Origin of the sequence: Desulfococcus sp., from assembly GCF_050178255.1 — a bacterium.
GTDB lineage: Bacteria > Desulfobacterota > Desulfobacteria > Desulfobacterales > Desulfococcaceae > Desulfococcus > Desulfococcus multivorans.
Map to the genome: position 1 here is coordinate 1 of NZ_JBFXGG010000003.1, position 57671 is coordinate 57671.

Consider the following 57671-nt stretch of genomic DNA (forward strand, 5'->3'; position numbering starts at 1 on the left):
CACGGCGGCCCTACTGCTTCTCTTCCGGTGGATGGAGACCGGCTTCGGGTTCGGGAGCCTGACGGGTTCGGCCGTATGTTGCGGCCTGGCCATGGGCACCAAATACAACGGCCTGGTGGTCTGCTGTCTGCTGACGTTGATTGTGCCCTGGATTTACGCGGTCCACGGACAGGATCGACGGAATCGGCGGCATCGCCTTTGGAAATCCGTCGGCTTCGGGGTGCTCTTTCTCGCCGTGGCGGCGTCGGTCTTCTCCCCATGGATGATCCGGAACTGGATCTGGAAGGGCAACCCTGTCTATCCCCTTTACAACAGCGTCTTCAACCCGCCGGAAACGGTTGCCGCCGATCCCGGGCCGAAACGGAAGCCCGGAGCGTTCAGGCGAATCTTTACCCATCGCAGCGCCATGTACCAGGAGAGTGAAGGGCAGGTCCTGCTGTTGCCCGTGAGGATCTTTTTCCAGGGGAAGGACGGCAGCGGCCAATATTTTGACGGCCGGCTCAATCCGTTTCTGCTGATGTTCACGGTGTTGGCCTTTGTCGGCATGAGCGGGAAAGGGCGTCCTTCCGGACGGTCGGATTCTTCGGAGGCCATGGGTTCGTCGGATTCGAGGGGAGGGGAGAAGGAAACGTGGATATCCGGACAGAAAAAAATCCTCCTGGCCTTTTCAGTGCTCTATTTCCTGGCGGCGGTCTTCAGCACGGTGCTGCGGATCCGGTATCTCGTTCCCATGGTTCCGCCCCTGGTGATTCTGTCGGTCTTCGGGATGAAAAACAGCATGGATTTTCTGGAGAGGACTTTTGTCGAAAGCCGTCGGTTGGTCCCCGTCATCGCCGGCGCGGCCCTGACGGTCTGTTTCGGATTGAACGCCCAGTACGTCCTGACCCAGTTCCGGGTGGTGGATCCCCTCTCCTACCTGAGCGGGGAGGTCGATCGGGACGCCTATATCACCCGATACCGGCCGGAGTACCCCGTGATGCAATACGCCAACCATCACTTGCCGGCCGATGCCCGGATCCTTTTCGTCTTCATGGGCAAACGGGGCTACTATCTCGACCGGCCTTACCAGCTGGACGGCGAAGGCGCCGCGAGCCTCCTCATGAAAGTCGCGGGCGAATCGGAGACCCCCGGGGCGATGCTCGAGCGGCTCCGGGCCATGGGCATCACCCATATCATGCTTCAGTCCGACATCTTCAACCGCTGGGTGATCGAGGATTGGCCAAAGGAGAAAAGGCTTCTTCTGGAGGGGTTTTTAAGATCCCGCACCACACTGGTCCATTCCCACCACCGCTACGGCCTGTTGGCCCTGGCCGCACCCTAGCGGCTGACGCTGACGGGAAAACAGGCCCCGGGGGTCAACCGCCGAAAGGCGGCGGCGGGAACAGCGGAAATTTCCTGGGACGTGCGTCCGCTGTCAGGCGGCGTCGATTTTCGCTCGGAAGTCGTCGATGGTCTTTTTGTAGTCGGGGCTGCCGAAAACAGCCGAGCCGGCCACGAAGACATCCACGCCCGCGGCCGCGATCCGGGCGATGGTGGCGCGGTTGACCCCGCCGTCGATCTGGATGAGGGGGCGGGTCTGGGTCTCGGGCACGGCCGCATCGATCATGCCGCGGATGCGGCGGATCCGCTCCAGGCTGTTCTCGATGAATTTCTGACCCCCGAAGCCGGGGTTGACGCTCATGACCAGGATGTAGTCCACATCCGCCAACACCCACTCCACCGCGGAGAGGGGGGTCGCGGGATTGAGCACCACGCCCGCCTTTGCGCCGGTCTCCCTGATGAGCTGAATCGTACGGTTGAGATGGACGCAGGTCTCCACCTGGACGGAGATCCAGTCCGCGCCGGCCCTGGCGAAATCCTGAATATAGGCGTCCGGATTTTCGATCATCAGGTGGACGTCCAAGGGCAGCCGGGTCGACTTCCGGGCCGCCTCCACGACGATGGGCCCCATGGTGATGTTGGGAACGAAGTGGCCGTCCATGACATCGATATGAATCCAGTCTGCGCCGGCCGTCTCGACAGCCTTTATCTCCTCGCCCAGCCGGGTAAAGTCCGCCGACAGAATCGATGGTGCAATCAACTTCATAAAGGTATCTCCTTTTCCTTTGCGTCTTTGCGCCTTTGCGTGAGCAACTGCTGCATCGAGGTCCCACGCCAAGCCGCAAAGCCGCCAGGACATAAGCCGCAGATTTTTATTTTTCTACGTCTTTCTTTGCGCCTTTGCGTGATCAATCTTTGCGGCGTTTCCGCTATCACATTTTCCGAACGAAGCAAACCGAAAAAAAACCGTCCATGCCGTCCCGATGGGGAAAGGTCCTGAGACAGCCCTCCGGCGTGATCAGGGCGCGCATGCCGGCGGTCAGATGCTCGGCATCCATACGGACCCTGAAGTGGGGATGCTTTTCGAGGAAGGCCTCCGCCACGGCGTCGGTCTCCTCGGGTTCCATGGAGCAGACCGTATAGCCCAGAATCCCCAGGGGCTTCACCAGGGGCGCGAGACGGCTCAGAAACCGGAGCTGCCGCTTGCGATAGCCGTCGAGGTTTTCCTTGGCGGCGGACCATCGTGCATCCGGGTTTCGGCCGAGCACCCCCAGCCCGGAGCAGGGCGCGTCGACGAGAATCCGGTCGAAGCGGTCCCTCCAGTCCGGCGGCAGGTCCGCATCGAGATCGCTGTGGACAGGGGTCGTAATGGCAATGCCCAGGCGGACACACTCCGCGGCAAGGCCCTCCAGCTTCCGGGCGTCGACATCCAAGGCAAGGATTTGACCCCGGTTCTCCATCAGTCCGGCCAGGTGGCCGGTTTTGCCGCCGAGGCCGGCACAGGCGTCCAGCACCGTCTCTCCGGGCCGGGGGCCCAGGAACCGGGAGACCAGCTGGGCCGCCTCGTCCTGCACCTGAAACAGGCCCGAGCGAAATGCCGACAGGTCGGAAACTGTGGTGCCAAGGCCCTGGATGACCACCCCGTCAGGAGATACGGCCGTCGGTCGGGCGGTGTCGACCTCCGGGGCCAGGGCCGAGAGAAGCCCTTCCCGGGTCGTCCGGAGGGTGTTGACCCGGAGGGTGAGGGGCGGGATCCGGTTGAAGGCGTCGCAGAGACTGGCGGCATCCGCCGTGCCCCAACGCTTCAGCCATCGCCGGATGAGCCAAGGGGGAAAAGACTTTCCCTTTGCCAGAGCCCGGACCGGGTCGGTCTCCATGTCCGGAAAGGGGATCTTTCCGCGGGACCGGATCGCCGAGCGGAGCAGGCCGTTCACGAAACCGGCGATCCACGGCGGAGCGAAGGCCTTGGCGATGTCGACGGCGGTGTTTACGGCGGCGGAATCCGGGATGCGGTCCATGTGGAGAATCTGGAACAGACCGATTCTGAGGAGATTGAGTACGTCCGGATCCAGTTTCGCCAAGGGCGTCCTGGAGAGATGATCGATGACGTGATCCAGGGCGGCCCGATGCCGCTGCACCCCGAAGACAAGGGCGTGGATCAGGTTGCGGTCGCGCCGGTCCATGGGGGGAGCCGTTTCGAAAAAGGCGTCCAGCACCGCATCCAGAGGTCGCCGCTCCGCATCGAGACGCTTAAGAATCGTCCATGCCGCACCCCTGGGCGTGCCCAGGGCATTGACGGCGGCGGTTGCGCGTTTTCGAGGGGGAACCGGTGCGGGATGCCGGGGTTTCGGGCGGCGGTTCGGAATTTTCCGGCCGGTTTCATGGGACATGTCGGATCCTTGGAAAGCGATTGGGAGAAAGTGATCGGGATATGGGGCCGGACCTGGAATTCAATCAGGTCAGCAATTTTCCCGGCGGGATCGGGCACCCCCTCAGGAAATCCTGGACGGTCAGACGTTTTCCGGAAGCACCCTGCAATTCCAGAACGGAAATGACGCCGCTGCCGGCGGCCACGCGCAGCTCTCCGGGAAAGCTTCTGATGACGGTGCCGGGGGCCGCTCCCGAATCGGAGGGATCGTTCGGGACCGTCCGGACCTTGAAGATCTTGAGGCGCTTATCCTCCAGAAAGGTAAATGTACCGGGCCAGGGATCCATGCCCCGGACAAGGTGGTCGATGGCCTCGGCGTCCCGGGACCAGTCGATATGACCGTCCGTCTTCCGGAGGAGGGGGGCATAGGTGGCAAGATCCGGATCCTGGGGTACGGGGCGAATCCGGCCCGTCTCGATCCTGTCTATGGTTTCCAGCAGCAGCGTCGCCCCCATTTCAGCCAGCCGGTCGTGGAGGGTGCCGGCGGTGTCGTCGGGCAGGATCGGGGTTTTGGCCGTCAGCAGGATATCGCCCGTGTCCAACCCCTCATTCATCTGCATGGCGGTCACGCCGGTTTCCGTTTCGCCGTTGATGACGGCCCATTGGATCGGCGCGGGTCCCCGGTACCTGGGCAGGAGGGAGCCATGGATATTGATGCAGCCGAACCGCGGCAGGTCCAGGAGGGACTTGGGAAGAATCCGGCCGTAGGCGATGACCACGATGATGTCCGGCCGGATCCCGGCCAGGCGATCGAGAAAGGCCGGTTCCCGCATCGATCCGGGTTGACTCACGTCATAGCCCAGCGTCAACGCCGCCTTTTTCACCGGCGGCGGCTGGACCTTTCGGCCCCGCCCTTTCGGGCGGTCCGGCTGGGTCACCACCAGGCTGACACTCCGGCCGCTGCCGCCCAGTTTTTTCAAAGCGGGCACGGCGAAATCAGGGGTGCCCATAAAGACGATGTCGATGGGTTTATTCATTGTGCCTGATCTGTTTCAGGATTCTTTTCCGGTAAAGCTGCCGCTTCAGGGCGCTGATCCGGTCGATGAACAGGACGCCGTTGAGATGGTCGATCTCGTGCTGAAGAACGACCGCCAGAAAGTCGTCCCGTTCGATCCGGACGGGCTTGCCGTCCCGGTCCACCCCTTCCACCACGACGGCGGCGTTGCGTTTCACGTCGGCCCTGAAGTCGGGGACGCTCAGGCATCCCTCGTTTTCCGAGATGATCGTGCCCTGTGCCTCGACAATCCTCGGGTTGATCAGCACCTGAAGCGACGGCCGGTCCTCCCCGGGGTTGCCGTCATAAACGATCAGGCTCTTGTCGTGTCCGACCTGAATGGCGGCGAGGCCGACCCCCGGCGCCGCGAACATGGTATGCGCCATTCGATCGATCAGGTTCTGCAACTCGCCGTCGATGTTCTCCACCGGTTTGGTCGGCTGCTTGAGGAATTTGTCGGGGTAGGTGACAATTTCCAGAGGTTCCATGACGTCCGTCTTCCTTGTGGGTATATATAGTGTCGCTTTTTGTGTCATTGCAGGATACTCGCGGTGAAGGGTTCATATTGGGGATGACCGTCGTGGGCGGGTCGATCAACCCGCATCCGGCGGCCGTCCGTAACGGCAGATCTGTTGCGCGTGTCTCCAAATTTTTATTGTAATCATTAAATTCGGATGTGAAAGGTTTCATGGCCGGAAAAGCTGAATCGCCATGAAATCAACGACAAGCGGATCGATCACCACCGGCGCGGAACATGACGGGGGATGCAGTGGTTACAACGAGATCATGTTGCGGGCGGTTTCGACATCGCGACGGATCTGTCGGGAGAGCGCCTCTATCCCGGAAAACTTGATTTCATCCCGAATGCGCTCGATGAAGTTCACGCGTATTTTCTCGCCGTAGATGTCGCGGTCGAAATCGAGGATATGGACTTCCACCGTGAAGACGTGGTCGTCGAAGGTGGGGCTGTATCCGATGTTGGCGACCCCTTTGTACCGGCCGTCCCGACACGCCACGGTGACGGCATAGACGCCCGTCCTGGGGGCGAGTTCATCGTAGAGCTTGATGTTGGCCGTTGGAAAACCCAGCAGCTTTCCTCCCCGATTGCGGCCGCGCTCGACCGTTCCACGGATCTGATAGTGACGTCCCAGAAGCTTCTCCGCCCCCGTCACGTCGCCCGCCGTCACCAGCTCCCGGATACGGGTGCTGCTGATTCTCGACTTGCCGTTGGATTGCGTCTGTATCCAGTCGGCAACGATCAGTTCGAAGCGATGGGTGGCGGCCCGGGCTTTCAAAAATTCGAGATTGCCTTCGCGGTTCCGGCCAAAGGCGTAGTCGCCGCCCACAATAAAGGCCTTCATGCCGATGCGGCGGATCAGGATGTCCTCGAGGAACGCTTCGGCGGGAATGGATGCGAACTCCCGGGTGAAGGGGACACAAACGAGCACGTCGATGCCCGTCCGTTCGATGAGCTCGACCTTCTGCTCATACAGGGTGATGAGCGGCGGATGGCTGTTCTGGTGCAGCACCCGGATCGGATGCGGTTCGAAGGTCATGGCAACAGAGGTGCCGTCGATTTCCACGGCTTTTTCGATGACCTCGTGGAAAAGGGCCTGATGTCCAAGGTGAACCCCGTCAAAATTTCCGATTGTGATCACTGCATTTGGAAAAGGATTCGCTATGTTGTCTATGCCTTCAATAAGCTTCATCGTAATTTCGATTTCCTTTAAAAATTGGCTTGACATCAAATTCGAAACCGTATATATACCGCACAACACGAACGAAATCAATCTTTCTTTTCAAGGTTGGTTAACGTCGAGCCGAAGTGGCGGAACTGGTAGACGCGCTAGGTTCAGGGTCTAGTTGCCGTACGGCAGTGGGAGTTCGAGTCTCCCCTTCGGCACCAGCAAGATAAAAAAGGCGCACTTTAAGAGTGGCGCCTCTTTTATTTTGTTGTGTTGTCTCTGGTTCGTAAACGAATGGACAGCAGTGTTTCCCATGCATCGTATTGACATTGCCGCAACTGGAAATTAAGTTGTTTACGCTCGCGAAGACGCCTCTTTGTTGACCCAGCGCTCCCCCCGCGACAGAGGAATTTCACAAACCACAGTTTCTACCCGGCAGCATCCAGAGAGCGGCGATACCGACCCGGCGACCCCTCACGGTTATTTCGGGGGGATCGGCCGGATGATTTTCGGCGTTTTGCCGTTATATTCAATATAAGATACATTCAAAATAAGACACATTAAAACCTCAGTAAAGGGACCATCACCATGCATAGCGATATACAAAAAGTCCGGAATATCGGTATCAGTGCCCACATCGATTCGGGAAAGACCACGCTGACCGAACGGATACTCTTTTATACTCAGCGCATTCACGCCATTCACGACGTCAAGGGCAAGGACGGCGTCGGCGCCACCATGGACTCCATGGAGCTCGAAAAGGAGCGCGGCATCACCATCGCCTCCGCCGCCACGTTCTGCGAATGGAAAGGCCATGAGATCAATATCATCGATACCCCCGGGCACGTCGACTTCACCATCGAGGTCGAGCGGTCTCTCAGGGTGCTGGACGGGGCCGTCCTGGTGCTCTGCGCCGTCGGCGGAGTTCAGTCCCAGTCCATCACCGTGGATCAGCAGATGAAGCGATACAAGGTCCCCTGCATCGCCTTCGTGAACAAGTGCGATCGCAGCGGCGGAAATCCGTTCCGCGTTATTCAACAGCTTCGGGAAAAGCTGGGACACAACGCGGTGGCGATGCAGATCCCCATCGGGATGGAGGCCAAATTCAACGGTGTGGTGGACCTGGTCTCCATGAAGGCCGTCTATTTTGACGGCGACAACGGCGAAACGGTTCGGGTCGAGGCGGTGCCGACGGCATTGCGGGAAGAGGCCGAGGAGAAACGCGAGATTCTTGTCGACGCCGCGTCCATGTTCTCCGATGAATTGACCGAGGCCATTCTCGAGGAGCGGGACATCCCTGAAGATCTGCTTCTGGACGCCGTCAGACAGGGCGTACTCAAGCGGGAACTGACGCCCGTTTTTATGGGCTCGGCCTACAAGAACAAAGGCGTCCAGCCTCTGTTGAACGGCGTCACGCGGCTGTTGCCGTGCCCTGCCGACGTCGTCAACGAGGCCCTGGACATGGAAAAGGACGAGGCGATCGTTGCCCTGAGCAACAATCCCAACGATCCCATCGTGGCGCTCGCCTTCAAGCTGGAGGACGGGCAGTACGGCCAGCTGACCTATATCCGCGTTTACCAGGGTGTCCTCGGCAAGGGGAACACCATCGTCAACGTCCGGACCGGCAAAAAGGTCAAGGTCGGCAGGGTCGTGAGGATGCACGCCAATCAGATGGAGGATATCGAGTCCATCCCGGCCGGATACATCGGTGCCCTTTTCGGGATCGACTGCGCCTCGGGCGACACGTTTACATCCCCGGGACTCAGCCTGACGATGACCTCCATGTTTGTCCCGGCGCCGGTGATCTCGCTGGCTATCGTGCCCAGGGACAACAAATCCCAGATCAACATGTCCAAGGCCCTCAACCGGTTTACCAAAGAAGATCCCACCTTCAAGACCTACGTGGACGATGAGACGGGGGACACCATCATCTCCGGCATGGGTGAGCTGCATCTCGATGTCTACATCGAGCGGATGCGTCGGGAATACAAGGCCGAGGTGGAGACCGGGCAGCCGAGGGTCGCCTACCGGGAGACCATCACGCGGACGGCCGAGTTCAACTACATCCACAAAAAGCAGACCGGCGGGTCCGGCCAGTACGGCCGGGTGGCGGGCTATATGGAGCCCGTGGACGAGGAATTCGTGTTCGACAACCAGGTGACCGGCGGATCGATTCCGACCCAGTTCATCCCTGCCTGTGAAAAGGGTTTTCGGGCCTGTCTCGAGAAAGGGCCCAAGATGGAGTTTCCGGTGACCGGTGTCAAGATCGTCATCAACGACGGGGCATCCCATTCGGTGGACTCCTCCGATATGGCCTTCCAGGCTGCCGCACGCGGCGCCTTTCTGGAGGCCTATGCCAAGGCGGCCCCCGTCATTCACGAGCCCGTCATGAAAGTGGTCGTCGAAACCCCCACCGAGTTCCAGGGGGCGGTGATGGGGCTGTTGAACCAGCGGCGGGGCATTATCGTCGGATCCCAGGATGAAGGTCCCATGTGCGTTATCGAGGCCCAGGTGCCGCTGTCGGAAATGTTCGGTTTTTCGACCGTCCTTCGATCGTCGACCCAGGGAAAGGCCCAGTTCACAATGGAGTTCTCCGCCTACAAACAAATTCCCAAGGGCGTTGCGGACGAGTTGGTCAAGAAGCTTGCCAAAGATAAAAAGAATGCTGCCTGAGATCCGCCGAACGGTATCGTCGGCCAGGGTCATTTATTTGAGGGAAAGGAACTTCAACATGGAAAAAAAAGAAATCATCCGGCGTAATCCACTTAAAATGATGGGTTATTCGTCCGAAGATGTTCTTTCCGATGGGGGATTCGGCGCATTGACGGCCCACGCCGGGGTCGGCAAAACCGCGTTTCTGGTCCAGATCGCCATTGACAAGCTGCTGCGGGACAAGAACGTTCTTCACATCAGCATCGATGAACCTGTGGAAAAGGTCTGCCTGTGGTATGAACAGGTTTTCCGGAATATCGCCCAACGCAATCATATCAAACAGGCGGACCCCTTTTGGGAGGTCATCCTGCCCAGGCGCTTCATCATGACCTTCAAGGTGGACGGTTTCAGCGTCCCGAAACTGGAGGAGCGCATCAACGACCTCTCGGAGCAGGGAATCTTTCTGCCGCAGATGATCCTGATCGACGGGCTTCCCTTCGAGGAGATGGGCCGGAAGACCTTTCTGGATCTCAAGGCCGCTGCCCGGAATCTGGGGGTCGGCGTCTGGTTTACGGTGAAGACCCATCGCCATGAGCCGTCCGGACCCGGCGCGATTCCTATCCCGATGACCGGCATCGAGGACCTTTTCGATGTGATTATCGAGCTTCAGCCGGACGGAAAGGAGATCTATGTGAAAGCCCTCAAGGGCGGACCGCCGGCATCCGAGATCGTGGAACTCGCATTGGACCCCTCGACCATGATGATCCGGAACCCCGACGGGGAACTCGTCTCCGAATCCGACCGCAAAGCGCAATAAGACGCCTCTTCGAAGCCCTGAATCCCGCGGCGTGCCCTGAAAGGTGCGCGCCGCGGTGACCGGAAGCGGCAAAGAAGATTTTATTCTTTTTCTTCCACCAAACGCCGGATATCTCTTCTCAACATCGCAAATTCACGCTGAAGGGTCTGCTGGATCTCGCGCGCGGCAAGGATAATCTCCTGGGCCATGTGGCTCATATCCCTGAAATCCATTGTCGTTTGAGATGCCTCGAAAGATGCGTCATCCGTCGGTCGGGGCGGCGGGGGCGCCGCTGCATCGGCAACGGCGGGCACATGGTGAGTGCGCTTTCCGGCGGCTTGAATCTCCCGCTTCAGTTTTTTGTACCCGGTGACGTGGGTGATCAGGAGTTTCTTCCTGGCGCCGTCACTCATGTTTTCCGAGAGTATCGTCCGTTCAAGGCTTTCATAAGCCGAATGCAGCAAGGTAATGGCATCGACATGGGCCCGGGCGAGCTTTTTCCGGATGTATTTCCCCAACGACCCCAGAAGTTGCAGGAACGCCAGGACGATCTTGTCGCCCTGATACAGGGATTCCAGCTTGAGGATCTCCGCTTCGAGTTTTTCCATCACCGAATCCGTGATCTCCCATTCGAGGGACATGATGATGGACTTGAGGTCTCTGATCGGGGATCGCTCGATCCGGTCGGCGTCGAATTTTTCGACAACCGTCGCGACCTCGTCCGCGGACGGCGTCGTTTTGTCGAACGATTCCTTTCCGGGACGTCGTTTCACGGCTTCGGCGTCATTCTCCTTCCGATCCGAGTCCATCCAATCCGGCGAAACTCCGGCAGTGACGTCCTTCTCTTCTTCTCCGAACAGATCGTCCAGACGGCTGTCGACCTCGGCTGTGATGCTGTTTTCGTCGACTTTTCTCGTATCACCGATTGCCAATGGTAATCCTCCTGTTCAAGCGGCGTTGGATACTGCGTGATCCATCGCGGTCAGACCGTTAATCCCAGATGGCGGAGATTTTGTCGATCGCTTCGGCAACCTTCAATCGCAGCAACCCCAGAGAGACCCTTGTCCCAAAAATGGAGATGAGCAGGAAATCCTTCTTGACCTTGCTGAAGTGGATACTTTCCTTTTCCCCTTTATGAAACAGAAGGGAAAACTCACTTTCTCCAATCAGCCTGGCCATGGTGTCGACAGCGGCGAAATTGGCCGAGGCCAATGCCGCGAGGGAATATAAATCATGATCGCATTCGCCGTTGTCCGCCTTGGCGATGATATTGCCCGCCAGGTCGATCAGCAATATACTGTGGGCGCCGCTCTCGACGAGGTCTTTGAGAATGATGCTCTCTATGGTTTCGAGCTGTTCCTGACTGAAGGCATACGAACTGAAAGCCAGATCCTCATTGAAATCGGGTGTCAATGACCTGCCCTCCTATTTTAGGGTCCTTTGCAGGGACGTCATGGTTAGTGAGATGATCTTTTTGAGGGTCGGGATCACATTTTCTCCGGAAAGGGCGCTGGCAGCGAGCGACGAGACTTTCAGTTGACCGTTCAGGTCTTTTTCCATCTGTTCGAAGGACATGACGGCGATCCCTTCTTTTTCCAAATCCCTTTTATTGTATTGCAGCACCAGGGGAATCTTGAATATGCTTTTTTTGTAAACAGCCAGGTTTTCCTGCAGGTTTTTGAGCGAGATCATGTTGTCCCGCCGCTGCTCCACCCGGGAGTCCGCCACGAAAACCACGCCGTCGACGCCCTTGAGGACGAGACGCCTCGTGGCGTTGTATTTGATCTGGCCGGGAACGGTATACAGCTGAATTCTTACATCATATCCCATTATTTTTCCGATGTCGAAGGGCAGGAAATCGAAAAAAAGCGTTCGATCGCCGTGGGTTTTGATGCTGACCATCTCCGATTGGATGCGTTGGCGGAATTTGGAAAAGACATATTCGAGATTGGTCGTTTTTCCCCCGCGACCCGGACCATAGTAGATGATTTTTGCCTGCACTTCCCTGTTTTTCAGATTGACGAATGCCAAGCCAGGTCCCTCCCGGGTTCGATGCGTCGATGATCAGGCATCGCGATCAAAAGACGCAACCGTAATCCAATAATTTTATTTATAGCATTAAGGAAAGAGACGGTCAACAACCGCCGACGGGTTTTCTGAAAAATTTGATCCGGATTTCGGCATCCGGTCAGAAAACAGACTGCTATATAGGCAGAACTACCTATCGGAAAATAGGTATTTTTGCCGATTGAAACGGATGCCGGATAGGTGTATCAAAATTTCATATAACTTTTCTCATTTTTTGTCGTGGCGGCGGTCTTCTCGATCCTGCGGTCGGCCGTGAAAGGCGACTTTCCGAACGAGGACACCGCCGGATGAGAAATCAACCCGGACGAATAAGGAGGAAGTATGAAACGGTTCAAGGTCTTGACGGCGGCAGTCATGGTGATGGGATGTATTCTTTGTTTTTCGACCTGTCTTTGGGCGGGTGAATCCGGCAAGGTGAACATCAATACCGCTTCCGCAGAGGAACTCGCCGGCCTGAACAGGATTGGATTGAAAACGGCGGCCAGAATCATTGAATATCGGGACAGCGTCGGAAGATTCAACGCTCCGGAGGAGTTGATGAACGTCAAGGGAATCGGCGAAAAACTATTCGACCTGAATAGGGATCGAATCATTGTGGAGGGCAACGACGCACCGGAAAGGACAGGCGACGGTATCAGTCAAAGCGATGCGTCGAGCGGCAGCAAAGGATAATCGGATCCATTCCCCCTCACCGGCACCGGCCGCCCCGACGGGGCGGCCGGTGCGCCATTTTAGCGGTTGACCCCATGTCCGTTTTGTGGTCAATATCTGATCGCTGTATATTTTTTCCGCGAAAAATCCGGTCCAAACGCCATAAGATCCGATGTGCCCGACCGCATCGGTTTACGATGTAACCGATCCGGCAAAGCGATATCCGCGATCCATGCCTGCGGCGTGTTAAACCCCTCGGCATTCATTTTTGTATACTCGCGGCGGTTTATCTGTTGATCGGAGCGCTTTTCATCGGAAGGAAATGCGCATATGGCATGATATTGAAGAGTCTTTGGGACGGCGGCAACAACCCGGTTCCAAACGCTTGTGTCGGGGTCGATTTCCCGTTTTGTCAAGCGCGTTGAAGGACCCTGAAAGTAGGCGGCAATGATCGACGTCATTATTGTAAACTATAACAGCACCGACCATCTGCTCAACTGTATAGCATCATTCTACACGGACATCCAAAGGTTTGGCGTGACCGTATACGTCCAGGACAATGGGTCGACGGACGGTGTGGACCGGGTGTCGGACCGCTATCCTCTGGTCAGGCTTCACAAAAATATCGTCAATCTCGGTTTTGCCGGAGCGGTGAATCAGGCGCTTTGCCGATGTAAGGGCGATTATGTGATTTTATTGAATCCGGATGCCGTTCTCGAGGAAGGATTCCTGGATGCTGCCGTCGAATTCATGGACAGGCGCAGGGATGTCGGCATAATGGGGCCGAAAATCCTGGACCGTGACGGGAAGCTTCAGAATTCGGCAAGGGCGTTCCCCAGCCCCCTCACCGCTCTTTTTGGGCGTTCATCCTATCTGTCCAGACGATTTCCGCAAAATCCCGTCACCTCGCGAAATCTTCTCAGCATGAGCTGCGACGGCGAAACCCCGATGTCTGTCGACTGGGTGTCCGGGGCATGCATGGTGGTTCGAAAAAAAGCCGTGGAGCAGACGGGGATGCTGGATGAGCGCTTTTTCATGTATTGGGAGGATGCGGACTGGTGCAGACGAATGTGGGCCGCCCGATGGAAGGTCGTCTATTGTCCGAAAGCCGTTGCCTATCACTATATTGGCGGCAGCAGCGAAAAATGTGCCGTCCGGTCCGTTTGGGAGTTTCACAAGAGCGTCTGCCGTTTTTTCGATAAGTATCTGCCTCCCCGTCTTTTTTTTGCAGGACCGCCGGTCTTTGGACTCCTCTTTTTGCGCTTTCTTGCCGTGATGCTCACAGCCGCGGTGAAACACCCGATCCGGCGCGTTGAGGCCGGAACCCTCCTTGCCGAACCGCCGCCGGGGGCAGCACCGTGTCGGCAATACCAGCGTGTTGATATCGGAAGCACCAACTCCGGGCCCTGCTGATGAGAGAAATGCGGGCTGAACGGTGGATAGAAAGGTAGACGACGATGGCTCTTCAGGAAAAGCGCGTACAGCGCGTACAGGTCGATCTGTTGATGAAAAAGGGTGTGAAGATCCCCAATCCGGACAGCGTGATCATCGGGCCGGAGGTCGATATCGACAGGATATCGGGGGAAGGGGTCACCTTCTGGGGCGGCACCAAAATATTCGGAGAGTCGACCTTGATTCTACGGGGTGCGGAGATCGGCTACGAGGCGCCGACAACCCTGGAAAACTGCCGCGTTGGTCCGGAGGTCAGCCTCAAGGGCGGTTATCACAGCGGGGCGGTATTTCTGAAAGGGGCTTCCGCCGGGTCCGGCGCCCATGTCCGCGGCGGAACCATTCTCGAGGAATCGGCAAGCATCGCACACACCGTCGGTCTGAAGCAGACGATCCTGTTCCCGTTCGTCACCCTGGGCAGCCTCATCAATTTTTGTGACTGCCTGATGGCCGGCGGGACGGGGAAAAAGGACCACAGCGAGGTGGGCAGCGCCTACATCCACTTCAATTACACTCCCAACCAGGACAAGGCGACGGCATCGCTTCTGGGGGATGTTCCCCGCGGCGTGATGTTGCGGGAGCGCCCCATATTTCTGGGCGGGCAGGGTGGGCTGGTGGGGCCCTGCCGACTGGCCTTCGGGACGGTGATCGCCGCCGGCTGCGTCTACCGCAAGGATGAATTGCGTCCGGACAGGCTCCTCGTGGGCGGGGCGCCCCGGGGGATGAGCGTTCCGTTTGCACCGGGAACCTATCCCGGCATCCGGCGGGTGTTCGTCAACAATATGAATTACATCGCCAATCTAACGGCCCTGATGCAGTGGTATCGATTCGCCCGCAGTCGCTTCCTCTCGGAAGACTTTCCCCAGGCCCTGCTGGACGGGCTGATCGCCGTTCTCAATGCAGGCATTGACGAGCGCCTGGCCCGGATGCGGGCGCTGGCGGAAAAAATGCCCGCCGCCATCGATGCTTACCTGACCAGTGCCGGAGATAAGGCCTCCCCGCAGCTCGTGGCGAACAAGCGCGCGTTTTTCGAACGATGGTCCGAGGTGGCGGATACCGTCGAAAGAGCACGGGAGTGGGGCGGAGACGACCGGATTCGCAACGTGTTCCTGGAGGGTCTGGATGAAGCGGCGGCGCGTTGGGGGAAGGACTATGTGGCCACGATTCGGGCGCTGAGCCCATCCGCCGCAGGGGCGGGAACGCATTGGCTGGACGGGATTACATCGGCCGTGATGGATCGCGTCCTGGCCGTGATTCCCGAGATGGGGCCCTCGGATTAGCGGACCCCGGGATGGATGACATGGCGTTTGTATCTCAAGACAAACCGAGAATCAGAAAGAGGTCGGTTGATATGGGTCAACTTTTTGGCACCGACGGCATCCGCGGGGTTGCCAACCGGTATCCGATGACGTGCGAAACGGCGCTGAACGTCGGTCGCGCGGTGACATCCTATTTTTCCAACGGCGGACGTCGTCCCAGAATCATCGTCGGGAAGGACACGCGCCTTTCCGGCGCCATGCTGGAGTATGCCCTGGTGTCGGGCATTTGTTCCGCGGGGGGAGAGGCCGTACGGGTCGGCGTGCTGCCGACGCCGGGTGTGGCGTGCCTGACGGTCCTGGACAAGGCCGACGCCGGGGTCATGATTTCAGCCTCCCACAACCCCTTTCAGGACAACGGGATCAAGATTTTTGGAAACGACGCGTTCAAGCTTTCGGACGAGGCCGAGGCCGACATCGAGGCGCTTCTGGGACGGGAAGATCATCTCAGGGATTTGTGCGCGTCCATTCAGGACGTGGGGGGCGACGCCGTCATGGTCGATCCGGAGGAACGGTACGCCCGGTTCCTCCTGTCAGCCCTCCCGGCCGGGTTCGGACTGGCGGGCATGAAGCTGGTGCTGGACTGTTCGAACGGCGCGACGTTTCGCGTGGCGCCGTCGGTCTTCAGGAGGCTGGGTGCGGACGTGACGCCGCTTTTCATCGCTCCCGACGGCCGGAACATCAACGAGGGCTGCGGCTCACAGCATCCGGAGCGATTGGCCGAGCACGTTGTCGCGACGGGCGCGGACGTCGGCCTGGCCTTCGACGGCGACGGCGACCGGCTGATCGCCGTCGACGACAGGGGAGGGGTGGTCACGGGCGACCAGATGCTTGCCGTGTGCGGCGCTTATCTGAAACAGAAGGGAAGACTGGCCAACGGGCTCGTTGTCAGCACGGTGATGAGCAATATCGGGTTGGCCATGGCCTTCAGGGAAATGGGGATCGTCCACCGGAAAACCGATGTGGGGGACCGTCACGTCGTCCGGGAGATGCGTCGATCGGGGGCCGTGTTGGGCGGGGAGGATTCGGGTCACATGATTTTTCTCGACCGCCATACCACGGGCGACGGCATCCTGACCGCCCTTCGGCTGCTGGAGGTGATCCGGGACTCGGGAAAACCCTTGTCGCGGCTGACCCAGGTGATAACGGTATATCCCCAGATCCTGATGAACGTGGCGGTATCCGCCAAACCGCCCATCGAAACGATCCCCGCCATTGCCGAGGCCGTTGCCGAGGTGGAAAATCTGCTGGGGGATCAGGGACGGGTGCTGGTTCGGTATTCGGGTACCCAGCCGCTTTGCCGGGTGATGATCGAAGGGCCGACGGCGGAGGAGATCCGCCGCTATTGCAGCCGGATCACGGAAGCGGTGAAGTCGGCCATCGGGGAATGAAAACAGCGGATCCTCCGCGGCAGGGCCACGGAGGATCGCGATATTTCCCGTCATCGGGTCAAGGTGAATGCCCCGACCCGGAAAGCGACGCTTTAATCCCGGCTGCCGCCGAAAATCCTGAGCAGCATCAGAAAGAGGTTGATGAAGTCGAGATAGAGGGAGAGGGCGCCCAGGATGGCGCCTTTCCGCAGCACGGCGCCGTCAAGGCCGTCGGGCTGGGTCATGGCCATGTGTTTCAGCTTCTGGGTGTCGTACGCCGTGAGACCGACAAACACCAGGACGCCGATGTAACTGATGACCATGGCCATCCCTGAGCTCTGCACGAACATGTTCACGACCGAGGCGATGATGATGCCGATAAGCCCCATCATCAGGAAGCCGCCCATGGACGTGAGATCCCGCTTGGTCATCATGCCGTAAATGCTGCACGCCAGAAACGTTCCGGCACAGATAAAAAAGGTCGATGTAATGGACGATGCCGTGTAGGCGAGAAAAATCACCGACAGCGTCAGGCCGTTCAGAACCGCGTACAGGATGAACAGCGCCGTCGCCGTGGATGCCTGCATCTTGCCGACCCTCGCGCTGATGGAAAAGACCAGTACGAGCTCCGCGATGATCAGGCCGAAAAAGAGCAGCCGGTTTCCGAAAATAAGTTGCATCATTGCCGGGCTGTTCGCCACCATGAAGGCGGTGATACCGGTAAGCCCCAGTCCGACCGCCATCCAGTTGTAAACGCTCTGGATGAACGAATTGACCCTGACTTGCGGTAAGGCTCTTTCATGAGTATACTGCATTGATTCCTCCTGTTGAAGTTAATCGTGATCACTCACTTTTTTGAACCGGAATATAACATGGAATCGCTTTTTTTCAAGACAAATCCGACCGATTTCCGGCAAGATGACCAAGATGTAATGCGGTCTCAGGTTATGGGCGCCGGGTGTCGCCGGGAGTGAGCGTTGGCATGGAGATGACGTCGGAGCAGTTGTTTGAAGCCATGAAGACGGCGGCGGAACGGCTGGGGGTTCTGGTGGCCGAGAAAAGCTTCCGGAACGTCGGGATTCCCGTGGAGAGCGGTCTGTGTACGGTCAGGGGGAAAAAGATGTTCATCCTCGACAAGAACCGGACGCTGCGGGAAAAGATCCGGCTGCTGGGTGAGTGCCTGGCCGAGTTGCCCAACGAGGAAGTCTACCTGATGCCGTTCATGCGGGAGTACATCGCGGAACTGAAAAGGGGCGGATGAATCTCCTTCTGATAAAAGTTTACATAATATCCATTATCAGACGTTATGGATGCCGCCAAAGTTATTGAATCGCGCCGCCAAGTATGCTAAGGATGGCGCTCCGCGATGAAACCGGGTGTTAGAGTTATTCATTGAAATCGAAACCGAGGGATTGACATCGAAGGGAGGATGCGGCACGGACGTATCCGAGATTGACGATGCAGGCTGAGTTGCAACGAAAAATCTACACGGTCTCGGAGCTGACCGCCGACATTAAACATCTTCTCGAAGAGCGGTATCCGTTCGTCTGGATCTCCGGCGAGGTGTCCAATTTCCACGTACCGGCATCCAAGCATTTTTACTTCACGCTGAAGGATCAAAAATCCCAGATCAGCGGGATCATGTTCCGGGGTCAGAACCGAAACCTGAAGTTCATGCCCGAGGACGGTATGAGCATCGTCGGTTTAGGGCGGATCAGCGTCTATGAACCCCGCGGGAGCTACCAGATCATCTTCGAATATCTGGAACCCCGCGGCATCGGCGAGCTGCAGATCGCCTTTGAGCAGCTCAAATCCGGGCTTGCCGCGGAGGGGCTTTTCGACGAGGCCCACAAAAAACCGATTCCCTTCCTGCCGCGGAACATCGGGGTTGTGACATCCGGCACCGGCGCCGTGCTTCACGACATCATCAAGGTCGCCCATCGTCGTTTTCCGGGGGTCGGCATCCGTGTCGTTCCCGTCAAGGTCCAGGGTGCCGGCGCCGAGGATGAAATCGTTCGGGCCATCGCCCTGCTGAACCGAAAAGAGAGCGATGTCGATACGATCATCCTGGCCCGGGGCGGCGGATCCCTCGAGGATTTTCAGGCCTTCAATTCCGAAGCCGCGGCAAGGGCCGTATACGCATCCGACATCCCCGTTATTTCCGGCGTCGGTCATGAAACCGATTTTACCATCGTCGACTTTGTCGCTGATCTCAGGGCCCCCACCCCCTCGGCCGCGGCGGAGATGGCCGTGCCCCTGAAATCGGAGCTCGTCGGCAAACACATGGATCTTGCCGCTAAACTGTTCCGGTGGACCCAGCGATACATCACCCAAAAACGGCAGCGCGTGGCGGAGGTCTCCCGAAGGCTTGTCCACCCGAAGCGGCGGGTCGAGGACTTCCGGATGCGCCTGGAAGACCTGACGGATCGGCTTGCCGCGCGTTTCCGTGAGAAGCTGGAGCGGCAGAAAGAGCGCCTGAACTGGGAACGCCATCGCCTGCGGGTAAAGGCACCGACGGATTTGGCCGGACAGCTGGCTGCAAAACTCGAACGATGCCGAGTCGCCCTTTTCGATGTCGCCCGACGTCGGACCGGGGTGGAACGGATGCGAACAGAGGCGCTTCAGGGCCGCCTTGAGACCTTGAGTCCCATGGTGGTTCTGAAGCGGGGGTATAGTATCACACAGACCGTTCCGGAGGCCGAGATCGTTCGGAATGCGGGTCAGGTCGCGGTCGGCCAGGCGCTGGATGTGCGGGTTGCCGTCGGCGTCATTCGATGCCGCGTGGAAGAGAGGTTTGACATTGACGACGAAACAGACGTTTGAAAAGGCCATGGCCCAGCTGGAGGACATCGTTCGGGAGCTGGAGTCCGGAGACCTGACGCTTGAAAACGCCATGAAAAAGTTCGAGGAAGGGATGAAGCTCTCCAGATACTGCTCCCGGGTGCTGGATGAGACGGAAAAAAAGATCACCCTGCTGATGACCGATGAGGATGGCAACATCCAGGAGAAACCCCTTGACGAAGGATCGGATTGAGCGTGCTTGAAACCATCAACTCTCCGGCGGACCTAAAACAGCTGAAGATATCCGAGCTCTCCACTCTGGCCGAGGAGATCCGTAAGGTGATCGTGGACGTCGTCTCGCGAAACGGGGGGCATCTGGCTTCGAGTCTCGGCGCCGTCGAGCTGACCATCGCTCTCCATTACGTTTTCGAAACCCCTCGAGACAAGATCGTCTGGGACGTGGGTCACCAGTCATACGCTCACAAGCTTTTGACCGGCCGTCGGGAAAATTTCCAAACCCTCCGTCAATACCAGGGCATCAGCGGTTTCTCCAAACGAAGCGAAAGTCCTCATGACGCCTTCACCACGGGGCACAGCAGCACCTCCATATCCGCGGGTCTGGGCATGGCATGCGCCAAGCGCTTGAAAAAGGATCCCGCCAAGGTCATCAGCGTTATCGGAGACGGATCCATGACCGCGGGTCTCGCCTATGAAGGGCTCAACCAGGCGGGCGGCCTCCACAAGGACGAAAATATGATCGTTGTCCTCAATGACAACGACATGTCCATCTCCCGCAACGTGGGCGCCCTCTCCTCTTTCCTCAGCCGGACATTCTCCGCCAGATACCTGCAGGGATTTCGAAAGGAGTTCGGGGAATTCTTGAGATCAGTCCCTAAAATTGGCGATGACATCTATCAGCTGGCCAAACGATCCGAGGAATCCTTCAAAACATTCGTGACACCGGGAATGCTGTTCGAGGCCTTCAATTTCGATTATTTCGGTCCCATAAACGGCCACCGCTTGAGCCACTTGATCGATATCCTGAACAATATCAAGTTGCTCAATGAACCGGTCCTGTTGCACGTCACCACTCGGAAAGGCAAGGGGTACGGTCCGGCGGAAAAAAACCCGGTCTACTTTCACGGTGTCGGCTGTTTCGAGATCAAAACCGGCAACTGCATTTCCAAGGGCCATACGATCCCCACCTACACGCAGGTTTTCGGCGATACGATGGTGACGCTCGGCGAAAAGGACGACAAGATCGTGGCGGTAACAGCCGCCATGCCCGAGGGTACCGGGCTTGCCGCGTTCGCAAAGGCGTTCCCCGATCGCTTTTTCGATGTGGGCATCGCCGAACAGCACGGCGTCACCTTTGCCGCCGGCATGGCCGTTGAAGGATATCGACCGGTGGTGGCCATCTATTCCACTTTTCTGCAGCGGGCCTACGACCAGATCCTCCACGATGTCTGCCTCGAGAGCCTTCCCGTGGTGTTCGCCGTCGATCGCGGGGGTATCGTGGGAGAGGACGGCGCCACCCACCACGGTCTGTTCGATCTGTCTTTCCTGAGGAGTCTGCCCAACATGGTGCTGATGGCGCCCAGGGACGAAAACGAGCTCCGGCGTATGCTGGTCACGGCCCTGTCCCACAACGGCCCCATCGCGCTCCGGTATCCCCGGGGAAGCGGTGCAGGGGCGGTCCTGGAGGATCCGATCCGACCGTTGCCCATCGGCGCGGCCGAGCTGATCGAGGAAGGCGGCGACGTTGTGCTCCTGGCCATCGGGAGACCTGTCCTGGATGCCCTGGCGGCTCGCCGGCGGCTCGCCGCCGAAGGCATCGACGCCGCCGTCGTCAACGCCCGTTTTGTGAAGCCCGTGGACATGGCCCTCATCGGCGCTTTGGTTCAAAACGTTCAGCGGATCGTGACGGTGGAGGAAAATATCCGTCAGGGTGGTTTCGGCAGCGCGGTGCTCGAGGGCCTGAACGATGCCGGCATATCGGGATTCCGTATGGTGCGCGTGGGTATTGGGGATCAATTCGTGGAGCACGGCTCCCAGAAGATTCTCCGGAAAAAGCACGGTGTCGATGCCGACGGGATTGTAGAAGCGGCCCGACGGGTCTGCGGCCGCCATCCGTCGGGTCCGTCCTGATGGCGGCCGACAAAAAGCGGCTGGATCTTCGCGTCGTCGAGCTGGGGATGGCCCAGACCCGTCAGCGGGCCCGGGCCCTTGTCATGGCGGGAAAGATCCTGGTCAACGGCGTGCCGGTGGACAAACCAGGAGCGCTTGTCTCCACGTCCGATCCGATCCGCATGAAAGGGGAGGACATCCCTTATGTCAGCCGGGGAGGACTGAAACTGGCGGCCGGTCTGGCGGCCTTCCAGGTTTCGGTCCGGGGCAAGGCGTGCCTGGATGTCGGGGCTTCCACCGGCGGTTTTACCGACTGTCTTCTCCAGCACGGCGCGGCCCATGTTTATGCCGTGGATGTCGGGTATGGCCAACTGGCCTGGAAGTTGCGGGAAGATCCACGGGTGACGGTCATCGAGCGCACCAACATCCGCCTCATGGATCCGACGGCCCTCCCCTCCCCCGTCGATCTGGCGACCATCGACACTTCCTTCATTTCCCTCAAAATCGTCGTGCCGGCGGTCCTCGCGTTCATGAAACCGGGGGGGGGGATTCTGGCGTTGATCAAGCCGCAATTCGAAGTGGGAAAAGGAAACGTCGGAAAAGGCGGCGTCGTTCGGGATGCCGGGCTCCATGACCAGGTCATCGAGGCCCTTTCCGTCTTCTTCGAGGAGATCGGACTGCACCCCGGGGGGGTGGTCCCCTCCCCTGTACTTGGACCCAAAGGCAACCGGGAGTTCATCATTTTACTCAAGCTCCCTGAGTCCTGATGGAATTCGTCTTGATTTTTCGATATAAAACATATAAGAATTAACAATTTAGGGGGTAAATTTGAATTTTTCCATAAATTCAAAAAATAATGCAGAGAGGAGTTTAAATGGCTGAAATGGTTGATAAGTTGAGAAATATCGCCCTGGTTGGGCACGGCGGTGCCGGCAAAACATCCCTGGCCGAGGTGATGTTGTTTGACGCCGGTGTGACCAATCGAATCGGACGCGTGGAAGACGGCAACACCGCTATGGATTTTGAACCCGAGGAACTGAAACGGAGCTCAAGCATCTCAACCGGGCTGCATCAATTGACATGGAAAAAGCATACGGTCACGTTGCTCGACACGCCGGGAGATCAGAATTTCTTTACCGATACGAAGCTCTGCATGGAAGCCGCGGACGGCGCCGTTTTCGTTGTCGACGCCGTGGACGGCGTAAGGGTTCAGACCGAACAGGGGTGGGCGTTTGCCGGGGACTTCAACATGCCCTCCGCGATATTCATCAACCGGCTCGATCGCGACCGCTCCGATTTTCAGCGGACGCTCCAGGACATCCAGGAAAATTTCGACACCCCCAAACCGATCCTGCTGCAACTGCCCATCGGGAATGTGGCGGATTTCAAGGGCATCGTGGACCTGATCACCATGAAGGCCGGCGTTTACGACGCCGACGGGAAAATGGCGATGGAGGATATTCCGGCGGATATGCAGGAAGCTGCCGAGGCGGCCCGCGAGGAACTGATCGAGAACGTTGCCGAGGCGGACGACGCGCTCATCGAACGATATCTCGAAGGGGAAGTCCTGTCCGACGACGACATCAAGACGGCCCTTCGCAAAGGAACCCTCTCCCGGACGTTCGTGCCCGTCCTCTGCGGATCGGCCATCGCCAATGTCGGCATCAACCTGCTCATGGATTTCATCGTGAACGTCATGCCCTCCCCCGAGGACCGCGGCTCCAGGGTCGGCAAGCACCCCCACAAGGACCAGGAGGTCGAATGCATCCCCTCCCCCGATGCGCCGTTTTCCGCGTTCGTGTTCAAGACCATTGCGGATCCTTATGCCGGGCGTCTCAATCTGTTTCGGGTGGTCTCCGGAAAACTGGGCAGCGACGGAACCTTCTACAACAGCAACAAGGACACCAAGGAACGGTTCAACCAACTGCTGACGGTTCTGGGAAAAGAGCAGAAGCCGGCCAGGGAAGCTATTCCCGGTTCAATCCTGGCGGTGGCCAAACTGAAGGAAACCTTTACCGGCGACACCCTTTGCGACGATGGGAACAAGGTCCTCTTCAAATGCGCCGAACCCCTGCCCACCCTCATCTCTTTTGCCGTTTCAGCCAAAAACAAGGGCGATGAGGACAAGGTCTTCAGTTCCCTCACCAAGATCATGGAAGAGGACCTTGGTCTCAAACTGGATCGAAACTCCCAGACCAAGGAAATCCTTCTGTCCGGCAGAGGGCAGGTCCATATCGAGGTGGTGGTCGAAAAACTCAAGCGGAAGTTCAACGTGGAGGTGGCGCTCAATCTCCCCAAGGTGCCCTACAAGGAAACCATCAAGAAGAAGGTCCGGGTTCAGGGACGGCACAAGAAACAGACCGGCGGCCACGGCCAGTTCGGCGACTGCTGGATCCAGATGGAACCGATGCCCCGGGGCGCCGGCTTTGAATTCGTTGACGCCATTGTCGGCGGCGCCATTCCAAAGACCTATATCCCCGCCGTCGAGAAGGGGGTGATCGAAGCCTCCGAAAAGGGCATACTGGCGGGCTTTCCCTGCGTCGATTTCAGGGTTACCGTGGACGACGGCTCCTATCACACCGTCGATTCTTCTGAAATGGCCTTCAAGATCGCCGGCGCCCTTGCCTTCAAGAAAGCCGTAGAGCAGGCCAAGCCGGTGCTCCTCGAACCGATCATGAACGTTACGGTGGTCACTCCCGACGAATACATGGGGGACATCATGGGCGACCTCAACGGCCGACGCGGGCGGGTCCTGGGCATGGACACCGAGGGGAAGAACCAGGTCATCAAGGCCCAGGTGCCTTTGGCGGAATTTCTGACCTATGCCCCGGATTTAAGATCCATGACCGGCGGACGAGGCATGTACACCATGGAGTTCTCGCATTACGACGAAGTTCCGGCCCAGTTGGCGGAAAAGGTAATCGAAGAAGCCAACAAAGAGAAGGAATAAGATCCCGACCGGGGCAGCCCGGTCGATGGCTTTCAGCGACGCGCCGGGGAATCCGCTTCACGAGAAGGGGGTTTTCCGGCGTTTTTATTTACGGCGGCAACGGCGCAGAGGGTCGCGGCCACGGTGCCGTAAGCCGGCGCAATGAACCATCCCAGTATCGGGATGATCAGAAGCAGCATGAACCCCATTCCGATACCCGTGACCAGGGCACGGTGCCCCCGGGTGAAACGAACGCGATCCCGTACCGCGTAATTTTTCCGTTCCAGGGTATAATCGACCAGAGCGCACCCATTGAAATAGGCCTGGATCAGGAAGATGACCGCCGCGGAGATCACCGCGCCCACAATGGGGATCAGAATCATCAACCAGGCCGAGAGAACCAGCAGGACCATTCGGATCAGGTTCCTCAAGCTCAAATGAAGTCCCCTCAGAACGTCTTTCAACACCTGCCGGATCTGAAACGGTACGTCGGGGCCGTCCAGAATCTTCTTCTCCGTGATTTCAGAAAGATACCCCAATACCGGCGAAAAGAGGATCAGCACCACGGGCTGGTAGAGGATATACCCGCTGAGAAACAGGAGGCACCACAGCAGCAGGTGGGTGATGGTCGGCAAAAAGCCCCATTTCATGAATTCGGGAAGGTAATTCTGGTGAATGTGGGCGGCGATGTCACCGAAGTACAGGGCGCCGATGCTGATGAGCGCGATAAAAAAACTGAAACTCATCAGGCCCGGCAGGATCATGTAGGGCCAGAGACGGTGGCGCAGAATGGCCCGATGTGCTTTTGGGTAGTACCCGAGCGCCGTCAGGATGGATGAAATGGCCATGGACACCTCACGTCGTGAGATTGCAGTGTTGAATGGCGCTTTCGTCGAGCATCCAGGGAAGCCCCCCCTTTTCGGCCGGGGTGAATCCGAAGGATTTTTGCCACACCTCGTCGTCCTCCATGCAGAAATAGACCGTCACCTCGGGGGCGATCCGCCTGAGTGCGTCGTAGATGCGGCGGTAAAGGCGGATTCTGAGCGGCTTGAAATAGCGCATCTTCTCATCGATGCCTGGGACGAACTCGCCGTAAACAAGGGTTGAATCCGGAAACCGCTGCTGAATGGTCGGCTTCAAAGCAGGCATGAAACGGAAGGAGCCGATGCTGATCCAGACGATGTTTTCCGGAGAGACATGCTGGAAAATCTGCTCCACGACCTTTTCATACGCATCCTCGCAACCGTCATAAACGACCATGGGGTCGAAATGGAAGGCCACGGGATATCCCCAGGACGCGCAGTCCGCCGCGGCCCGGAGCCTTGCCGTGAGCGCGGCGGTTCCGCGTTCGTTCTGCCGGATCACCGTCTCGGTGTTGACGGACCATGCCGCGATGGTTTTGCGACGATGGTCCAGGTGTTTCAGGGCGTCGACGGCGGTGGTCTTGGTTTTCAGCTCCAGCACCGAATGGGTCTGCCGGGCAAATCTGGGCACCAGGACCCGTGAGAGATCGGTCCAGTATTCCCAGATCATGCTGTCGGTGAACTCGCCCGTTCCGATGCGACGAAACGTTTTTTGTTCGAAATGCCGGTCCAACTCACGGTGCATATCGTCGTGGTTGACGAAGTATTGCAGCACCGGGGGGTGAAAATAGGACTGCAGAATGCAATAGGCGCAGTCCATGGTGCAGAAGGTTCCCACATGGAGGATCATGTAGTCGCAACAGCGGTAATGGCGTGTTCCGGGACATTTTCGGATGAAGGGTCCGCGGTTCCGGGTGAGGAACAGCACCTCCTTTCCCTTTTGAACCGGGTCGTCATCAGCGGAAACCGCCTCGAAAACCTCCCGGGCCCCCGACACGACCACGGCGGGAACAGGGCGTCTCGACCGGATGGCGGCGACCAATGGGTGATCGGCCACCTCCTGGTCGATGTAGATCTGGGTTATGGGCAAGCAGGCCTTCTCTTTCCTTATTCCGCCAGGTGGCAGACCAGGTCCGCCACCATTCGGTAGACGAAGTCCGATGCCTCCTCCATACTCAATTTGCTCATGTTGAGCACCACATGATAGAGTTCCGGTTTATCGAAGTCCTTCTTGCCGAATCGTTTATAGAGGTTGGCACGCCGTTTTCCCATGGTTTCAACCACCTGGGTGGCTTCTCCATAGGAGAGACCGTAGTGCTTTTTCATGAAGTTGATGCGGTCCACCTTTTCGGCGATCAAAAGAATGTGAAAGGCCTTTGGATGGTCCTGGAGGATGTACTGCCCTCCCCTGCCGATGAAAACGATGTTGTCTTCCTTGGCGATCTGGGTGATGATCTCATGGAGGGATTCCACATACTTATCTTCATCCAGAAACCCTTTCTCTTTTCCGAGAATCCGCTCTACGTAAGACGTGGAGATGAGTCCCGACATGAATTTCTGGAGCGCTCCTCCGGCCTCCTTTTCGAAATCCTCCACCCAGTCTCTGGAGACATTCGCTTTTTCCGCTATTTTCTCAACGATTTCCTCATTGACAAGCGTATAGTTCAGCTTTTTGGCAATCAATTGCCCCAATGTCTTTCCGCCCGCGCCATACTGCCTGGAGATGGTAATCACTGCCATGAGAGACCTCCTTGAGATTGATGAAATATGGGTTCAGGTCGTCGATGCAATGCCGAGTGACGCCGTCGCCGGAATATCCGAAACAGGTATTTTGAACATAATCAAAAGAATATTCAGGGTCAAGAAAGAAATCCGTTGCATGGGCGCCCTGAGGTCAATCACTGATGATGAATTTGAATGCGCGGACAACCCATGGGTTCAACAGGGTGCTGACGGGTTTCCAGTGCGAAAACCGTTCGAAAAGGAAGATGCCGATCAGTATGTACGGACCCATGCGGGTATAGAGTTGGTGTGCATTTTTTCGGGGGTCCAGAAAGGTGCTGATCAGACTCGCTCCGGCGAGGGGCGGGATCGGAATCAAGTGGTAGACGGCGGTGGTGACGTTGACGATGGCGACCATGGTAAAAACCCGGTCCTGAGAACCCCAGTGGCTCAGCACCCAGACGATGCTTCCCGCGATGCCGGCCATGAGGAAATTGGCGACGGGTCCGCCGAATCGGACGAGGATGGCGGCAAGAGCCGGGTTGGCGAAGGGTGTCGTGTCGATATCGACCTTTCTGGGCCATCCGAACCCGGCGAGCAGAAAGGAGAGCGTCCCTAAAATATCGAGATGGAGAAAAGCATTGAAGTGGAAGCGACGGCTGCGGTCGGGTTGAACATCCCCCAGTGCCGTCGCTACGAAGGCCTGCCCTTCGGCATGGATCATAACGGCGAGTAGTGCGGAGATGACGAATGCCGTGACATCGTCGAGGGCCAGATGGGCGGCGCCGATAACATAGGGAACAGGTAAGGGTGTATCCACGATTCAGCCGGTTTCACAGTCGTATCAGGACCGGGGCCCTGGACTCTGTTTCATGAAGAAGGCAGGGGGCAACCCCCTGCCTTGTAAATAAGACATCGAATTATAAATTATTTATCAGAAATCACGGATCAACACAACTTTTTTTTCAACAGAGGGTCGTCGCTCCGAGGTCTTCGGAGCGACAGCCGCCTGTCTGCGCCGGTCATGCCATTTTCTTGATGGCCTCCACCACCTCCGGATTTGCGAGGGTCATGGTATCCCCAACATCGGTGCCGTTGGAGATGGCCGCGAGAATGCGTCGCATGATCTTGCCGGACCGGGTCTTGGGCATGTCGGGAACGATCCAGACCTTCCTCGCCTTGGCAATGGGGCCGATCTCATTGATCAAGGCCTTCTGGACCTTCTTGGCAATCTCGTCACTGGCTTCATAACCCGGCTTCAGGGACACGTACATATCCGGTTCCACGCCCTTGATCTCGTGTTTGACCGGGACGACGGCGGCCTCGGCGATCTCTTCCACCACCAGAGCGGCGGATTCGAGTTCCTTGGTGCCCAGACGGTGGCCGGAAACGTTGATAACATCGTCGATGCGGCCCAGGATCCGGACGTATCCGTCGTCGGCCATGATGGCGGCGTCACCGGTCAGGTACGGCCAATCCCGCCAGTCTTTGCTGTTGGGATTCTTGCAGTACCGTTCAAAATACTGACGGACGAAACGATCGCGGTCGCCCCAGATGGTCTGGAACATGCCCGGCCAGGGATTCTGGATGCAGATGTTCCCGGCCTTGCCCTCGCCGCTGGGGACTTCCTTGCCCTCGTCGTCCAGGATGATGGGATGGATGCCGGGCATTCCAGGTCCGGCGCTGCCGGGTTTCATGGCTTTGATGCCGGGCAGCGTGCTGCAGAGGAAGCCGCCGGTTTCCGTCTGCCACCACGTGTCGACGATGGCGGCCTTGCCTTTGCCGACGACGTGGTAGTACCACTTCCACACCTCGGGCTCGATGGGCTCACCCACGGTGGTCATGTGCTTGAAATCGTAATTGTACTTCGCCGGTTCGTCCGGACCGATCTTCCGGAGCGCACGAATGGCCGTGGGGGCGGTGTGAAAGATATTGACCCCCAGGTCCTGGGCGATCCGCCAGCACCGTCCGGCGTCGGGGTAATTGGGAATGCCTTCGTAAATGACCGTCGAGGCTGCCAGCGCCAACGGCCCGTAGACGATGTAGGAATGACCCGTGATCCAGCCGATGTCGGCCATGCACCAGTAGACGTCTTCCGGATGGATATCCTGGACATACTTGGATGTGGCGGTGACATAGGCCAGGTAGCCGCCGGTGCCGTGCTGGCAGCCCTTGGGCTTGCCGGTGGTGCCGCTGGTGTACATCAGGAAGAGGGGCGCCTCCGCCGGCATCTTGACGGGCTCGACCCGCTTCCCGTAGTATTTCTTCAAAACGTCGTTGACAAAGAAATCACGGCCTTCGACCATGGGCGTTTCGGCGGAGTATTTGCCGTTGTAGCGTTGCCACACGAGAACCTTTTTGACCTTCTGGCCTTGCTTGGTCGCCTCCTCGACGGCTTCGTCGGCCTTGATTTTGTGGTCGAGAAGCTTGCCGCCCCGGTAGTAGGCGTCCATGGTGATCAGGACTTCGCTTCCGGAGTCGACGATTCTGTCGGCGCAGGATTTGCCTGAGAATCCGCCGAAGACCTGGGAGTGGATGACGCCCAGCCGGCAAAGGGCCAGCATCGTGATGGGGAGTTCCGCGGACATGGGCATGTGAAGCGTGACCCGATCCCCGGCCTTCAGACCGCAGAAATCCTGAAGCAGGGCGGCAAATTCGTTGACCCGAACCCAGAGCTCCTGGTAGGTCACATGATCTACCCTCTCCTCCTCGAGTTCCGGAACGAAATGGATGGCGGTCTTGTTGCGATTCTTGGCCAGGTGGCGGTCGACGCAGTTATAGCTCGCGTTGATGAGCCCGCCCTTGAACCATTTGTAGCAGGGGGCGTCGCTGGTGTCGAGGATCTCGTCCCAGTACTTGTACCAGTCGAGAAGGTCCGCGTACTCCTTGAAGCAGTCGGGCACGTTTTCCAGGGAGAACCGATCGTATATGGTCTCATCCGTCATGTTCGCCTGGGCCACGAACTTTAATGTCGGCGGGTAGTAGTCTTCCTCTTTCCAATGGGATGCGATTTGGGCTTCAGAGACTTCAGTCATTTCAGGTTTTTCGGCCATGGTGTTTTTCTCCTTCGTCGTTTTGGTTAAATGGGTTGCGAACAACCGATTCATCAGTTCCGATAAATAGGGTGATCATTTTTTTGGTTTTTGGGTCTTTTTTTGCCGTGATCATCGAGCCGACCGTCTTATGGGATGCATCACCTCCCGCGCCGCTTCCTTCGTAAGGGGGTCGGGGCCTGAAGAACGTCCTTTTCAGACGTCCCTCAAGCGTTCTTCTATGCCTCCGAGGTCGCCGTTCCGCGGAATTTCGACCATTGCGGCCGTTTGGTGACCCGAGCCAGAATCACCGCCAGGACCAGCAGCGCTCCGGAGATATAGAAGGCGTATGCCAGGCTGCCGGTGAGGTCTTCAATGGTGCCGCCGATTCGGGCCATGAAGAAGCCGAGACCCCATCCGATAAAGACCAGGCCGTAGTTGAAACCCAGGTTTTTGGGGCCGTAGAAATCGGCCGTGAAGGACGGCATCAGGGAGAGACCGCCGCCGTACTGCCAGTAACCGACGCCCACCACGAGAAAGAGGAGGAAGACGTTGTTGGATGCGATGACGAAAGGAAGCATGAACATGCAGAGGGCCGAGACGCCGCAGTTGATCGTGTAGGCGTTGACGCGGCCGATCTTGTCGGAATACCATCCCGTGCCCACACGTCCGGAGGCGTTGACCAACCCCCCGAAAGAGACCAGGATCCAGGCATTGGCCATGAAGAAGGGCATCTCCTTTGCGGCCTTCAGCATCAGGCCGTTGGCGTTGGCGATGATCAGCAGACCGGATTGGGTGGTGAGGATGAACATGATGACCAGGGCGTAAAATTGCCACGTCTTGAACATTTCGGAGGCTTCCCAATCGTGAGACGTCGATTTGGCGACTTCGCCCACCCTCAGCGCTCTGGTTTTGGGGCCGGCCGGCGGAACATATCCGGGAGGCGGGGTTTTCAGCAGCTGGCCGGCGATGATGACGACCACCGCGAAAAAGACTCCCAGCCCGACGAAGCTTCCGGTGATACCGTAATTATCGATGAGCCACTGGCCCAGGGCGCCGATGTAGAGCGCCGCACCGCCGTATCCGCCGACCACCAGGCCCGAGATCAGCCCGCGCCTGTGAGGACCGAACCATTTCAGGGCCGCCGGTGTCGGAGCGGCGTAGCCGATGCCCATGCCGATGCCGCCCAGGATGCCGAACCCGATGATCAAACCGGCGTAGCTTTTCATGAGGCCGGCGACGATGCATCCAGTGGCCAGGCAGAGCCCGCCCAGGACCGCACCGAATTTGGGGCTGATTCTATCCTGGATTCTGCCGCCGGGGATCATCAGAAGTGCGAAGATGATGACGCAGAGGGAAAAGGGCGTTGCGGCCTGGGCGTTGTTCAGATAAATCCACCCTTCGTTGACACCGCTCATGATTTGGCCGGCCCGGTCGGTGTTGACCAGGGCGGTCTTCCAGATACTCCACGCATAGAGGATGCCGAGACAGAGGTTGATCGCCGTTCCAGCGAAGGTCGTGATCCACGCTTGTGCGGGTTCTTTGGTAAGTTGTTCAGCCATACTTGTTGCCTCCTTTGTTTGGATACCCGTGATTTATGTTAAAGAATCATGACGCCTGCATTGAAATTGATGTTGCCTTCCGTTTCATTCCTCTTCGATTAACGACGTGCTTCTCCCCCCTTTCATAAGGTTTTCTTCAACAGCTTTGTTTTTATCCCCCGACGGAATATGTCGAATGCCGTATCCAGGGTCTTTTCCAGAAAATCCTTGTCGCCTTCGATCATCTTTTTGCTTTCTTCCCAGAGGACGATGCCGGAAAACATCGACCAGATGATGTCCGCGAGGACCATCGCAGGCTTGTCGATGACGGCGCCGTTGTGGATCTCCTCGTCGAACAGTCTGGCGATGATGGTCAGCGAGTTCCTGGATAGTTTCTTGATGTCGGCGATGAGGTCGGAGGATAAATTTTTCAGGGTTTCACTAGACTGGAGGTGGAACATATTGATCAGCATCAGGGGGTCGAATTTGTAGACATCGTGCATGGCTTCTCTGAGGGCTTCAATCTTCTGGTCGACCGTCAACCGTTTCCGGTTGTCGGCCACGTGCCCCAACCGGATGTTGAGATACTGGAGAATACGGATCGAGAGCGAAGAAAAGAGCTCGTCCTTGTTTTTGAAGTAAAGATACAGGGTCCCGGGGCTCAACTCCGCTTCCTTGGCAATGTCCTCCATGGTCGCCTTGTTGAAACCTTTCGTGGAAAAGACACGTTTTGCCGCAATCATGATTTGCTGGCGCCTGCGTTCTTTTTCCCGTTTTTTTCGTTCCTGTATTCCCATAATTTACTGAACCGAATTTATTTGTTTGAGTGGACTATGAATTATATGAAAAAATTAGTCAAGAAAAAAATATTTATTAATTAAAAAATTATGAAAAAAATAAGAATACAGCAAACACTAATCCTATGTAACTTTTTATGAACAAATGTGATTTAAATGAATTACAGGGGGTTGTCGAGTTTTTCAGAAGGGGTGAGGTGCTGAGGAAAAAGGGGCGCTGCGGGCCAGGGGAGGCCCTGGGACCAGCGCCCGAGGTCGTTATGGGATTGTAAAGCCCTCAAGACAACGCACGGTGTTCAAGGGGCGTTGCCGACAGGGGAAAGACGATCCCTGTCGGCAATACGTTCCGGTCACGACGCCGAAAGTCGAACCGTCAGAAGTCCTTCGAGAGAAGTCGATCCAGTTCCGGACGGTCGATGATCTTTCCAAGGGTGTGATGGAGGTGTCTCAGCTCGGCGATATTCCGGAATCGAAGCGTCAGGGAAAACGTTTCTCCCTCCAGGTTCGGGGGCAGAACGAGTTTCATTGGATTCTTGAGCCCCAAAGCCCTGATGAGAGCGGCTGCCTGTTCCTCCGATTTTTGAATGGCGGGATAGCGTCGGCGTTTCAGCAGCTCGCGAAGTCGTCCGACCTTTACGTTCGGTTCCGTATCGTCGTCGGCCAGGAGGGACGTTATGGTCGGGGTTCGGAGAAGTTCGGGGATGCTCAAGCCCTCTCTCCGACTGATCTCTTCAATCATGGTGAGGATCTCCCGCTGCTTGCCGAGGCTCATCCTGAATGTGAGCAGCAGTTTCGCCAGCACCTCCCTTTCCGCTTCGTCGAAGCGCTGTAGCTCTGAAGCCATCGCCAGGGAGAGGGTTCCGTCAATGATGCCGGCCTGAATCCCGGGGGAAAGCCGACAGAGCCCCCGAAGTTTACGAATCATGGGGGGGCTTTCCGGAATGCCGCATTTCGCCGAGGCGGCAGCCAGGTCGGCCGTATCTTCATAATAGACCGACAACAGCGACAGCGCCCGGGATCTTTCGATCAGATTGAGGGGCCGCTGGAGAGCGTTTTCCGCAACGGCCATTTCGGCGCAATCCCGCGGTGTGGCCGTTGCGGGAAGGATTCCCGCCGAAACGGTCGTCTGATTCAACGATCGGCACGCGGCGATCCGCCTGAAGCCGTTGACGATCACTAAACGGTCCTCGGTCCGCATGAGGGTCGGGGGCACCAGCAACCCCACGGCCGAAATGGATCGGGCGAGATCTGCGGTATTTCGATCCGTCGAGATCTGAAAAGTGGTGTCATTCCCATCGACGGCCGAAATCGGAACGCATACCGAGCTACAGGTCATAGGATTTACCCGTGAGCGCGACGAAGGCCTCCATATATTTCTCCTGGGTGCCTCGTATGACGTCGTCGGGGAGCACGGGTCCGGGAGGCTGCCTGTTCCACGCGATCGATGTCAGGTAATCTCTCACGTATTGTTTGTCGTAGCTTTTCTGGGACCCACCGGGAACATAGGCGGCTTTGGGCCAGAAACGGGATGAATCGGGTGTCAGGATTTCATCGATCAGGATGATGTCCCCGTCAACGATGCCGAACTCGAATTTGGTGTCGGCGATGATAATGCCTTTTTCCTCTGCAAGGCTCAGCCCCTTCCGGTAAATGGAGAGACTCAGGGTTTTGAGGGTTTCCGCCGTCTCGCGTCCGATCCGCTTTACCGTCTCGTCGAAATCGATATTGACGTCATGCTCTCCGACATCCGCCTTGGTGGACGGCGTGAAGATCGGTTCGGGCAGTTTCTCGGACTCCTTGAGGCCGGGAGGAAGCCGGATGCCGCAGACGGTTCCGGATTCCTGATAACTTTTCCAGCCGGAACCGGAGAGATAACCGCGCACAACGCATTCGATGGGAATCGGCCGGGCCTTTTTCACAACCATGCTCCGATCCTTCAGAATGTCTTTGTAAGGGGCGCAGACGGCGGGAAACCGTTCAACATCTCCGGTGATCACGTGGTTGGCCACAATCGGTTCCATAACCTCGAACCAGAAAAGGGATATCTGGGTCAACAGCCTGCCCTTTGCCGGCACCGGATTCGGCAGGACGACATCATAGGCGGAGATTCGGTCGGTGGCCACCATCAGAAGTGTCTCTCCCAAATCGTAGATGTCCCTGACTTTTCCCCTGGCGAGGAGTTTCAATCCCGGAAAATGCGTTTCGATTACGGTATGTTTCATCAGCGATCCTTATTCAATTCATGAATGCCGTGGACGCCCTGTGTTCTTGAATCACGGGCGATGTCGGCCGGCGTCAAACCCCCGGCCTTTGAATACATCGATCTGTTAAATACTCACTCAACTTTCGACTTCAACGGGCCAATGCCGGGTGGATACGGCCCGCGCCCCACGCGGTTTTGTTTTAGAAGATTCCCGGCGACATTCGTCGTCGCCGCAATATTGACGGCGATGTTTTCGATGAGATTTTTAAAGGTCAGCGGCAGATCTTCGTATTCACTCTCGAGCGACCCGGCGTCGATATCGGTGGTTTTTACGTCGCCTGAAACGAACACCGAAACCTGGTGAGGTTCGTGCCCGATATCCAGGAAGGGAACGGTGCCGAGATAATCCCCTTCTCCCAGATTGGCGATAAGGAGGGTGCCGTGCTCGGTTTTCCGGGTCATAGCGGCATGCCCCCTCTCTATTCTGAGCAATCGTCCTTCCTTCAATGTCCGGGGCGGCATGAGTGCTTTATCCCGGATGACCTTCGGCAGGGTGTCGATCCGGTTATAATAATTCACGCAGGCGCCGGTCACCTGGCTCAGGCGTCGGTCGAGGCTGAGAATATACCCCCTGAACGCCGGACTCAGCATGGCGAATTCCTTGGACATGCGTTGAATATCCAGAATGCCGAGCTGGACGTCGGTGGTCGCCGTGACCGTCGCTTTTCGGGTGTTTTCCTGAAACAGAAAGGCGGTCACGCTGCCGATGAAAGCGCCTGGCCCCACCCGTGAGACGGTGAGCCTGCCTCGGGGTGTACTCCTGATAATATCGAGCGTTCCCTCCAAAACCACCCATATCCAGTTGCCGTGGTGTTTTTCCTGGGTAACCAGCTCCCCTGCCGCGTACAGCTCTTCGTCCACGACGTAAGTGTAGTCGATAAAATGCCTTCGGATGAACGGCGGCGCCGCGGGATCCGGGACGTTTTTTTCGAGGGGCGGCGGTCCGAGGGTTTTGATCCTGCCGTCGTCGAACAGGCGAAGCCCCTCCAGGATGATCTCCATCCGATTGGTGGTGATGATCCTTTTCGTGGAGACGGGTCGTTCCTGAAATTCAAAATCCCCTTCCAGCCAGCCAAACAGCGCGTATACGGCTTCCAATCCCCTGGCTCCAGGGGCGTGGGCGTCGATGATGTTGCCTTTTTTGAAATAGATGCATCCCGGCTCGTGAGCGTAGGGGCTGAAAATCCGCAGCAACCCGGATCCACCGCCGGAGCCGACCAACTGAAGGATATCTCCAAGGCTCAAAAAACCAAGGCTGCCTGCAAGTGCGACTTTTCCCATGAGATCCGCCTCACCACCCCATCTGTGTTTTCAAGGATCTGAGCGTCAATTTCAGGCATGCCTTCAATGTCGGTCCGACGCCTTCTCCTTTGACGGCGCTGGCCGGAAACGAAGGTGCCTTGAGCTGTCGGTTCATGTCCGTCTCCATCTGGCTCACGGACAGAAGCGGGATGCCGTGCTCGGCCAGGTCTCTTTTGTTGTATTGCAGCACCAGGGGGATGTTGAGGATGCTGGTGCCGTATTCCCGAAGATTCAAGTGAAGATCCTTCAACGATTCCATGTTCTTGATTCTTCTGACCTGGAGCGAATCCGCAACGAAGATGACGCCGTCGACATCCTTTAGAACTATTTTGCGGGTTGATGCATATTTCACCTGCCCTGGAACGGTATAGAGCTTTACCCGGATGTCGTATCCCCTGACCTTGCCGAGGCCCATGGGAAGAAAATCAAAGAACAGGGTCCGGTCCCCTTCGGTTCTGGCGGAAACCATCTCGCCCGTCACTTGCTTCCTGAAGGTCTTGAAGATGTATTCAAGATTGGTGGTCTTTCCGCCCCGGCCCGGTCCGTAATACACGATTTTGACCTCGATCTCCCGAGACTTCAGATTGATGTTTGCCATTGGTAACCCCAGATCGAAAAGAACGTCAGTGGGCGTTTTCACGTCAAGCCGCGCAGCTTCCGGTGCTCGTTTGAGAGGGGATCGCATGCCGCAATCGGGAAAAGACCGTCAAAACAGCGGCGCCATGAATTGATATTAACCGCCCTGTACCTGAATATCAATGTTAAAATGCCCGGCGCCGGCGTCGTCGGATGAAATCCACTGTTTTCCAACAACGGTCGCTTTGCTGCTGAACATCCCGTCGTCGAAAAAGCAGAGAACGGTGTTCAGGACGGTTCCAGGGGTCAGGCCGTCGGCAAGGGTCGTTTCCTGAACGGCAACCGAGATCCGGACGACGTCCGCCGATTGTGAGAGGATGTCGAATTCCCGCATTCCCTGACCGCGCTGGGCGTTGGGCGGTTTCAGACTGATGGAGTTGAAGCGCCTGACGATTTCGCCGTGCTTCGTTCCGGCGGCGGGCCCGGAGGCTTCGTCTTTCATTTCCGCCGGCGGCACCTCGACACACAAGCGTTTCTCCGCGACCAGTTCCTTGACGTAACGCTGCAGTGTGAGCCATTCGTCCCGATTCATCAGGCCGCTGTTATGCCAATGGCGAAGCAGGGCCGATGCTTCGGCGGTCCTTCCTTTCTCCAGATGGCAGCGGATCATGTGCTTCGACGCTTCGAGTCTCGTTTTCGGCGTTTTGATCAATTTGGCGAACTCCTCGACGGCATGGTCGTACTGCCCGAATTCGGCCAGTGCCGCCGCGCCTTCCAAGGCGGCCTCTTCCCGGTCCGCGGAGGCGCAGAAATGTCGTTTCATAACCTCGATGACAGCATCCGGAGGCGTATAGACGGCGGGTTCGTTTTCCATTCGTTGCATGCGGTTGTGCAATCGCTCCAGCCGGCCGGCGACGGCTTTCAGAATTTTTTTGTGATGGTGGATGCGGTGGGCATGCCGTCCGACGAGGTCGGCGGTCTGCTGATATCTTTCCCTGGACGCTTCGTACAATCCTTGTTCGTCGTAGAGCGCAGCCTCTTTCAACAAGGACCGGATCTGTTCCTCGATCGCCATTGCGAACTCCATTGTACCGATAAAGGGTCGTTCCCATGTTAACCGCACGCACGGCGGCTGTCCGGCCGCCGTGAAACGCATTTGCGATCGAACCGAACGGGCCGCTGATCCGCCGCCGCGCTCGCCGCCTTCCCGTCTGCGGCGTTTCCGGTCGTCATGACGAAAGTCGAAAACTGAATCATAAATCTGTTGACAATAGTGAAACAGTGCGATTAGATTGCTTTTTTAAATTTGACGATTTCATAAAAACTCAGAATTCAAGATCTTAACCCCATTATATTGCTGTTGCATGCGAATACAGACAGTATATGTTGTGCCGGAATGTTGCGGAACGTGTTACGGGTGCATCGAATTTAAAACCGGACGATATCCAGTACCTTGATTATAATAAAAACTATACCAATTAACAAGGAGAAAATTATGGACAAGAAGGTCACGGTTGTTGGCGCTGGAAATGTTGGGGCTACAGCTGCCCAGAGATTGGTCGAAAAAGCCTTGTGTGACGTGGTGCTAGTGGATATTGTCGAAGGCGTTCCCCAGGGCAAGGCCCTCGACCTCACCCAGGCCGCCGCGATCGAAAAACACGATGCGAAGATCATCGGCACCAACAGCTACGAGGAGACGGCCGATTCCGACGTGGTCATCATTACCGCCGGAATCCCCAGAAAGCCCGGAATGAGCCGCGACGACCTGATCAGCACCAATGCCGGCATCATGAAGAACGTCACGACGCAGGTGGCCAAATACTCTCCGAATGCCGTCCTTATCATCGTCAGCAATCCCCTTGACGCCATGTGCCATGTCGCTTTTGAAACCAGCGGTTTCCCGAAGAACCGCGTGATCGGAATGGCCGGCGTTCTCGATTCGGCCCGTTTCAGAGCGTTCATCGCCATGGAACTGAATGTGTCGATCGAAAATACCCATGCCTTCGTCCTGGGCGGTCACGGGGATACGATGGTTCCCCTGCCCCGGTATTCAACGGTTTCGGGCATTCCCATCACCGAACTGATATCTCCGGAAAGAATCGATGCGCTGGTGGACAGAACGGCCAACGGCGGCGCGGAGATTGTCGCCTTCCTTAAAACCGGCAGCGCATTTTATGCCCCCGCCTCCTCGGCGGTGGAGATGACGAAGGCCATTCTCTACGATAAAAAACAGATTCTCCCGTGTGCTGCTTATCTGCAGGGAGAATACGGCATCAACGATCTTTTCATCGGCGTCCCGGTGAAGCTCGGCAAGGGCGGCGTCGAGGAGATTATCGAGATCAAATTGACGGACGACGAAATGGCCAGGCTGAAAAAATCCGCGGCTGCCGTCGAAGAACTCAAGGCGGTTCTGGCAAAGCTCAAATAAGCGGTCAGGGGGAATGCCGAAGCGCCCTTTTCAGGGCTTCGGCCACCGTTTGACTGATTCCGGGCACGGCCCTGAGCTCTTCCAGGGTCGCTGCCCGGATGTTTTTGACGGTCCCGAAATGATCGAGAAGCGCTCGTTTTCTCCGGGACCCGATTCCCGGAACGGCATCCAGCGCCGAAGCAAGGGCCTTTTTCCCCCGGCGTTTACGGTGAAAGGCGATGGCGTGGCGATGGGCCTCGTCCCGAATGCGCGCCAGCAGGTTGTAGACCGCTTCTTCCCGGTCCAGATTGACCGGATTGACGCGGCCGGGAAGGTAGATCTTGTCGCGTGTTTCCCCTGCCGCTTCATCTTTTTTGGCGATCCCGATCAGTTGAAAGGCCCCTTCGAGTCCCAACTCCCGCATCACCGCAGCGGCGATATTCAGCTGCCCCTTGCCGCCGTCCACCATAAGCAGATCCGGGAACGGCAATGACTTTTCCCCCTTGCCGTAGCGCCTTTTGAGCACTTCCGCCATGGCGGCGTAATCGTCGGGCCTGTCCACCGTCCGAATGACATACTTCCGATAATCTTTTCGACTGGGGCCGCCATCCTGGAAGACGACCATACCCGATACCGGCGATGTGCCCAGGATGTTTGAATTGTCAAAACATTCGATTCGGTGGGGCGGCCTATCCATTTTCAGTCGGCGCTGGAGCCGCTGGAGCAACAGCGCGTTCTCCGCTTCGCCCGAGGTCCGACGCCGCAGCTCATCGGCCGCGTTGTCGTTGGCCATCCGGATGAGCCGAACCTTTTCGCCCCGCTGCGGGTATAGGATGCTCACCTTCTCGCCCTTCAGATTTCCCAGCATCGCTTCCACCAGCGGCACACCTTCGATGGGCACCGGCGTGAGAATCTCTTTCGGGATGAAGCCCGCCCGTTCGTAATACTGTCGAATAAACGCCTCGACCATCTCGGGCTGGGCGGCAAACGTCTCTTCGAAACGGAAATGACGCGAGCCCGAGAGGTATCCGCCTCTTACGGAAAGCAGGGTGATGAGGAAGGACGATCCGGCGCCCGCGAGCCCAATGACGTCCCGATCCTTGAAATCCGTTGAGACGGATATCTGTTTTTCAACCACCTTCTGAAGGGCCAGCATCCTGTCCCTGAGCTCGGCGGCCAGTTCATAGGTTTCGGGATTTTCCGCGGCAACCGTCATCTCATGCCTGATCTTTTGAATGAGATCCGATGTCCGGCCCTTCAGAAACAACACCACTTCTCTTACGATCTCCTGATAAACGTCGGGATCGACCTTCCGGCAACACGGGCCGAGACACCCGCCCATCTGATAGTTGAGGCATGGCCGGGTGCGGTTTTTGAGCACGCTGTTGCGGCATTTCCTCAGCTTGAAATGCTTGTTGATGACCTTCAAGGTCTGGTACATGGCGCCCGGCGTCGTGTAAGGGCCGAAATAGAAGGCGCCGTCGTTTGCGATCTTCCGGACGACCTGCAGATTGGGATAGGGTTCACGGGGATCGAGCCTCAGGGAAGGATAGCGTTTGTCGTCCTTGAGAATCACGTTGTAGCGGGGATGGTACCGTTTGATGAGATTCGATTCCAGAATCAGTGCGTCGTTTTCGGTTTCCGTGATGATGGTGTCGAACGTCGCCGCCTTTTCCACCAGGAGGGCGGTCTTGAGATCCGACTGGACCGGTTTCCTGAAATAGGAGGAGAGTCGTTTCCTGAGATTTTTAGCCTTTCCGACATAGATGACGACCGCCTTATGGTCTTTGATGAGATAAACGCCGGGGAGGGAAGCCGTGGCGGCCAGTTTTTCGAGGATCGCGTCGTTCATTTAAAACAGGGTGAGCTCCTTGAGGGCCTTGATCTGATCACGGAGCTGGGCGGCCTGTTCGAAGGCCAGCTCGCGGGCGGCCGCTTTCATCTCTTTTTCCAGCCGGCGGATCTCCTTTTCGATGTCGGCGTCATTGCCGAAGGCCGCTATGGGCTCCGCGATTTTGTCGACAAAGGACTCCTCGGTTTCATGGACGACGTTGAAGGTCGGCGAGAGGCTTTTTCGAATGGTGGTCGGTACGATGTGGTGTTGCTGGTTGTAGGCGGACTGGATTTTGCGTCGTCTTTCGGTTTCGTCGATGGCCGATTTCATGGCGGCGGTGATCTTTTCGGCATACATGATCACCTCGCCGCCGACGTTTCGGGCCGCCCGCCCGCATGTCTGTATGAGAGAACGGGCCGATCGCAGAAACCCCTCTTTGTCGGCGTCGAGGACGGCCACGAGGGAGACCTCCGGAATGTCGAGGCCTTCTCGAAGGAGGTTGATGCCAACGAGGACGTCGAATTCGCCTTTCCTGAGATCCTGGATAATCTCCATACGCTCGAGAGTGTGAATGTCCGAGTGGAGGTATTTTACCCGGATGCCCAGATCGCTGTAGTAGTCGGTCAAATCCTCGGCCATCCGTTTGGTCAGCGTGGTGACGAGAACGCGCTCGTTCTTCCGGATCCGCTTTTGGATCTCATCCAGAAGATCGTCCACCTGGTGTTCCGCGCTTCTGACGTGAATACGGGGATCCATGAGGCCTGTGGGGCGTACGATCAGCTCCACGAGCGCGTCTTTTGCCTTCTCGAGCTCATAGTCCGCGGGCGTTGCCGACACGTAGACCACCTGGGGAACTCTTTTCCGGAATTCCTCGAATTTCAGGGGGCGGTTGTCCATGGCCGACGGCAGGCGAAAGCCGTATGCCACGAGGGTCGATTTCCGGGCGTGGTCGCCGTTGTACATGCCCCGGATCTGAGGCACCCCGATATGACTTTCATCGATGAAGACCAGAAAGTCCTTCGGAAAATAGTCCAGAAGGGTGGGCGGCGGCTCCCCCGGGTTCCGCCCGGTGAGATGCCGGGAATAATTTTCAATGCCGTTGCAGTATCCCAGCTCCAGCATCATCTCCAGATCGAAATGGGTTCGTTCTTCAATGCGTTGGGCTTCGATGAGTTTGTTCTCCCCTCTGAAATCGGCGATTCGGGTTTTCAACTCCGCCGTGATGGTTTCCACGGCGCTCTGGAGCGTCGTTTTGGAAGTGACGTAGTGGCTGGCGGGGAAAATCGCTGTTTCGCCAAGTGACCTGACGCTTTTCCCGGTGAGGGGATCGATCTCCAGAATCTGCTCGATTTCATCTCCGAAAAATTCGAGGCGCAGGGCGACATCCTCTTCGTAGGCCGGAAAGATCTCAACCCGGTCTCCCCTGACCCTGAAGACGCCCCGGTGAAAATCGAGGTCATTGCGTTCATATTGAATCTCCACCAGATCGGCAAGCAGTCGGTCGCGGTCCATCTCCATGCCGGTGCGGAGAGAGAGCCGCATGTCGAGGTAGTCCTCGGGGGCGCCGAGACCGTAGATGCAGGAGACGCTCGACACCACGATCACATCCCTGCGGGACAAAACGGACCTGGTGGCGGAATGGCGCAGCTTATCGATCATTTCGTTGACGGAGGCGTCCTTCTGGATGTAGGTGTCGCTGGTGGGGATATAGGCCTCGGGTTGATAATAATCATAATAGCTGACGAAATATTCGACGGCGTTCTGCGGAAACAGGGATCTGAATTCGGCGTAGAGCTGCGCGGCAAGGGTCTTGTTGGGCGCTATGACGAGGGCCGGCCGATCCAGCCGTGCGATGACGTGGGCCATGGTGAAGGTTTTACCCGAGCCCGTGACGCCCAGCATGACATTATGGGGCGTTCCCCGCGCAATGTTGGCACAGAGGGCCCGGATGGCCGCAGGCTGGTCGCCCGTGGGCACCAGATCCGATATCAGGGTGAAGAGGGTCATGACGACATCGCCGATTGCAGCAGGACGACGCTCGTTGCGGCAATCCCCTCCCCCCTGCCGACGGCGCCCAGACCTTCCGTGGTGGTGGCTTTGACGTTGACCCGATCTTCGGGGACCCCCAGCGCGCTTGCGATGTTCCGGATCATCTGCAGGCAAAAAGGGGCCATCCTGGGTGCCTCGGCAAAAATTGTCGCGTCGAGGTTGACCAGCTCGAGGCCTTTGCTGCGCACCATATCATGGGTTGCGATAAGCAGGCGTATGCTGTCAATATTCTTGTAGGACGGGTCCGTGTCGGGAAAATGGCGGCCGATATCTCCCAGACCGGCGGCGCCGAGAAGGGCGTCGCAGATCGCATGAAGAAGGACGTCTGCGTCCGAGTGGCCGAGCAGTCCCCTCTCGAATGGGATGGTAACGCCGCCGATAACGAGTTTTCGATCGCGTACCAGTTGATGGACATCGTGTCCCATACCGATTCGCATGGGTCTCCTCGCAGATATCAATACACGTTAATGAAGCCTCGGCCCGGCATCCGCAGTGGGGACCGGTGAGCGGTCGCAGACTGAAGCGGCCGAGCAGTCCGCCTGCCGCGGACGCACCCCTTCACCCTGCCATCCGGGTGAAAGGCATGGGCCGGTACACCTGTCGGCACCCGTCCCTGAACACCGAGTTAAGTAATCAAATAATAACACACGAATCCATATCGGTAAACAGATCCGCGATCACCGTCATGAACGTTGAGATATCATTTCAATTGAGATATCATATTGTGAACCGGAAAAAACTCTGATAGAAATGGAGGCAACGGTCCGGCGGCTTTCCAGGATACCGGCCGCCCATAACAGCCATGCCGGCGAACCGCATTGCCGGTCGCCTCGGGGGAGAAATGAAATCTTTCAAAATCAGCGAGTTGGACATAGGTATGCCCGCTGTTTTAGCGGGTGCGGGTGTTTTGACATTGATCATCTGCCTGATCGTGTTGATACCGGGCAAGGAGACCGACACGGATACCCAGGCGACGGAGGCGGCTGTCGCCGGGCTGGAGAACCGTGTCGTGGAGATGGAAAACCGGCTCAACAACGCGCTTGCCGCTCTGGAAGCGAAAACGGCTGAAACGCCGTCGGAAGAGGCCTCCTCCGACGCGGTCTCCGAGAGAACGATGGTAATTCAGTCCTTGACCGAGCAGGTGGCGAGCCTCCAGAAGAAGATCGAGCATATCGACAGCCGTCAGGGGAATCTCGAACAGCGCGTTGTCTCCCTCAGCTCGACTGCACAGACAGGAAAATCGAACACCCAGCGGCCGTCGACAAAAACGGTTTCAAAAAAGGAGACCGCTTCAGCACCAGCGGCGAGATCGACCCCGAAAAAAGCGCCTGAGAGGAAAGTCGCGGCCAAAACCCCTGCAAAGAAGACAGATGTCTCGGCAAAGCCTCCCGTCGCCTCGTCGGCCGGATATCATGTTGTTGCGGCGGGGGAAACCCGGTACGGCATTGCACGACGGTACGGCCTCAATGTGGCGGAACTCGATCGCCTCAACGGATTTACGTCGGAAACCATCATTCAGCCGGGTCAGAAGATACGGGTCCGGAAATGATGCATCCGTAACCGTTGTTTTTTCAATTCTCAACTCAACTTTCGACTTTCATAGGCCGGTGCCGCTTTCCGGTTACCATCATGAACGTCGAAAGTTGAATTCTCAAGACGTGATGCCGGCAGGCGGTCTGTTTGGAAGGTAGCCGTAACGCATGACAGGGATGTCGGGACGATGGGTCGACCGTCAAAAATGAGCGTCCTCAGTCCGGCGCCTCCTCCCAAAACGCCATATCGTCGCTCTCCGTGCCGCCCGGAATGATGTAAGGCTCCAGATCGTCGACATTCACGCAGGCTTCCGAAATGGCTTTGTTTCTCAGGGAAATGCCTGCGGAATGAACGGTTTCCGGGCTGCCGGAAATGAGGGGATGCCACCACGGCAAAGGGAGGCCTTCCAGAAGACGGCGATAGGCGCAGGTCGAAGGCAGCCAATGGCATTGGGCAACGATGTCCGGGGTGAGCGACATGCAGTCCGGAGCGCGCTGCTCGCGGTCTGCGTAAGCTTTGCATCGGCATTCATGGATATCAAGGAGCCGGCAGGCGACGCTTGTATAGAAAACCGCTCCCGTCTCCTCGTCCTCGAGCTTGTGGAGGCAGCATCTGCCGCATCCGTCGCACAGGGACTCCCATTCGGCCGGGGTTAATGCATGCAGTGACTTGTACTCCCAGAATTTTTTGGCGGACATGCGCTTTCACGGCTCCTGATCATAGAAGGCTGAAGACTGAAGGCTGAAGACTGAAGGGGTGCGCCTGCGACGAATGGAGCGTTTACATTCCTTCAGCCTTTATAGGCTATAGGCTGAAGACTGAAGACTGAAGGGGTGCGCCTGTGACGAATGGAGCGTTTACATTCCTTCAGCCTTTAGCCTTCAGTCTTCAGTCTCAATTTTCAGCCTCTACCCGGTCATCCTGACGAAAACCGAAAGTTGAAATTGATATATATTACCACCGGTGCTACTTAAAGGGAAGTGTCGGTGTGCTTTTTTTGCCGCAAACGAGGAGGTCGTCCGATGATGTCCGACTATTGTCTGGTGACGGTGGCCTGCGCCACCCGGACCGATGCCGAGGGACTTGCAGCCGGGATTCTGGAGAAACGTCTGGCCGCATGCGTTCAGTTGTCGGAAATTACGAGTTTCTATGAATGGAAGGGGGTGCTGCACAAGGATCCCGAGGTGCTCATGCTGATCAAAACCCGCCGGGATCTTTATCCGATGCTGGAGTCGCATATCAGCCGGCATCATTCCTACGAAGTTCCCGAAATCGTTCAGATTCCCATCGAAAACGGTCTGGCCGCCTATCTGGGATGGATCGACGAGGTCACCCGATAATCCTTGCAATGTCCGCGTCCGCGTCCAACATTCGGATGATGTCCCCGGGTAACCGGCGGGAGCCCAGGGTGACGGGGCGATCGGTGCCGGGCGGCACCAGGGTGATCGTCAAGGCGTGAAGCGCCAGGCGGTTGAAGGCCATACTCTTGAGATGCCGGATGGATTGGGGGGTGCCGTAACGGGCGTCGCCGACGACGGCATGGCCCGCCATCCTGGCGTGCCGTCGAATCTGGTGCTTGCGCCCGGTAACGGGCTCACACTCGATCAGGGTGTAACGGGAGGTGTGGCGGAGAATCCCGTACCGGGTTCTGCAGGGGACTTTCTCCCCCTTTCCCGAAGGATGCTTTCGGCCTCCGGCGGCCTTCGAAAGCGGCCAGGTCCAATCCCCCCACTGAACATCCGGCGGCAACGCCAATCTTCCGTGGACCAGGGCGGTGTAACGCTTGGCGACGCGTTTTTCCATGAACTGCCGTGAGATCCACTGCAGGGCCGTTGCCGAGCAGGCCAGAAGGACAACACCGCTCGTCTCCTTGTCGAGGCGGTGAGGCGGATGAAAACCGAATCCGGGATCATACCCGAGGGAGCGGGCCAGGCTGCCCCGATGCGCCACATATCGGGCCGTTATGGAACAAAGATCCCGTCCGGGGTCGTTATGAACGCTGACGCCAGGCGGCTTGGAAACCGCGACCCATCCCCTGCCCCAACCCAGCAGGTCATCGGGGTGAAGCGCCGGAGTCGGCGGCGCCGTGGTCATGAAGCCGACACGCCCCTGCGCTCGGAAGATTCAGCCGCCGGCGGATTGCCGCGTTTCGGTTTATCCAAGGTAGGCCTTCTGTACTTCGGGGTTTTCAGCCATGGCTTCGGCCCGCCCCGCCATGACGATCTCTCCGGTGTCCAGAACATAGGCGCGATGAGCGAATTTCAAGGCCAGTCGGGCGTTCTGCTCGATAAGCAGGATGGTCATGCCCTGCTCGTTCAGCTTCCTGAGGGTTCGAAACATGTCGTACATCAGAAGCGGAGCCAGTCCCATGGAAGGCTCGTCCAGCAGGATAAAATTGCACCCGGTCATGAGCGCCCGTCCGACGGCGAGCATCTGCTGTTCGCCCCCGCTCAGGGATTCACTCCTCTGGGTCCGGCGTTCCGTGAGGCGGGGAAAGAGATCGTAGACCCGTTGATAGTCCTTTTGAACGGCCGCCGCGTCCTTACGGGAAAAGGTCGCCAGTTTCAGGTTCTCCTCGACGGTCAGGTTTCCGAAGATATGGCGGCCTTCAGGTGCCAGCGCGATATGGCAGTCTCGAACCACGGCGTGGGCCTCCACGCCCAGGAGACTTCGTCCTCTGAAGCGAATGTCGCCGCCGTGAATTTTCGGGCCTTCCGGCGGCGGCACCCGGGTGATCGCGTGAAGGGTCGTGGTTTTGCCGGCGCCGTTGGCACCGATCAGAGTGACGATCTCGCCTTCGTTGACATGGAACGAGATGCCGTGGAGAGCCTCGATGTTTCCATACTTGACGACCAGGTCGTTGATTTCGAGCAGCATCAGATCGTATCATCCCCCAGATAGGCTTTGATGACGTCGGGGTTGTTCTGGATCTCGTCGGGCGTCCCCTCCGCGATGGTGACGCCGAAATCGATGACCTTGATCCAGGAGCAGAGCTTCATGACCACGGCCATTTGATGTTCGATCATCCAGATGGCGACGTCGAAGGTGTCGTGGATCCACTGAATCAGTTGGATCAACCCCTGTATGTCGGCGGAATTGAGTCCCGCGGCGGGCTCGTCCAAAAGCAGGAGAGACGGCTTGACGGAGAGGGCTCGGGCGATTTCCACTTTTCGTTGGATGCCGTAGGGCAGATTTCTGGGAAGCTCGGTCGCGTAACGCCTGAGATCCAGGGCCTCCAGAATCTCCATGGCCGTCCGGTGGATGCGTTGTTCGCCCCTCCCATAGGCGACGGTCCGCATCAGGGCGTCCCACAGTGCGTATCCCATGCTGTAATGCTGGGATATCCGAATGTTGTCCAGAACCGTCATGTCGTTCCAGAGGCGGATGTTCTGAAAGGTTCTCGCGATGCCCATGCCGGTGATCTGATGCGGACGGAGGCCGACGATGCTGCGCCCCTTGAAACGGATGTCGCCCCCGGAAGGCCTGTAGAACCCGCTGGTGAGGTTGAACACGGTGGTTTTTCCCGCCCCGTTGGGCCCGATGAGGCCTGTCAGTTCACCACCCTCGAAGCGGATGGAGAAATCGGACAGCGCACAAAGACCACCAAAATTCTGGGTGAGACCGTTGATCTCGAGTAAATTCATGCGAACGCTTTCTACTTGAACCGGTACCATTTTCTGAGACGGGGAAAAATATCGGACAATTCCTTGTTGCCCATGATTCCTTCCGGTCGAAATTGCATCAGAAGGACGAGAATCAGGGGAATGATCACCCATTTCCAGACCTGACTGATTTCATAGGCGTCGGGAATCACATTCAACCAGTGGAGTGCGGTGTCGATCCAGGGGATGACGAAGCGGAGTCCTTCCAACAGCAGGGTGAACAGGATGGCCGAAATGACGGAACCGCTCAAGGATCCCATACCCCCCAGATAGACCATGACCAGGCATTCGGTCGATTTTAAAATCCCGAATGATCCGGGGTTGATGTATCCCAGAATGTGGGCGAAGAGTCCACCCGCCAGTCCGGCCAGTCCGGATGAAATCATAAAGGCGGTCAACTTCATCCGATTGGTGTTCACCCCCATGATTTCCGCCGCGATCTCGTCCTGGTGGATGGCGATGATTCCCTTTCCGTAGGTCGAAGAGACGTAGCGGCGTATGAGCCAGACGCTGAAGACCGTCCCCAGAATCACCCAGATCAGCATCCACGGCAGATCCGCGACGTCTTCCATGGCGAAGACGATCTTTTTCATTCCCATGAACCCGCGGGCCCCGCCGATGGCGCTCATGTTGATGATGGTGCTCGTCACGATAAAGTTGGCGGCGATGGTGATGATGGCCAGATAGTCGCCCCGGGTCTTGAAGGAAGGGATGGCCACCAGCATGCCGGCAAGGGCCGCGACCACGCCGCCGGCCGCCAATACCAGGGGAAAACAGTATATCGCCATTTCCGGGGGGAGAAGCGGTAGGCCGAAGAACTTGTCCTTTGTAAACAGCCACACATTGAGAATGGAGGCCACATAGGCGCCGATGGCCATGAAGGCGGCGTGACCGCAGGCGAACTCCCCCATATAACCGTTGACGATATTGAGACTGCTGGACAAAATGATGTTGATGCCGATGAACATGATGACGGACTGGATGTAGAGGTCGATCAACCCGGCCTGGGATGCGACGATCAGGGTGCCGGAAAGGAGCGTCAGCACGAGCGGTACGGATAGTCGTTGCATTGCCAACTCTATATTTTGGTGGTTTTCGCCACACCGAAAAGACCGGTGGGTTTGTAGACGAGTATGATGAGCAGAATGGAAAATGCGATAAGATCTCTGAATGTGGAGGGAAAGAATGCGACCACCAGGATTTCCACGAATCCCAGCAGAAATCCGCCGAGAAATGCGCCGCGGATGTCTCCAATGCCGCCGACCACCGCCGCGATGAAGGCCTTCCAGCCGATGAGCGCTCCCATGTATGGATCCAGGATCGGATAGGACATGGAATAGAGCACACCCGCGAGTCCGGCCATGGAGGAGCCCAGGATAAAGGTGAAAACAATGACGGCATCGATGGGAATCCCCATCAGGGGGACGGCGAATTTGTCGTACGAGATCGCCCGCATGGCCATACCGATGCGGGTTTGGGTGACGATGAACTGCAGGAAGATAAAGACCAGAACGGCGGAAAAGATGACGGCGATCTTCAGGTTGGTCAGGCTGACCGAACCGATGGTGTAAACCACCTTATCGATCATTTCCGGAAAGCTTTTCCGGCTCGCTCCCAGGAGCGCCAGATTGCCGTTTTCCAGGATCAGGCCGCACATCAACGCCGTGATGACCACATAGAGCCGATTGACGCCCTTTCGACGGAGAGGACGGTACGCGATCCGTTCCAGCGCGACCCCGACGCAGGCCGTGAGGATCATGGTCAGCGGTATCGTGAGGCTGAGCGTGACCCAGCCCGGAACACCCTCAAGGGTGGCCAGGAAGAATGTGGCCACAAAAAAGGCGATGTAGGCGCCGACCATGAAGATGTCGCCATGGGCGAAATTGATCAATGTGAGGACGCCGTACACCAGCGTGTACCCCAGGGCGATCAGGGAGTAAAAACTTCCCCACTGCAGAGCGTTGAAAAGATTTTGAATGATGCTTTCGAACACGCGGGATCCTTACGATTGAGGCGCAGAAATGACCAATGAAACCCTGTGTGGGAATACAGGTGCCGATGAACGGGAATATTTGGGGCAAGGGAGAGATGGAGCGGATTTTCTTTCAGTATTCAGTCGTCGATTCGGACAGCGTCATTGATGTCGCACTGCATGTGCTCGAGGTTCCGATGAAACAGCCGTTGTCACGCCAATGTCCGGACCGGTCGTTATCCAACGCATTTCAGCATCCGCTTCGCTTCAGATCCGCACAGGAATCCCGTTCACTCAGAAAGATATAATCGTTGTCGCCGCAGCTCCCACCTCAGATTCTGACATCCGGCTTCAACTCTCCTTTTGGGCGGCCATAGCCGGCCGCCCGAAGCCCCAAACCGTATTAAACGGTATCAACAGCTTTTTTCACGGGCAGACGGACTCGGTAAAGACAAACTCGCCCGTATCGCTGATCTTGACGACGACGGCGCATTTGATGGGATCCCCCTGATCGTCGAACTTCATTTTTCCCGTGATGCCTTCAAATTCCGCGATGCCTGAAATGGCATCCCTCAACTTTTTCCGGTCGTCTTTCAGGTCCCCCGTGATGCTGCCCATGTCCTGAAGCCCCTTCAGGACGATACGGGCGGCGTCCCATGTCAGGGCGGCCACGTCGGCAGGCTGATAGCCGTATTTTTTCTGGTATCGGTCGATAAATTCCTTGGTCGCGCCGGTAGCGCCCGCCGCGGCGTAATGGGTCGAGAAATAATGCCCCTTGCAGTCATCGCCGCAGAGGGTCATCAACTCGGAATTGCCCCAGGCGTCCGCACCCATGAACGGTCCGGTCCAGCCCAGGTCGTGGGCCTGTTTGACGATGAGGGCGACTTCGTTGTAGTTGTTCGGGAGAAAAATGAAATCCGGTTTGGCGGCGATGATCTTGGTCAATTGAGCGCTGAAATCCTGATCCTTGTCCCCGTAACTTTCATAGGCCACCACGGATCCTGTGCCGTTCTTCTTTTCGAAGTCGGCCTTGAAAATTTCGGCGAGTCCTTTGCTGTAGTCGTTGGCCAGGGCAAAAAGGACGGCGGCCGTTTTAGCCTTGAACTGCTTCATGGCGAAGTCTGCGGCGACAGGACCCTGGAAGGGATCCAGAAATGCGGCTCTGAAGACCCACGGCCGATCCCTGGTGGTGTCCGGATTCGTGGACCACGGGGAGATCATCGGGGTGCGGTTGTCGTCACAGACCTGTCCCCCGGGGACCGCCTGTTTGCTGGAGTTGGGTCCTACGACCGCCAGCACCTGATCTCTTTCGATGAGCTTCAGGGCTGCGGAAACCGCCGATTCGGCCTTGGATTCATTGTCTTCATAAATGAACTCGAGCATGTATTTTTCGCCGCCGATGTCGAGGCCGCCGGCGCCGTTGACGTCTTCACGCAGCATTTCGGCGGCGAATTTCGATTCTTCGCCGACCTTGGGGATATCTCCGGTCAGAGGAATATTGAAGCCGATCTTCACGGTCTTCCCCCAGGCAAGGGGGGATAGCATCATTACGGCCATCACGAATGTAACGGTAACCAGAAATCCCTTTCGCATGTCGACCTCCTTGAGTTCATTGGTTAATAATTTGAATTCAGTGGAAAAATCAGAGATAAGCCTCGAAAACAGAGATGCTTCTGTAACACAGACGTTTCTTTTTTTCAATCCATAAAATCGCCGTTTGTCACCGGCCGTCTCTTGTGGTAGTTTTTTATGCAGGAGGCTTGACGTTCGCCGTTAATGATCCGGAAGCGGCGTCGTCAGGGGCCGACGGGATTCCGTCATGGCGAATCCATGACGGGTGATGCCTTGCTGACCAGCGGAAGTTCAAGCGGTTTTCGGGAGCGAAATGGAGAAGATGATCGATACACGGATTTGGATACTGGACAACGCGATTCTGAAATATCCCTGGGGCTCTCACACGGCCATTCCCGATCTGCTGGGCCGCCCGCCTTCCGGCGACCCCCAGGCGGAAATGTGGATGGGCGCACATCCGAAAGCGCCTTCCCGCATCGAAATGGACGGTGAGCAGATTCCGTTGAATCGGGCTATCGAGCGTTATCCCGAAGCGATCCTCGGTGAACGCACGGCCGCGGCGTTCAGCCGTCGGCTGCCCTTTTTGTTCAAGGTGCTTGCCGCCGCGGCGCCGTTGTCCATTCAGGCTCACCCCGATCGACGGCAGGCAGCAACGGGATTTCAGGCGGAGAATCGGGCCGGCATTCCTTTGGACGCCTCGAACCGGAACTACCGGGACGACAATCACAAACCCGAATGCATCTGTGCGCTCACGCCTTTCTGGGGGCTCTGCGGTTTCCGACCCGTCGCAGACATCACAGCCCTTCTCGAAGCAATCTGTCCCCGAACCCTCTCCCATGAAATCGGAAACCTTCGGGAAGGCCGTCCTGCCGAGGTCCTCAAGGCGCTTTACGCAAGCCTTCTGACGTTTCCGGCGTCCCGAAAGCGCGCCATTCTCGATGAGGCCCTCGAGAACTCACGGCGCCGCATGGACGAAAGCCCGGTTTTCCGATGGATCCCCGCGCTCAACAAGGCCTATCCTGATGATATTGCCGCTGTTTCGCCGGCGATTCTGAATCTTTTTTGTCTGACGCCGGGGCAGGCCCTTTACCTGCCGGCCGGAGAACTCCATGCCTATCTTGACGGCATGGGCATCGAGCTGATGGCCAATTCGGACAATGTGCTTCGGGGCGGTCTGACCGCCAAACACATCGACGTGGGGGAACTGATGAAAATCCTCGAGACGACGCCCCGAACCCTGGAGAAGCTCGTCCCCGAAAGGGTCAGCGAATATGAAGACGTTTATCGCACCCCCGCACAGGAATTTCAGCTGTCGGTCATTTCAATGAGGACGTCGTCGGAAGGCGTTCGCAAGGCCGTGGACGGGGTGGAAATTCTGTTGTGTACGGAAGGCAGCGTCCATATCGGGGCCGAAGGCGTCCGGAAAGAAACGGTCCTGACCAGAGGGGTTTCCGTGCTGATTCCGGCGGAAGTCGGCGCTTACGTGTTGCGCGGCCGGGGCAGGATCTACCGGGCTTCGGTTCCCCTATGAGGGTTCAGCCAAATGAAACCCTGCGGAATCCGATGCATCCGTCTGAAGCAGAGGATGTCCGCGCACTGTTGAATCGTCCGATCCGGGTGGGGGGATGTATTATCCCCAAACGTCTTTTTCTGGCACCCCTGTCCAAATTGGGGAATGTGGCGTTTCGGGAGCTTGTTTCCGAATTCGGCGGATTCGGTCTCCTCTTTTCGGAAATGACGGGGTCTCGTTCGGTGGCGTTCGGCGGCGGACCGGCCGCATCCGGCTTCATGTGGCGGGCGGCCGAACTGCCGCATCTGGTCTGTCAACTCTACGGTGACGAACCGGCGGTGATGGCCTTGGCGGCGGAACGGGTCGCGGCCGAGGGATTCATGGGTGTCGACATCAATTTCGGCTGCGCCGTCGCCGCCGTTTGCAAACACAATTGCGGTGCCGCGCTTCTGCGGGATCCGCTTCGGGCTGAAAAGATCGTATCGGCGGTGCGAAAGGCCGTATCGGTGCCCCTCTTCGTGAAATTCAGGACCGGGTGGGAGGACGACGTGAGGACCGCCGTGGATCTGGCCAGACGGTTTGCCGACGCAGGGGCGGATGCGCTGACGTACCATCCCCGTGTCGCTCCGGATCGACGGACCCGTCCGCCCAAATGGGCATACATTGGCATGGTCAAGTCATCGGTAGACATTCCCGTTATCGGGAACGGGAATGTCTTCGACATTGACGATTGCAGAAGAATGATTTCCGAAACCGGATGCGACGGCGTCGCCATCGGGCGGATTGCGGTGGCGCGTCCGTGGACGTTTGCCCAATGGACCGACGGGGTTCTGCCGGATGACGACGTTTACCGGCGGTGTGCCCTGGGATTGATCGATCTTTTGGGAAAGCATTTTGACGAATCGACGGCAATTCGCCGATACTATAAATTTTCCAATTATTTTGCCGCCAATTTCAAGTTCGGCCATACGTTTTACGCCATGGTGCACAAGGCGAAATCGATGGATGCCCTCCGGGAGGCCGTCGCGGGGTTTTTCGAAACCGCCCCCGAGATCGCTTCACGGCCCCGGATCACCATGCTCCGATAACAGACTGAAGACTGAAGGCAAATCGTTCTATGAACGGCTGTCGCGGCTCTGTTCCCGGACGTTGAATTCCAGCTTCCAGCGCCGGCTCGGTTCGAGTTTGGATACGCACCATATCTCGAGGGTTCCGATCTCGGTCACCCGGATCTCGAGGATCACGGGTATGGCCGTTCCGGTTTCGCCGTCCAGAGTGGTTTCCATGGTGGTGATCTCCTCGATGTCATCCTCCCATTCCTCGATCACCTGCCCCATCGTGTCGTCGATTCTGACGGAGGATCCAAGGAAGTCGAATTTTACCGGCTCTCCCACGACGAGAATGAATTCCTGATCCGGCAGAGATCCCTCCGTTCCCTCCTCCATGCCGAAGGGCGCTACGCAGAGCGCCTTGATGGGAACCGGCATCCCCGGGACCGCGGGAAGCGATGCGGCCACGCCGATATAATAGGCTTTGTTCAGGCCGCCGCGGATCCGAATCCCCTCCCCCTTTCGAACGAGACCGTAATAGGCGGCGCCCCGCGCTACGCTGAGATCGAAATCCGCGGTGGCAATTTCGCGGAGGGCACGGTCGGCATCGGTGTCGGTCCAGGAAGATAGAATTTGAACCAGGTGGTTGCGGAGAACTTCGGCCTTCATGACCCCGCCGTTGAACAGTATCGCCGTCGGCAGCCGGCGGCGGCCGTTGTCATCCGGCTGCTGGCGGCTGAGAAAGTGGGCCAGATGGCGGGTGATGGCGGGATCGGACTCATAGGCCAGCCCCACCTCCTGGATGCCTGATTTTTGTTTCACCTGAGGAACGGCGTCCAGACCGCATTCAGGGAAAAAGCCTTCCAGAAGAATCTTCTGGACCATATCACGCTCCAGGACGGCTTTTCGGGTTCCGCCGATCAACTTGCTGCCGCGCCCCAGGACCGTTACGGTATAGTCCCTGGCCTCGGGGTCCGAGAGGAGAACCTCCTTGGCCTTTCGGCAGGCATGCCAGAGGCTGCGCATCTGCCATGCATCCGGGCTTTTCTTGCCGGAGAGCTTCCGCGAGGCGGCGTAGGCAAGGGTCAGATCCATATTGTCCCCTCCCACGAGAAGATGATCGCCGACGGCGATGCGTTTGAGGGCCAGCTCTCCGTTTTCTTCATCCACCTCGATAAGGCTGAAATCGGAGGTGCCGCCGCCCACGTCAAACACCAGGACAAGGTCTCCCTTCTCGATATTTTCCCGCCACTGGTCGTTCGAAGCTTCGATCCATGCGTAAAAAGCCGCCTGGGGTTCCTCCAGCAGCGTGATCCGGGTCAGCCCCGCCATTTCGGCCGCCTTGACGGTGAGATCCCTGGCTACGGCGTCAAAGGACGCCGGAACGGTCAACAGCACCTCCTGGTGTTCGATGCGGAGAGATTCGTCTTCCCGGGCCATGGTGTAGTTCCAGGCATCCCGGATGTGTTTCAGAATTTCCGCCGCCGCCGCCACCGGAGATAGTTTGGTCAGATCGTCGGGCCCCTCCCAGGGCAGAATGGGTTTGTTCCGATCCACCCATGTGTGACACAACCAGGATTTGGAGGAGGCAATCAGCTTCTGGGGCAGTTCGGCGCCCCTCTCCTTGGCAAATTGACCCACGGCCATCGTTCGGGTATCCGACCACGGCAGTTTGAGCCCGTCCGGCGGAACGTCGTGGGGGCTGGGCAACAGAATGAACGACGGCAGCAAGGGTTGTTGTTCGACCACCCCGGCATCGGTGAGTTGCGGTATCTCCAGCACCCGGATCTCCGCTTTTTCCCCTTTCCGGAATTGGGCTTCGGTGTAGGCGACCACGCTGTTGGTCGTGCCTAGATCAATACCGATTATATAGGCAGGATCTGACAATGATAATTCTCCTTGATTGACGTTTCCGTGAAAGTGTGTTTCCTGCGTCGACTATAAAATCTCAACCTCTGCCGGGGCGATGATCCGCGGATCCCGCTCGCCGGACAAGGTGGGCATATCGAGTTTGCCCGCTTTCCAGCCCTTGTGACGTACGATCCCCCTGAACGGCGGATTGCCCGCGACGTTTCCGGTCAGTTTGACGGCATTGGGGTCGAATCCCGGTTCGACGGTGATTTCGCTCTCCTCGTCATCGCTCAGAATCGATTTTGGAATGATATACTTGTCGATGATTTTCCGGCAGTTCTCGTGGATGCTGCGAACGGCGGCCCCGATGTCCGCGTCGTCGTATGCATCGATGTCTTCTGCAAGGAAGTCCATCAGGCGCCCTTCCCGTTGCAGGATGGAAAAGAGATAGAGATACAGCCTTTCCCGTTCGCCTTTGACGGCCGTGGGCTCAGGGGCTTCGATCGTCGTATCTTTCTTCCGGGACCGAGCCTCCTTCAAGCGTGGCGGCGGCACCGACGCAGCCTTGCGGAGGGCGCCGGGAAACGAGAGCCTCAGACAAAGCCAGAGGAGGAGAATGAACACCAGGCCAAGGACGACGGATGCGGGGATATAATATTCCGCGATCAGGTCGATCCAGGTCTTGAATTGCGAAACGGTCTCACGGAAGTCTGCAATGCCGGCGTCTTCCTGCAGCACCGATATCTTCAGGGATACCACATTGAGTGCGACATAGACGGCCGCATCGATCAGAAACCACATCAGGGCACTGAAAAAAAAGACCCAGAAAAATGCACGGCGCGACAGGGCATTGACAACATTCATAGCATCACTCTCCTTGATTGGGTCGTTCCATCCCGGTGTTCACCGGGACCGTTCCTTCCCGGGGTATGGGGGATCACAAAACCATTTCTCAACTTTCGACTTTCATAGGTCACCTCTATCCGGTCACCGTCATGAAAGTCGAAAATTGGATATATAACAAAAAGGTCCTGAAAAATCAACGGTCTGAAAAAAATGTCCTGATCGGTCGGGGTACCCCGGATTCCTGTTGGACGGGCCATACTTTGCATTGCGAAAATTGAGTCGGCATGGTAAAGAGGATTGATCTGAAATCCGACGGTCACGGCCCGTCAGGATACGAATACACCCTTAAACGGCCGCGGCGGAAGTCCCTTTGGGGCGCTTCGCCCGTGTCGGCCGCGTGACATGTTATGACCCTATACACATTTACATTCGATTTCGAGATCGGTACCCTCGTAAAAAGTCCTTGCAGAAATTGTGAGGAGAGAGATCGTTTTCCAGCATGCATCGACGGGTGCGAGCGTCTCGACAGAATTCAGAGCCTTCTGGCGGGAACGCGCTCCTGCACGCGCAGTTCCTGATACGTCCCCGCGACCCGGCAGGGACGGATGGGATGTGCGGCACGACGAGGCGGGCGGGTTGCGTCCGCCGGATTCAAGGATTTTGTCGTTTCAGCCGGTGGGTTCTCAAACGATGCATCACGTCCG

Annotated in this window: 52 protein-coding genes and 1 tRNA gene (1 of these 53 running past the window's edge); 19 read left to right on the forward strand and 34 right to left on the reverse strand. The window is 57.5% G+C overall.

Features of this window, described 5'->3' with window-relative positions; genetic code table 11:
- A partial coding sequence (locus AB7S84_RS01405) for a hypothetical protein (RefSeq protein WP_428152780.1) occupies window positions 1-1321 on the forward strand: 1321 nt, incomplete at its 5' end.
- A gap of 93 nt (window positions 1322-1414) precedes the next feature.
- Here AB7S84_RS01405 and rpe read toward each other — a convergent pair.
- The 5 genes from rpe to AB7S84_RS01430 all read right to left on the reverse strand — a co-directional run bounded on the left by rpe (window position 1415) and on the right by AB7S84_RS01430 (window position 6451).
- Window positions 1415-2086, reverse strand: coding sequence for a ribulose-phosphate 3-epimerase (rpe, locus tag AB7S84_RS01410; protein ID WP_020877526.1), 672 nt, complete (start codon window positions 2084-2086; stop codon window positions 1415-1417).
- Window positions 2087-2252: 166 nt separating this feature from the next.
- The gene (rsmB, locus tag AB7S84_RS01415) at window positions 2253-3710 is read right to left on the reverse strand and encodes a 16S rRNA (cytosine(967)-C(5))-methyltransferase RsmB (protein ID WP_428152781.1); all 1458 of its coding nucleotides are present in this window, start codon (window positions 3708-3710) and stop codon (window positions 2253-2255) included.
- Between the two features lie 64 nt (window positions 3711-3774).
- A complete protein-coding gene (gene fmt, locus AB7S84_RS01420) occupies window positions 3775-4725 on the reverse strand; it encodes a methionyl-tRNA formyltransferase (RefSeq protein WP_428152782.1) in 951 nt (316 codons plus the stop codon).
- Window positions 4718-5230, reverse strand: coding sequence for a peptide deformylase (gene def / locus AB7S84_RS01425; protein WP_428152783.1), 513 nt, complete (start codon window positions 5228-5230; stop codon window positions 4718-4720). The genes fmt and def overlap by 8 nt, the downstream gene beginning before the upstream one ends.
- Window positions 5231-5515: 285 nt before the next feature.
- Window positions 5516-6451, reverse strand: coding sequence for a bifunctional riboflavin kinase/FAD synthetase (locus AB7S84_RS01430; RefSeq protein WP_428152784.1), 936 nt, complete (start codon window positions 6449-6451; stop codon window positions 5516-5518).
- A 110-nt stretch (window positions 6452-6561) separates the two neighbouring features.
- On the opposite strand from AB7S84_RS01430, the gene AB7S84_RS01435 reads away from it, so the two are divergent.
- The 3 genes from AB7S84_RS01435 (at window position 6562) to AB7S84_RS01445 (ending at window position 9896) form a co-directional block, all read left to right on the forward strand.
- Window positions 6562-6648: transfer RNA gene (locus AB7S84_RS01435), tRNA-Leu, on the forward strand.
- 367 nt (window positions 6649-7015) lie between these two features.
- Complete coding sequence (gene fusA / locus AB7S84_RS01440; protein ID WP_428152785.1) at window positions 7016-9100, forward strand: elongation factor G; 2085 nt, start codon at window positions 7016-7018, stop codon at window positions 9098-9100.
- A gap of 58 nt (window positions 9101-9158) precedes the next feature.
- On the forward strand, window positions 9159-9896 hold the full coding sequence (locus AB7S84_RS01445) for a hypothetical protein (protein WP_020877532.1): 738 nt from the start codon (window positions 9159-9161) through the stop codon (window positions 9894-9896).
- Window positions 9897-9976: 80 nt separating this feature from the next.
- Here the strand turns inward: AB7S84_RS01445 and AB7S84_RS01450 are convergent, their stop codons facing one another.
- From AB7S84_RS01450 to AB7S84_RS01460, 3 genes are read right to left on the reverse strand one after another with little or no spacing between them, the layout of a single operon-like run.
- Window positions 9977-10807, reverse strand: coding sequence for a hypothetical protein (locus AB7S84_RS01450; RefSeq protein WP_428152786.1), 831 nt, complete (start codon window positions 10805-10807; stop codon window positions 9977-9979).
- Window positions 10808-10865: 58 nt separating this feature from the next.
- Window positions 10866-11288 (reverse strand): roadblock/LC7 domain-containing protein, encoded by a 423-nt coding sequence (locus tag AB7S84_RS01455; RefSeq protein ID WP_020877534.1) that lies wholly within the window; start codon window positions 11286-11288, stop codon window positions 10866-10868.
- A gap of 12 nt (window positions 11289-11300) precedes the next feature.
- The gene (locus AB7S84_RS01460) at window positions 11301-11906 is read right to left on the reverse strand and encodes a GTP-binding protein (protein ID WP_020877535.1); all 606 of its coding nucleotides are present in this window, start codon (window positions 11904-11906) and stop codon (window positions 11301-11303) included.
- Between the two features lie 378 nt (window positions 11907-12284).
- On the opposite strand from AB7S84_RS01460, the gene AB7S84_RS01465 reads away from it, so the two are divergent.
- From AB7S84_RS01465 to glmM, 4 genes are all read left to right on the forward strand, one after another.
- A complete protein-coding gene (locus tag AB7S84_RS01465; protein WP_020877536.1) occupies window positions 12285-12635 on the forward strand; it encodes a ComEA family DNA-binding protein in 351 nt (116 codons plus the stop codon).
- A 426-nt stretch (window positions 12636-13061) separates the two neighbouring features.
- Window positions 13062-14027 (forward strand): glycosyltransferase family 2 protein, encoded by a 966-nt coding sequence (locus AB7S84_RS01470; RefSeq protein WP_020877537.1) that lies wholly within the window; start codon window positions 13062-13064, stop codon window positions 14025-14027.
- 44 nt (window positions 14028-14071) lie between these two features.
- A complete protein-coding gene (locus AB7S84_RS01475) occupies window positions 14072-15343 on the forward strand; it encodes a UDP-N-acetylglucosamine pyrophosphorylase (RefSeq protein WP_020877538.1) in 1272 nt (423 codons plus the stop codon).
- A gap of 71 nt (window positions 15344-15414) precedes the next feature.
- Complete coding sequence (gene glmM / locus AB7S84_RS01480; protein ID WP_020877539.1) at window positions 15415-16770, forward strand: phosphoglucosamine mutase; 1356 nt, start codon at window positions 15415-15417, stop codon at window positions 16768-16770.
- 92 nt (window positions 16771-16862) lie between these two features.
- On the opposite strand, the gene AB7S84_RS01485 is transcribed toward glmM, so the two are convergent.
- Window positions 16863-17564, reverse strand: coding sequence for a Bax inhibitor-1/YccA family protein (locus tag AB7S84_RS01485; RefSeq protein WP_020877540.1), 702 nt, complete (start codon window positions 17562-17564; stop codon window positions 16863-16865).
- Window positions 17565-17731: 167 nt separating this feature from the next.
- Between AB7S84_RS01485 and AB7S84_RS01490 the strand changes: the two genes are divergently transcribed.
- The 6 genes from AB7S84_RS01490 (at window position 17732) to fusA (AB7S84_RS01515) (ending at window position 24607) form a co-directional block, all read left to right on the forward strand.
- Entirely contained in the window at window positions 17732-18010 is a 279-nt protein-coding gene (locus AB7S84_RS01490) for a hypothetical protein (RefSeq protein WP_428152787.1), read from the forward strand.
- Window positions 18011-18207: 197 nt separating this feature from the next.
- The gene (gene xseA, locus AB7S84_RS01495) at window positions 18208-19572 is read left to right on the forward strand and encodes an exodeoxyribonuclease VII large subunit (RefSeq protein WP_020877542.1); all 1365 of its coding nucleotides are present in this window, start codon (window positions 18208-18210) and stop codon (window positions 19570-19572) included.
- A complete protein-coding gene (gene xseB / locus AB7S84_RS01500; RefSeq protein ID WP_040415575.1) occupies window positions 19544-19783 on the forward strand; it encodes an exodeoxyribonuclease VII small subunit in 240 nt (79 codons plus the stop codon). Before xseA ends, xseB begins: the two co-directional genes overlap by 29 nt.
- The gene (dxs, locus tag AB7S84_RS01505) at window positions 19780-21678 is read left to right on the forward strand and encodes a 1-deoxy-D-xylulose-5-phosphate synthase (protein WP_020877544.1); all 1899 of its coding nucleotides are present in this window, start codon (window positions 19780-19782) and stop codon (window positions 21676-21678) included. The genes xseB and dxs overlap by 4 nt, the downstream gene beginning before the upstream one ends.
- On the forward strand, window positions 21678-22424 hold the full coding sequence (locus tag AB7S84_RS01510) for a TlyA family RNA methyltransferase (protein ID WP_020877545.1): 747 nt from the start codon (window positions 21678-21680) through the stop codon (window positions 22422-22424). Before dxs ends, AB7S84_RS01510 begins: the two co-directional genes overlap by 1 nt.
- A gap of 107 nt (window positions 22425-22531) precedes the next feature.
- The gene (fusA, locus tag AB7S84_RS01515) at window positions 22532-24607 is read left to right on the forward strand and encodes an elongation factor G (protein ID WP_020877546.1); all 2076 of its coding nucleotides are present in this window, start codon (window positions 22532-22534) and stop codon (window positions 24605-24607) included.
- Between the two features lie 32 nt (window positions 24608-24639).
- On the opposite strand, the gene AB7S84_RS01520 is transcribed toward fusA (AB7S84_RS01515), so the two are convergent.
- From AB7S84_RS01520 to AB7S84_RS01575, 12 genes are all read right to left on the reverse strand, one after another.
- Window positions 24640-25434 carry an EI24 domain-containing protein gene (locus AB7S84_RS01520; RefSeq protein WP_428152788.1) on the reverse strand — a complete coding sequence of 265 codons (795 nt, stop codon included), beginning with the start codon at window positions 25432-25434 and terminating at the stop codon, window positions 24640-24642.
- 7 nt (window positions 25435-25441) lie between these two features.
- A complete protein-coding gene (locus AB7S84_RS01525) occupies window positions 25442-26539 on the reverse strand; it encodes an SPL family radical SAM protein (protein WP_020877548.1) in 1098 nt (365 codons plus the stop codon).
- 17 nt (window positions 26540-26556) lie between these two features.
- Window positions 26557-27189: an AAA family ATPase gene (locus tag AB7S84_RS01530; RefSeq protein ID WP_020877549.1), complete on the reverse strand. Its 633-nt coding sequence runs from the start codon at window positions 27187-27189 to the stop codon at window positions 26557-26559.
- Between the two features lie 154 nt (window positions 27190-27343).
- The gene (locus tag AB7S84_RS01535; RefSeq protein ID WP_020877550.1) at window positions 27344-27991 is read right to left on the reverse strand and encodes a site-2 protease family protein; all 648 of its coding nucleotides are present in this window, start codon (window positions 27989-27991) and stop codon (window positions 27344-27346) included.
- A 202-nt stretch (window positions 27992-28193) separates the two neighbouring features.
- Entirely contained in the window at window positions 28194-30224 is a 2031-nt protein-coding gene (gene acs / locus AB7S84_RS01540; protein WP_020877551.1) for an acetate--CoA ligase, read from the reverse strand.
- Window positions 30225-30442: 218 nt separating this feature from the next.
- Window positions 30443-31765, reverse strand: coding sequence for an L-lactate MFS transporter (locus AB7S84_RS01545; protein WP_020877552.1), 1323 nt, complete (start codon window positions 31763-31765; stop codon window positions 30443-30445).
- Window positions 31766-31887: 122 nt separating this feature from the next.
- A complete protein-coding gene (locus AB7S84_RS01550) occupies window positions 31888-32487 on the reverse strand; it encodes a TetR/AcrR family transcriptional regulator (protein WP_020877553.1) in 600 nt (199 codons plus the stop codon).
- Window positions 32488-32914: 427 nt separating this feature from the next.
- Window positions 32915-33877, reverse strand: a complete 963-nt coding sequence (locus tag AB7S84_RS01555; RefSeq protein WP_428152789.1) for a ParB/RepB/Spo0J family partition protein — start codon at window positions 33875-33877, stop codon at window positions 32915-32917.
- On the reverse strand, window positions 33867-34763 hold the full coding sequence (locus AB7S84_RS01560; RefSeq protein WP_020877555.1) for a phosphoribosylaminoimidazolesuccinocarboxamide synthase: 897 nt from the start codon (window positions 34761-34763) through the stop codon (window positions 33867-33869). The genes AB7S84_RS01555 and AB7S84_RS01560 overlap by 11 nt, the downstream gene beginning before the upstream one ends.
- Before the next feature lie 113 nt (window positions 34764-34876).
- Window positions 34877-36085 carry a cyclic nucleotide-binding domain-containing protein gene (locus AB7S84_RS01565; protein ID WP_020877556.1) on the reverse strand — a complete coding sequence of 403 codons (1209 nt, stop codon included), beginning with the start codon at window positions 36083-36085 and terminating at the stop codon, window positions 34877-34879.
- Window positions 36086-36095: 10 nt separating this feature from the next.
- On the reverse strand, window positions 36096-36704 hold the full coding sequence (locus tag AB7S84_RS01570; RefSeq protein WP_020877557.1) for a GTP-binding protein: 609 nt from the start codon (window positions 36702-36704) through the stop codon (window positions 36096-36098).
- 135 nt (window positions 36705-36839) lie between these two features.
- Window positions 36840-37757, reverse strand: a complete 918-nt coding sequence (locus AB7S84_RS01575; RefSeq protein ID WP_020877558.1) for a hypothetical protein — start codon at window positions 37755-37757, stop codon at window positions 36840-36842.
- A 420-nt stretch (window positions 37758-38177) separates the two neighbouring features.
- Here AB7S84_RS01575 and mdh point away from each other — a divergent pair, with 420 nt between their 5' ends.
- Window positions 38178-39110, forward strand: coding sequence for a malate dehydrogenase (gene mdh / locus AB7S84_RS01580; RefSeq protein ID WP_020877559.1), 933 nt, complete (start codon window positions 38178-38180; stop codon window positions 39108-39110).
- Between the two features lie 4 nt (window positions 39111-39114).
- Here mdh and uvrC read toward each other — a convergent pair whose 3' ends face one another.
- The 3 genes from uvrC to ispF are packed head-to-tail and all read right to left on the reverse strand — an operon-like array spanning window position 39115 to window position 43409.
- Window positions 39115-40941: an excinuclease ABC subunit UvrC gene (gene uvrC, locus AB7S84_RS01585; protein WP_020877560.1), complete on the reverse strand. Its 1827-nt coding sequence runs from the start codon at window positions 40939-40941 to the stop codon at window positions 39115-39117.
- Complete coding sequence (gene uvrB / locus AB7S84_RS01590; protein WP_020877561.1) at window positions 40942-42930, reverse strand: excinuclease ABC subunit UvrB; 1989 nt, start codon at window positions 42928-42930, stop codon at window positions 40942-40944.
- Window positions 42927-43409 carry a 2-C-methyl-D-erythritol 2,4-cyclodiphosphate synthase gene (gene ispF / locus AB7S84_RS01595; protein WP_428152790.1) on the reverse strand — a complete coding sequence of 161 codons (483 nt, stop codon included), beginning with the start codon at window positions 43407-43409 and terminating at the stop codon, window positions 42927-42929. Before ispF ends, uvrB begins: the two co-directional genes overlap by 4 nt.
- A gap of 404 nt (window positions 43410-43813) precedes the next feature.
- On the opposite strand from ispF, the gene AB7S84_RS01600 reads away from it, so the two are divergent.
- Window positions 43814-44521 carry a LysM peptidoglycan-binding domain-containing protein gene (locus tag AB7S84_RS01600; protein ID WP_020877563.1) on the forward strand — a complete coding sequence of 236 codons (708 nt, stop codon included), beginning with the start codon at window positions 43814-43816 and terminating at the stop codon, window positions 44519-44521.
- Between the two features lie 199 nt (window positions 44522-44720).
- On the opposite strand, the gene AB7S84_RS01605 is transcribed toward AB7S84_RS01600, so the two are convergent.
- The gene (locus tag AB7S84_RS01605) at window positions 44721-45203 is read right to left on the reverse strand and encodes a YcgN family cysteine cluster protein (protein WP_020877564.1); all 483 of its coding nucleotides are present in this window, start codon (window positions 45201-45203) and stop codon (window positions 44721-44723) included.
- A 324-nt stretch (window positions 45204-45527) separates the two neighbouring features.
- Here AB7S84_RS01605 and cutA point away from each other — a divergent pair, with 324 nt between their 5' ends.
- Window positions 45528-45845 (forward strand): divalent-cation tolerance protein CutA, encoded by a 318-nt coding sequence (gene cutA, locus AB7S84_RS01610; RefSeq protein WP_428152791.1) that lies wholly within the window; start codon window positions 45528-45530, stop codon window positions 45843-45845.
- Here the strand turns inward: cutA and AB7S84_RS01615 are convergent.
- From AB7S84_RS01615 to AB7S84_RS01640, 6 genes are all read right to left on the reverse strand, one after another.
- Complete coding sequence (locus AB7S84_RS01615; RefSeq protein ID WP_020877566.1) at window positions 45835-46599, reverse strand: RluA family pseudouridine synthase; 765 nt, start codon at window positions 46597-46599, stop codon at window positions 45835-45837. The two genes, cutA and AB7S84_RS01615, sit on opposite strands and share 11 nt — an antisense overlap.
- Window positions 46600-46659: 60 nt before the next feature.
- The gene (locus AB7S84_RS01620; RefSeq protein ID WP_020877567.1) at window positions 46660-47382 is read right to left on the reverse strand and encodes an ABC transporter ATP-binding protein; all 723 of its coding nucleotides are present in this window, start codon (window positions 47380-47382) and stop codon (window positions 46660-46662) included.
- The gene (locus AB7S84_RS01625; protein ID WP_020877568.1) at window positions 47382-48149 is read right to left on the reverse strand and encodes an ABC transporter ATP-binding protein; all 768 of its coding nucleotides are present in this window, start codon (window positions 48147-48149) and stop codon (window positions 47382-47384) included. The genes AB7S84_RS01620 and AB7S84_RS01625 overlap by 1 nt, the downstream gene beginning before the upstream one ends.
- Window positions 48150-48160: 11 nt before the next feature.
- A complete protein-coding gene (locus AB7S84_RS01630; protein ID WP_020877569.1) occupies window positions 48161-49237 on the reverse strand; it encodes a branched-chain amino acid ABC transporter permease in 1077 nt (358 codons plus the stop codon).
- 8 nt (window positions 49238-49245) lie between these two features.
- Window positions 49246-50160, reverse strand: a complete 915-nt coding sequence (locus AB7S84_RS01635; RefSeq protein WP_020877570.1) for a branched-chain amino acid ABC transporter permease — start codon at window positions 50158-50160, stop codon at window positions 49246-49248.
- 405 nt (window positions 50161-50565) lie between these two features.
- Window positions 50566-51732 (reverse strand): ABC transporter substrate-binding protein, encoded by a 1167-nt coding sequence (locus AB7S84_RS01640; protein WP_020877572.1) that lies wholly within the window; start codon window positions 51730-51732, stop codon window positions 50566-50568.
- A gap of 292 nt (window positions 51733-52024) precedes the next feature.
- Between AB7S84_RS01640 and manA the strand changes: the two genes are divergently transcribed.
- Complete coding sequence (gene manA, locus AB7S84_RS01645) at window positions 52025-53242, forward strand: mannose-6-phosphate isomerase, class I (protein ID WP_020877573.1); 1218 nt, start codon at window positions 52025-52027, stop codon at window positions 53240-53242.
- A 32-nt stretch (window positions 53243-53274) separates the two neighbouring features.
- A complete protein-coding gene (locus tag AB7S84_RS01650) occupies window positions 53275-54309 on the forward strand; it encodes a tRNA dihydrouridine synthase (protein ID WP_020877574.1) in 1035 nt (344 codons plus the stop codon).
- Between the two features lie 27 nt (window positions 54310-54336).
- On the opposite strand, the gene AB7S84_RS01655 is transcribed toward AB7S84_RS01650, so the two are convergent.
- The 3 genes from AB7S84_RS01655 to AB7S84_RS01665 all read right to left on the reverse strand — a co-directional run.
- A complete protein-coding gene (locus AB7S84_RS01655; protein ID WP_020877575.1) occupies window positions 54337-56157 on the reverse strand; it encodes an Hsp70 family protein in 1821 nt (606 codons plus the stop codon).
- Between the two features lie 51 nt (window positions 56158-56208).
- Window positions 56209-56985, reverse strand: a complete 777-nt coding sequence (locus AB7S84_RS01660; protein WP_428152792.1) for a DUF2760 domain-containing protein — start codon at window positions 56983-56985, stop codon at window positions 56209-56211.
- Between the two features lie 633 nt (window positions 56986-57618).
- On the reverse strand, window positions 57619-57671 hold the 3' portion of the coding sequence (locus AB7S84_RS01665; RefSeq protein ID WP_428152793.1) for a S8 family peptidase. It continues 1363 nt past the right edge of the window; only the last 53 of its 1416 coding nucleotides appear in the window; its start codon lies beyond the right edge, outside the window; its stop codon occupies window positions 57619-57621.

Excerpts from the sequence above, each read along its gene's own strand:
- AB7S84_RS01470 (WP_020877537.1), top strand. The coding sequence starts at position 13,062 with ATGATCGACGTCATTATTGTAAACTATAACAGCACCGACCATCTGCTC.
- rpe (WP_020877526.1), bottom strand. The coding sequence starts at position 2,086 with ATGAAGTTGATTGCACCATCGATTCTGTCGGCGGACTTTACCCGGCTG.
- AB7S84_RS01605 (WP_020877564.1), bottom strand. The coding sequence starts at position 45,203 with ATGTCCGCCAAAAAATTCTGGGAGTACAAGTCACTGCATGCATTAACC.
- AB7S84_RS01545 (WP_020877552.1), bottom strand. The coding sequence starts at position 31,765 with ATGGCTGAACAACTTACCAAAGAACCCGCACAAGCGTGGATCACGACC.
- AB7S84_RS01575 (WP_020877558.1), bottom strand. The coding sequence starts at position 37,757 with ATGGCGATCGAGGAACAGATCCGGTCCTTGTTGAAAGAGGCTGCGCTC.
- AB7S84_RS01555 (WP_428152789.1), bottom strand. The coding sequence starts at position 33,877 with ATGACCTGTAGCTCGGTATGCGTTCCGATTTCGGCCGTCGATGGGAAT.
- cutA (WP_428152791.1), top strand. The coding sequence starts at position 45,528 with ATGATGTCCGACTATTGTCTGGTGACGGTGGCCTGCGCCACCCGGACC.
- glmM (WP_020877539.1), top strand. The coding sequence starts at position 15,415 with ATGGGTCAACTTTTTGGCACCGACGGCATCCGCGGGGTTGCCAACCGG.
- fusA (WP_428152785.1), top strand. The coding sequence starts at position 7,016 with ATGCATAGCGATATACAAAAAGTCCGGAATATCGGTATCAGTGCCCAC.
- AB7S84_RS01625 (WP_020877568.1), bottom strand. The coding sequence starts at position 48,149 with ATGAATTTACTCGAGATCAACGGTCTCACCCAGAATTTTGGTGGTCTT.
- AB7S84_RS01615 (WP_020877566.1), bottom strand. The coding sequence starts at position 46,599 with ATGACCACGGCGCCGCCGACTCCGGCGCTTCACCCCGATGACCTGCTG.
- AB7S84_RS01620 (WP_020877567.1), bottom strand. The coding sequence starts at position 47,382 with ATGCTGCTCGAAATCAACGACCTGGTCGTCAAGTATGGAAACATCGAG.
- uvrB (WP_020877561.1), bottom strand. The coding sequence starts at position 42,930 with ATGACCCTCTTCACCCTGATATCGGATCTGGTGCCCACGGGCGACCAG.
- manA (WP_020877573.1), top strand. The coding sequence starts at position 52,025 with ATGGAGAAGATGATCGATACACGGATTTGGATACTGGACAACGCGATT.
- AB7S84_RS01550 (WP_020877553.1), bottom strand. The coding sequence starts at position 32,487 with ATGATTGCGGCAAAACGTGTCTTTTCCACGAAAGGTTTCAACAAGGCG.
- mdh (WP_020877559.1), top strand. The coding sequence starts at position 38,178 with ATGGACAAGAAGGTCACGGTTGTTGGCGCTGGAAATGTTGGGGCTACA.
- AB7S84_RS01660 (WP_428152792.1), bottom strand. The coding sequence starts at position 56,985 with ATGAATGTTGTCAATGCCCTGTCGCGCCGTGCATTTTTCTGGGTCTTT.
- AB7S84_RS01640 (WP_020877572.1), bottom strand. The coding sequence starts at position 51,732 with ATGCGAAAGGGATTTCTGGTTACCGTTACATTCGTGATGGCCGTAATG.
- AB7S84_RS01520 (WP_428152788.1), bottom strand. The coding sequence starts at position 25,434 with ATGGCCATTTCATCCATCCTGACGGCGCTCGGGTACTACCCAAAAGCA.
- AB7S84_RS01510 (WP_020877545.1), top strand. The coding sequence starts at position 21,678 with ATGGCGGCCGACAAAAAGCGGCTGGATCTTCGCGTCGTCGAGCTGGGG.
- AB7S84_RS01650 (WP_020877574.1), top strand. The coding sequence starts at position 53,275 with ATGCATCCGTCTGAAGCAGAGGATGTCCGCGCACTGTTGAATCGTCCG.
- AB7S84_RS01465 (WP_020877536.1), top strand. The coding sequence starts at position 12,285 with ATGAAACGGTTCAAGGTCTTGACGGCGGCAGTCATGGTGATGGGATGT.
- fusA (WP_020877546.1), top strand. The coding sequence starts at position 22,532 with ATGGCTGAAATGGTTGATAAGTTGAGAAATATCGCCCTGGTTGGGCAC.
- fmt (WP_428152782.1), bottom strand. The coding sequence starts at position 4,725 with ATGAATAAACCCATCGACATCGTCTTTATGGGCACCCCTGATTTCGCC.
- xseA (WP_020877542.1), top strand. The coding sequence starts at position 18,208 with ATGCAGGCTGAGTTGCAACGAAAAATCTACACGGTCTCGGAGCTGACC.
- AB7S84_RS01485 (WP_020877540.1), bottom strand. The coding sequence starts at position 17,564 with ATGCAGTATACTCATGAAAGAGCCTTACCGCAAGTCAGGGTCAATTCG.
- uvrC (WP_020877560.1), bottom strand. The coding sequence starts at position 40,941 with ATGAACGACGCGATCCTCGAAAAACTGGCCGCCACGGCTTCCCTCCCC.
- def (WP_428152783.1), bottom strand. The coding sequence starts at position 5,230 with ATGGAACCTCTGGAAATTGTCACCTACCCCGACAAATTCCTCAAGCAG.
- AB7S84_RS01560 (WP_020877555.1), bottom strand. The coding sequence starts at position 34,763 with ATGAAACATACCGTAATCGAAACGCATTTTCCGGGATTGAAACTCCTC.
- acs (WP_020877551.1), bottom strand. The coding sequence starts at position 30,224 with ATGGCCGAAAAACCTGAAATGACTGAAGTCTCTGAAGCCCAAATCGCA.
- AB7S84_RS01565 (WP_020877556.1), bottom strand. The coding sequence starts at position 36,085 with ATGGGAAAAGTCGCACTTGCAGGCAGCCTTGGTTTTTTGAGCCTTGGA.
- AB7S84_RS01490 (WP_428152787.1), top strand. The coding sequence starts at position 17,732 with ATGGAGATGACGTCGGAGCAGTTGTTTGAAGCCATGAAGACGGCGGCG.
- AB7S84_RS01475 (WP_020877538.1), top strand. The coding sequence starts at position 14,072 with ATGGCTCTTCAGGAAAAGCGCGTACAGCGCGTACAGGTCGATCTGTTG.
- AB7S84_RS01530 (WP_020877549.1), bottom strand. The coding sequence starts at position 27,189 with ATGGCAGTGATTACCATCTCCAGGCAGTATGGCGCGGGCGGAAAGACA.
- ispF (WP_428152790.1), bottom strand. The coding sequence starts at position 43,409 with ATGCGAATCGGTATGGGACACGATGTCCATCAACTGGTACGCGATCGA.
- AB7S84_RS01445 (WP_020877532.1), top strand. The coding sequence starts at position 9,159 with ATGGAAAAAAAAGAAATCATCCGGCGTAATCCACTTAAAATGATGGGT.
- AB7S84_RS01630 (WP_020877569.1), bottom strand. The coding sequence starts at position 49,237 with ATGCAACGACTATCCGTACCGCTCGTGCTGACGCTCCTTTCCGGCACC.
- rsmB (WP_428152781.1), bottom strand. The coding sequence starts at position 3,710 with ATGTCCCATGAAACCGGCCGGAAAATTCCGAACCGCCGCCCGAAACCC.
- AB7S84_RS01600 (WP_020877563.1), top strand. The coding sequence starts at position 43,814 with ATGAAATCTTTCAAAATCAGCGAGTTGGACATAGGTATGCCCGCTGTT.
- AB7S84_RS01430 (WP_428152784.1), bottom strand. The coding sequence starts at position 6,451 with ATGAAGCTTATTGAAGGCATAGACAACATAGCGAATCCTTTTCCAAAT.
- AB7S84_RS01570 (WP_020877557.1), bottom strand. The coding sequence starts at position 36,704 with ATGGCAAACATCAATCTGAAGTCTCGGGAGATCGAGGTCAAAATCGTG.